This window comes from Plantibacter sp. Mn2098, assembly GCF_049319745.1.
Lineage (GTDB): Bacteria > Actinomycetota > Actinomycetes > Actinomycetales > Microbacteriaceae > Plantibacter.
This window is the reverse complement of the sequence record NZ_JBMOUH010000010.1, coordinates 169994-225824: the sequence shown is the minus strand read 5'-3', so window position 1 is coordinate 225824 and position 55831 is coordinate 169994. Positions and strand designations below refer to the sequence as shown.

Below are 55831 nucleotides of genomic sequence, written 5' to 3'. Positions count from 1 at the left end.
CTCGCCGCCATCCACGAACGGCACGCAGACCAGCTCGCCCTCCCGGCCGATCGCACCGCCGGCGACGAGATCCAGGTCATCACCGCCGACGCCGCCACCGCGATCGCCCTCGCCCTCGAACTCACCCGCGACGGCGCCTGGAGCGTCGGCCTCGGCCAGGGAGCGATCCGCACCCCGCTCCCGGCAGAGACCAGGGTCGCGACCGGACCGGCGTTCTATGCGGCACGCGACGCCGTCGAACGAGCCAAGAAGGCACCAACACGATTCGCCTTCACCGCCTCGTCCGAAACACCCGCGGAGCCCGTGGAACCCGGGAACCATCAGGACCACCGGGCGACAGCCCAGTCGGGCGAGGACATCGAGGCTTTCCTCGTCCTCATCCTCATGCTGCGCCAGCGACGGACCGCAGGAGGTTGGCAGGTCGCGGATCTGCTCGCCGAAGGCACCACCCAGACGGAGATCGCCGAACAGCTCGGGCTGAGTGAGAGCTCGGTCAGCCGGAGGGTCAGCGCTGCGGGAGTCCGGGCGGAACAGTCCGCGTCGGAGGCCGCTGTCAGACTGCTGGAACAGCTGGACGAGAGAACGGGAGCAGGACCTCGATGAACATCTTCCCCGCGGCTGCGAGCGCCGACTTCTGGATGAGCGCCATCGGCTTCACCGGAAGCGCCATGCTGTTCTCCGTGCTCAGCTGGGTGAGCCGGGCGCGGGTGTTCGTCGCGCTGACGGCCGGCATGACCCTCGCGAGCATCGTCCTCCTCCTCGGGTCGAACGCCCCGGCGGCCGGAGGGAGCATCACCGTGCTCGGATTCCTGGCGCTCGTCGTCGCCGTCGTCGGCGGCGGACCAGCGGCGTCGACCGTGCTCGCCCTCGCGAGTCGCGGCAGCGTCGACGGGCAGCACGGCGGCATCATCGTGCAGAGCAAGGAGGTGCTCCGCGGCGGCACCACGATCGGTGTACTGGAACGCATCGCCGTTGTGGCCGCACTGTTCGCGGGGTACCCGGAAGCCATCGCGGTCCTCGTCGCCATCAAGGGCGTCGGGCGGTTCACCGAACTCGATTCGGCCGAAGCGCGCGAGCGGTTCATCATCGGCAGCCTCGCCAGCCTGCTGTGGGCATGCGGCGCAGCCGCCATCGTGCTGCTCGCCCGCGCCTGAGTCCCAGCCGAACGTCCACGCGCTGATCCGTCTCCGTGGGATCGGCGTCAGGATCAGTCGTCCGACTTCGGGTGCCGCTTGTACGGTGAGACGCTCCGCTCGCCCGGCAACCAGAACCGCCACGGGAACGCGACGCCGCCGCCCGGGCCGCTCACGCCGGTACGCGGCCCGCTGGCGAACGGAAGAGGTTCAGACGGAAGCGTGATCGCGAACGGCTCGGCTTCGAGATCTGCACCGGTTTGGCCGAGTGAGACACCGAGTGCGACGACCAGCCGCGCCGGGCCGCGCGCGAGGTCACGGTCCACAGCCCGAGGACCACGCCGCAGACGGGCGAGATCGATGCCGTCCACGACCTCGCCGGCGCGCAACAGCACCGCAGACGCCTCACCCTTCGGCGAACACACGACGTTCATGCACGTGTGCATGCCGTAGGTGAAATAGCAGTAGAGATGGCCGGGCGGACCGAACATCGGCACCGTCCGAGGCGTCTCACCGCGGTGGGCGTGCGAGCCGGGGTCCTCCCCCGTGCCCAGGTAGGCCTCGACCTCGGTGATCCGGACCGCGACGACGCCTTCCTCCGTACGATGCTCGACGATCGCCCCGAGGAGGCGCGGTCCGACGTCGACGGCCGATCCGGCCGTCAACCTGCGCAACGCTCCCCTGGACGTCATCGTGTCACCGAACTGGACGGCAGAGCGTCCTGATCAGAGGCCGAGGGCGAGGTTCAGCTCACCGACGCGCGTCACCATCGTGCGCAGCTGGTCCGCGACGCGCTCGGGCGCCGTCCCGCCTGCGCCGAGGCGGCTGCCGATCGAGCCGTCGACCGTGAGCACACTGCGAACGGCCGGCGTGAGGTGCTCGGAGACCGAGGCCAACGCCGCATCGTCCGGCTCGTGCAGGTCGAGCCCGCGCTCCTCGCAGTACCGCACGAGCGAACCGCTGATCTCGTGCGCGTCGCGGAACGCAACGCCCTGCTTGACGAGCCACTCGGCAACATCGGTCGCGAGCGAGAAGCCCTGCGGTGCGAGCGAGCGCATCCGGTCGGTGTCGAACGAGAGCGTCGCGACCATGCCGGTGAACGCCGGCAACAGCACCTCGAGCGTCTCGACCGAGTCGAAGACCGGCTCCTTGTCCTCCTGCAGGTCGCGGTTGTACGCGAGCGGGAGGCCCTTGAGCGTCGCGAGGAGGCCGGACAGGTTGCCGATCAGACGCCCGGACTTCCCGCGGGCGAGTTCGGCGATGTCCGGGTTCTTCTTCTGAGGCATGATGCTCGAACCCGTCGAGTACCCGTCGTGCAGCGTCACGAAGCCGAACTCCCGCGTGTTCCACAGGACGATCTCCTCGGCGAACCGGGAGAGGTTGATGCCGATGAGCGAGGTGATGAATGCGAATTCGGCGACGACGTCGCGGCTCGCGGTCGCGTCGATCGAGTTCTCGGTCGGACGGTCGAGGCCGAGCTCCGAAGCGACGAGCACCGGGTCGAGGCCGAGCGAGCTGCCGGCGAGTGCACCGGAGCCGTAGGGAGAAGCGCTCGCGCGGGCCAGCCAGTCGCGCAGACGCTCCAGATCCCGCGTGAGCGGCCAGGCGTGCGCGAGCAGGTGGTGCGCGAGGAGCACCGGCTGCGCGTGCTGCAGGTGCGTGCGCCCGGGCATCACCGCGGTCGGGTGGGCTTCCGCCTGCGAGACGATCGCATCGATGAGGTCCACGACCTGCCGCGCGATGGCCCGGCCGTTGTCGATCAGGTACAGACGGACGAGCGTCGCGATCTGGTCGTTGCGGCTCCGACCGGCGCGCAGCTTGCCGCCCAGTTCCTTGCCGGCGCGCTCGACGAGCCCGCGTTCGAGCGCCGAGTGCACATCCTCGTCGTCCTCCGCTGCGACGAACGCGCCGCTTGCGACGTCGGCGTCGAGGACGTCGAGCGCGCGCAGCATCCCGGCGAGCTCCGCGTCGTCCAGGTACCCGGCAGAGGCGAGCGCCTTGGCGTGCGCACGGGAGCCGGCGATGTCGTATCCGGCAAGCACCCAGTCGAACTGCGTCGACTTGCTCAGCCGCGCGAGCTCCGGGGACGGCCCGGTCGTGAACCGGCCGCCCCAGAGGGCGCCGGATTCTCCGGCTCGGTTCTGCTGCGCCGCTGGATTCTGGTCAGACGCTGGATTGTGGTCGGCCACTGGATTCTCCTGATCTGGAAACGATGGTGGGTGCACGTCGTCCGCACACCGGGTTTGCTGCGGGTGGTCAGGCCGCGTTCTGCTCGAGCAGCCAGACGAGGAGCGCCTTCTGCGCGTGCAGCCGGTTCTCCGCCTCGTCCCAGATGATGCTCTGCGGGCCGTCGATGACCTCGGCCTCGACCTCGAACCCGCGGTCGGCAGGGAGGCAGTGCATAAACACCGCGTCGTCCTTCGCGAGGCTCATCAGGGCACGGTCGACCCGGTAGGAGCCGAAGGTCGCGACGCGTGCAGCCTTCTCGTCCTCCTTGCCCATCGAGACCCAGGTGTCGGTGATCATCACGTCGGAGCCGGCAGCTGCTTCCGCAGGGTCCGTTGTGATCGTGACGGAGCCGCCCGTCTCCGCAGCGATCGCGATCGCATCGGTGACGACGTGCTGCGCCGGCGAGAAGTCGGCCGGAGCAGCGATCCGCACGTGCATGCCGGCCGTCACGCCTGCGAGGAGGTAGGAGTGGCCCATGTTGCTCGCGCCATCACCGAAGAACGACAGCGTCAGGCCGGCGAGCTCGCCCTTGTGCTCACGGATCGTGAGCAGATCGGCGAGGAGCTGGCAGGGGTGGAAGTCGTCGGACAGCGCGTTCACCACGGGAACGGTCGTACCGGCCGAGATCTCTTCGAGCCCAGACTGCGCGTACGTGCGCCACACGATCGCGGCGACCTGGCGTTCGAGCACGCGCGCGGTGTCGGCCGCGGTCTCCTTGCCGCCGAGCTGGCTGCTCGCGGTCGAGATGATGAGCGGCGAACCGCCCAGGTCCGCGATGCCGACGGCGAACGAGACGCGCGTCCTGGTCGAGGACTTGTCGAAGATGACGGCGACGGTCTGCGGACCGGCGAGCGGCTTCCGGGAGAAGCGGTCTCGCTTGAGCTCTGCGGCGAGATCGAGGATCTGCGCCTGCTCGGCCGGGCTGAGGTCGTCGTCGCGGAGGAAGTGGCGGGTCATGTCGTTGCTGTCCGTTCGTCGGAGATGTCTGTCGTGGTGGTGTGCCGTCAGGCGTCGACTGCTGCGAGAGCCGCTCGGAAGAGTCCGGTGAACTCCTCGATCTCGGCGTCGCCGATGATGAGCGGCGGCGCGATGCGGAGGCTCGTCGCGTTCGGGGCGTTGATGATGAGCCCGTGCGCGAGCGCCGCTGCGGAGATCTCAGCCGCGATGGGCTTGCTCAGGGCCACGCCGATGAGCAGGCCCTGACCGCGGACGCCCTCGATGAGATCGGTGTCGAGCGAACGCAGGAAGTCGCTGATCTCTGCGCCGCGCTTCGTGGCGTTCTCCAGGAGCCCGGCACGCTCGATCTCTTCGAGCACCGCGTTCGCGGTCGCCGTCGCGAGCGGATTGCCGCCGAAGGTGCTGCCGTGCTGCCCGGGCCCGAACAACTCCGAAGCGTCACCGAAGGTGATGAGCGCACCGATCGGCATGCCGCCGCCGATGCCCTTCGCCACCGTGATCGCGTCCGGAACGATCCCCGCGTGCTGGAAGCCGAACCACTCGCCGGTGCGGCCGGCACCGGTCTGGATCTCATCGATGATGAGCAGCACACCGTGCTCCTCGGTCAGCTCGCGCGCACGCTGCAGGTAGCCCTCTGGAAGGTCGAGCACCCCGGCCTCGCCCTTGATCGGCTCGACGAAGAACGCAGCGACGGTGGCGTCGATCGTCCGCTCCAACGCTTCGATCGTGGTCTCGATGTGCTCCACACCACCGGGGAGGGGGTGGAACGCCTCCTGCAGCGCTGGCTTGCCTGTGAGGGCGAGCGCCCCCATCGTGCGGCCGTGGAAGGAGTTCTCCAGCGTGATGATGCGCGTGCGCGTTCCATCTCCGCGGTTCAGACGTGCGAGTTTCATCGCCGCCTCGTTCGCCTCTGCTCCGGAGTTCGCGAAGTACACCCGTCCGCCTTCGCCGGCACCGGCGAGTCGCTTGAGGCGCTCGGCCAGTTCCAGCTGTGGCGGGCTTGAGAAGTAGTTCGACACGTGCGCGATCGTGCCGGCCTGCCTCGTGATCGCGCCGACGAACGCCGGGTGGGCGTGGCCGAGCGAGTTGACCGCGATGCCGGCGAGGAAGTCGAGGTATCGGTTCCCGTCGGCGTCCCAGACGTGGCAGCCCTCGCCGCGCGTCAGCATCGCGAGCGGGGTGTTGAAGGTGCGCATCATGTCGCGTTCGACACGAGTCCGCCAGTCAGTCATGCGGGTGATCCTTCCGGGACGACCTCGGTGCCAGAGCCGTTCTGAGTGAACACCTCGAGCAGGATGGAGTGTGGGACGCGACCGTCGATGATCGCCGCCTTCGCGACACCGCCGTCGACCGCGTCGAGGCACGCGCTCATCTTCGGGATCATGCCCGATTCGAGCGAGGGCAGCAGCTCGCGCAGTTCCGTGGTGGTGATCTGCGACACGAGCGAGTCCTGGTTCGGCCAGTCGCTGTAGAGTCCGGCGACATCGGTCAGGATGACGAGCTTCGCGGCGCCGAGCGCAACGGCGAGCGCAGCGGCAGCCGCATCGGCATTGACGTTGAGCGACTGCCCCGGGTGGTCGAGGTCGGGCGCGATGGAGGAGACGACCGGGATGTTGCCGGCGTCGATGTATGCCTGAACGGAGCTCGGGTCGACGGAGACCACGTCGCCGACGAGCCCGATGTCCACCGGTTCACCGTCGACGAGTGCGGCGCGACGGACGGCGCCGAACAGGCCGGCGTCCTCACCGGAGATGCCTGCTGCGAGCGGGCCGTGCTCGTTGATCCGCCCGACCAGCTCAGGGTTGACCTGACCGGTGAGCACCATCCGCACGACGTTCATCGCCTCAGGAGTCGTCACCCGGTATCCGCCGCGGAACTCGCTGTGGATGTCGAGTCGTTCGAGCATCGCCGAGATCTGCGGACCGCCGCCGTGGACGACCACGGGGCGCAGTCCCGCGTAGCGCAGGTAGACCATGTCCTCGGCGAACGCCTCGGCGAGCTCCGGGCTCACCATCGCGTTGCCGCCGAACTTCACCACGATGATCTGGTCGTGGAACGCTTTCAACCACGGCAACGATTCGATGAGGGTCTCCGCCTTGGTGGCGGCCTCCTCAGGGGAATTCTCGCGATACTCCGTCATGATCAGCTCGAGTACGCGCTGTTCTCATGCACGTAGTCGTGCGTGAGGTCGTTCGTCCAGATGGTCGCCCGCTCGGCTCCGGCGTGCAGATCGATCAGGATGTGGACGGCTCGCGGCTGCAGATCGACGAGCTCGCGCGGCTGGTCCGGCTCCCCGGCGGTGCAGACCTGCACACCGTTAATCGCGACGTCGATGCCGTACGGTTCGAACTCCGCCGAGGTCGTCCCGACCGCCGCGAGCACCCGGCCCCAGTTGGGGTCGTTGCCGAAGATCGCGGCCTTGAAGAGGTTGCTGCGCGAGACGGCGCGGGCGACGTCGACGGCATCCTGCTCCGAGACGGCGTTGACGACCTCGATGGCGATGTCGTGCGATGCGCCCTCCGCGTCCGCCTGCAACTGCAGCGTGAGGTCCTGGCAGACCTCGGTGAGCGCCGCTGCGAACTCGTCGACGCTCGGTTCGACGCCACTCGCGCCGGAGCCGAGCAGGGCGACTGTGTCGTTGGTCGACATACATCCGTCCGAGTCCAGGCGGTCGAAGGTGACCCTGGTCGCCCGGCGGAGCGCCGCATCGAGCTCGGCGGAGGTGAGGACGGCGTCGGTCGTGATGACGACGAGCATCGTGGCGAGCCCAGGTGCGAGCATTCCGGCGCCCTTGGCCATGCCGCCGACGGTCCAGCCGGCCGCCGAACGATGCGTCGCCTGCTTCGGCTTCGTGTCGGTCGTCATGATGGCCCGCGCCGCCGCGAGTCCGGCCGCTTCGCTCGAACCGTCTTCCCCGACCGAGCGGGTAGCGTCCCAGACGCCTGCCTTGAGCTTGTCGAGGTCGAGCTGGTCGCCGATGAGCCCCGTCGAACAGACGAGCACGTCGCCGGCCGAGATGTCGAGGCGTTCTGCGACGGACTCCGCCGTCTCGTGCGTCGTCTGGAAGCCGATCGCGCCAGTGTAGCAGTTCGCGCCACCCGAGTTCAGGACGATCGCCGAGACGATCCCGTCGGCCATGACCTGCTCACTCCACAGGACGGGGTTGGCCTTGCACCGGTTGCTCGTGAAGACCGTCGCAGCATTCTGCAACGGACCGACGTTCTGCACCACCGCGAGGTCGAGACCGCCGGACTGTTTGAGCCCGCACTCGACGCCTGCCGCAACGAATCCTGCTGCTGCTGTCACACTCACGGTGCCACTCCATTCACACTCAGTCCGGTCGTCTCGGGCAGCCCGAGCGCGATGTTCGCAGATTGGATCGCCGCTCCGGCGGTCCCCTTGACGAGATTGTCGACGGCCGTCACAACGACGACCCGTCCCGCCGCCTCGTCGACGGCGATGCCCATGAGTGCGGTGTTCGCGCCGAGCACGTCCGCGGTCCGCGGGAAACTGCCGGCCGGCAGGAGCTGCACGAACGGTTCGTCACCGTATGCGTCCTCCCAGGCCGCGCGGATCTGCTCCGGCGTCGTGCCGGGGACGATGCGCGCAGTGGACGTCGCGAGGATGCCACGCGACATCGGCACGATGACCGGCGTGAACGACAGCGTCACCCGATCCGCGCCGGCCGCCCGCAGGCCCTGGGCGATCTCGGGGATGTGCCGATGCGAACCGCCGACGGCGTACGGGTTCGCCGAACCGAGGATCTCACTCGCGAGCAGGTTGACCTTGAGGCTCTTGCCTGCGCCGGACGGGCCGACCGCCAGGACCGTGACGATGTCGAGCGGTTCGATGACACCAGCTGCGATCCCGGGTGCGAGTGAGAGCGCGACCGTGCTCGCGTTGCATCCGGGGGCGGCGATCCGCTTCGACGTGGCGATCGCATCGCGTCCCCGTCCGGCACCCGTCTGCAGCTCCGGGACCCCGTAGGTCCAGGCGCCGTAGTAGTCGCCGCCGTAGAACGCGGCCCAATCGGCTTCATCAGTCAACCGGTGGTCCGCGCCGCAGTCGATCACGAGCGTTTCGGGCGGGAGCGCATCGGTGTACTCGCCGGACATGCCGTGCGGCAGCGCGAAGAAGACGACGTCGTGTCCCGCGAGCACGTCAGGCGTCGTCGGGCTGAGCGTCAGGTGACGGAGGGACCGCAGGTGCGGTTGGACGGCGATGAGGGGCTGACCGGCGTTGGCGTTCGCGGTCACCGTCCGCACCTCGAAGTCGGGGTGCTCGGCGAGCAGCCGCAGCAGCTCGCCTCCCGCGTAGCCGGATGCTCCGGCCACAGCTACAGAGAAAGACATGGCTCTACCTTATTGAGTGGACGACGATGGTGGATCCGGCGACTCCCGTTGTGATCCCGACGTGTCCTGCACGTGTCGGGGTTCGGGGTCGCCTATCGTCGCTCTGCGGTAGCGCGCGAAGCGCGGGCCTGGACGTCACGGCGGAGGGCGCGGAGCTGAAGCGCCCGCGAAGAACCCTGAACCTGGAAACGTGCCATGGCGTGATCGTACTACGCCGGAGGCTGCGCGGGCGAATCGCGAACGACCCCGGCACGATGGGCGATGATCGCCGCCTGCACCCGCGATGCGACCCCGAGCTTCGCGAGCACCCGCGAGACGTGCGTCCGCGCGGTCGCCTCCGACAGGACGAGCGACTTCGCGACGTCCGCGTTGCTGAGACCGTCACCGACGAGCGCGAGCACCTCGCGCTCCCGCGGCGTGAGGTCGTCGAGCCCGGGGAAGCGTGCGGTCTGCGCTGCAAGCGGCTCCCGCGCCGCTGGCTGGTGTGCGCTCGGCGCAGCGGTCAGACGGTCGATCACCCGCCTGGTGACCTCGGGCGCCAGGACGGCCTCGCCGTCGTGCACCCGTCTGATGGCATCGACGAGCGCGCCGGACGACACCGTCTTCAACAGGAACGCGCTTGCACCGGCGGCGAGCGCTTCATCGACGTACTGATCGATCGCGAACGTCGTGAGCACGATGACCCGCGGAGGGTCGTCACCGGAGACGATGGCCGATGTGGCCTCGACGCCCGTCATCCGCGGCATCTGCACGTCCATCAGCACAACGTCAGGACGAAGCACCTCCGCGAGTTCGACGGCCTCGACCCCGTTGCCTGCCTCGCCGACGATCTCGATGTCGTCGGCGTCGTCGAGGAGCACCCGGAGCCCGGCGCGGACGGCGGAGTGGTCGTCGGCGAGGAGCAGTCTGATGGTCATGCGGCGGCCTCCGCCCGGTCGTGGGTGAGTGGGATGTCGGCGTGGACGACCCAGCGCCCGTCGTCGAGACCGGCGCGGAGCGCACCCCCGGCGAGGCGAGCGCGCTCGGCGAGGCCGATGAGGCCGACACCGCCGGAGAACCCGGTCGGACGGTTCCGCCTGGTTTGGGCGACCGGATTGGCGACGGTGACCCGCAGCATCGTGCGGTCGATGTGGATGGCGACGTCGACCGTGGCGCCCGGTGCGTGCTTCGCGACGTTCGTGAGCGATTCGGACAGCACCCGGTACGCGACGAGCGACGACTCCGCCGAGAGTTCGGACAACGATCCCTGCTCCGGCACGTCGAGGCGGACGGTGAGGCCGTTCGCCCGCGCGACTGCGACCGTACGGTCGAGATCATGCAATGATCCCGGTGCACTCCGCTCCGTCCTGAGCACGTCGATCATCACCCGCATGTCGGCGAGCGCATCGATGCTGCTCTGCCTGATCGCCTCCATGCTCCTGCGCATCCGCTCACCGTCGACCGGGGCGCGTTCGAGTGAAGCGCTCGACTGCATCGCGATGGCCGAGAGATGACCGGCGATGACATCGTGCAGTTCCCGGCTGATGCCGAGCCGCTCCTGGAGCACGGCGTCGTAGCGCAGCGCGTCGGCGGCGCGCTCGATGGCGTCGGCCCTCGTCCGCTCGCGTTCTGCCTCGAGGCGCGGCGCCCGCACGGCCCTCCCCCACCAGACGAAGGTGCCGTAGAGCAGCGGCATCGTCGCAAGCGCGACACCGAACGCCCCGTTCCACCGCACGGAGAACAGGATGCTCATGGCGACGCCGATGACCGCGAACGCGACCCCGGCCACGTCGATCCACCTCGACGGTGAATACAGCGCAGCTGCGTAGAACAGGTCGCCCAGGAAGATGAGCGCTGCCAGGCTCGAGCTGCCCGTTGCGAACCCTTCCACGATGGCGAGGGCGAACCCTGCGATGAGCATCATCTCCGGTTGCCGCTCCCGGAACAGGTGGATGACGACGAAGGCCGCCAGAACGCTCAAGCCCACCCAGATCGGCACGGCCTGATGCGCACCGACCCACTGGATCCGCAGCTGCCCGACGACACCGATGAGCGAGATCAACGCGCAGACGACCGTCACCAGATGAGCACGATTCCGGGTGAGGAAACCGCGGACGCGCGTCAAGAAGGCCATGCCTCCATCCAAGCAGCGTGCGACGCCTGGCGCGAGCGACGAACGGACGACCCGGTCTACGCACTTCTGCGTAGAGGCCGTCCCTGGGTCCTGCGCCGAAATCGGCCGCACTGCTGATGTGCGGCGCACGCCGCCAGCGGAGGATCGGATCATGGACGCATTCACGGAACTGTTCGGCACGAGCCCACTCATCTGGGCGATCCTCGGGGCGGAGGCAGCGTTCTGGATCCTGCTCTTCGGCGGGCTTGCGGTACGGTACCTGCTGCGGCAGCGGCGGCTGAGCACGATCATGCTCATCGGTGTCCCCGTTGTGGACCTCGTCCTCATCGCGCTCACGGCGATCGATCTCGCCGGCGGCCAGGAACCGAACTTCAGCCATGTGCTCGCCGCACTGTATCTGGGCTTCACGATCGCGTTCGGCCACGCGCTGATCACCAAGACCGACCGATGGTTCGCACATCGTTTCGCGGGCGGCCCCGCGCCAGTGAAGAAGCCGAAGTCCGGGCCCGTGTACGTCAGGAACGCCTGGGCGGAGTGGCGACGCCTCGTGCTCGCCTGGGCGATCGCGATGGCCGGCATCGCCATCATGAAAGCGGTCTCGGGGTGGAGCTTCCCGACCTCGCTCGACGAGGCGAACAGCGATCCGATGTGGAGCATCGCGTCCCGTCTGACGCTCGTCGTCGGCGTCTGGCTCGTCGCAGGCCCGCTCTACGCGACGTTCTTCAAAGCGACACCTGTTGACACCACCCACGGGGTATCGGTCGATGCCGCTTCGAAAAAGTAGCCGATCGTGGGGCGCGCTATCTCATATCTGAGATAGAGTGCGGATATGGCAGATACAGCATCGGTCGATCGAGTCGACACCGCAGCACCCCTCCGTCAGGTCGGAGCGCTCATCAGAGGCGCCCGGCAGGGCCGCAAGTTCACGCAGGCGCAGCTCGCAGAGCGGGTCGGCACGAGTCAGAGCGCGATCAACCGGATCGAGCAGGGCAGCCAGAACATCAGCATCGACCTCCTCAGCCGCATCAGCGCCGCCCTGGACTCCGAGATCGTGTCGTTCGGCGAGCAGAAGAAGAACTCGCACCTCCGTGTGCAGGGTGGCAAGCAGCTGCACGGCACGATCGCCGTCCGGTCCAGCAAGAACGCCTCCGTCGCCCTGCTGTGCGCCGCGCTGATGAACCGCGGGCGCACAACACTCCACGGCATCGCCCGCATCGTCGAGGTCGACCGCATCATCGATGTGCTGCGCAGCATGGGCGTCGCCGTCACCTGGTCGGCGGACGGCAACGATGTCGAGATCATCGTCCCGGAGCAGCTCACCCTGGATGCGATCGACGAGGAGGCCGGCCGCCGCACGCGCAGCGTCCTGATGTTCCTCGGTCCGCTCCTCGGACGCTACGACTCCTTCGCCCTGCCCTACGCCGGCGGCTGCGACCTCGGCACCCGCACCGTCGAGCCGCACCTCATCGCGCTCCGTCCCTTCGGCCTCGCCATCGAGGCCACCTCCGGCTGGTACCAGGCGACGGTCTCCCCCGACGTCCCCACCGAGATCAGCGTTGTGCTCACCGAACGCGGTGACACCGTGACCGAGAACGCGATCATGGCCGCCGCCGTGCGCGACGGCGTGACCGTCATCCGCAACGCGAGCCCCAACTACATGGTCCAGGACCTCTGCTTCTACCTCGAGCTCCTCGGCATCACGATCGAGGGCATCGGATCGACGACCCTGCGCATCACGGGCCGATCCGAGATCAACGAGGACGTCGACTACTGGCCGAGCGAGGACCCGGTGGAGGCGATGAGCCTGCTCACGGCCGGCATCGTCACCGGGTCGGAGATCACCGTGACGCGCGTGCCGATCGAGTTCATGGAGATCGAGCTGGCAACGCTCGGCGAGATGGGACTGCGGTACACGCGGACGGCCGAGTACCCGGCGGCGAACGGCCGGACGAGGCTCGTGGACGTGACGGTGCACCCGTCCGCGTTGCACGCCCCCATCGACAAGATCCACCCGATGCCGTTCCCCGGCCTCAACATCGACAACCTGCCGTTCTTCGCCGTGATCGCGGCGTGCGCGGAGGGCGATACCCTCATCCACGACTGGGTCTACGAGGGGCGCGCCATCCACCTCACGGATCTGACGCGGCTCGGGGCGAACGTTCGCCTGCGGGACCCGCACCGCATCGACGTGTCCGGCCCGACGCACTGGTCCGGCGCCGAGGTCAGCTGCCCGCCTGCCCTGCGTCCGGCTGTCGTCATCCTGCTCGCGATGCTCGCGGCGAAGGGCACGAGCGTGCTCCGCAACGTCGACATCATCGCCCGCGGCTACGAGCAGTTGCAGGAGCGGCTGATCTCGCTCGGCGCCTCGATCGAGACGTTCCGGGACTGACCCGATCAGGTCGTTCGCAATTCAGGACACGGCCGGCGCGTCGCCCGCGACACGCCGTTGCCGGTCGGCGACACGCCGCGGTGCTCCTGAGTTGAACGCCCAACGCCTGCGGCACGACGAGAACGGCCCCGAGCATCTGCTCGGGGCCGTTCTTCGTGTGCTGCGACGACTCGCCGCGTGCAGCGCGGACGCGCGTGCGCGATCAGTCGCGGAGCACCGCTCCGAAGCGCTCCGCTGCGACTGCGGCGCCGGCGAGCTTCGCGTCGCTCGCCTCCGCGGCCGTCAGCGTGCGGTCCGATGCACGGAAGCGGAGTGCGAAGGTGAGGCTCTTCTCGCCGTCCGCGACGCCCTGACCCCGGTAGTCGTCGACGAGCTGGATGTGCTCGAGCAGCTCACCGGCGCCCTCGCGAACAGCCGCGAGGACGTCTGCAGCAGCGACGTCCGCCGGGACGACGATCGACAGATCCTGCGTGGCAGCCGGGAACGTGCCGATCGTGCCGGCCTCGATCGGACGGTCGCCCAGTTCGATGAGTCTGGCAAGGTCGAGCTCCGCAACGGCGACGACGCGCGGCAGGTGGGCTTCCTCGGCGATGGCCGGGTGCAGCTCGCCTGCGTAACCGACATGCTGGCCGTCGACCAGCAGCTCGGCGGTCCGGCCGGGGTGGAATGCCTGGTGGCTCCCCTGACGCACCTCGATCTCGACACCGACCGCACGCGCGATGGCGTGGGCCGCGTCGAGCGCGTCCGCGATGCCGACGGCGACCGCCACCTGACCCGGCTGCTTCGGTGTGCTGTTGCCGATCGCGAGCACCGCGACGTGGTGCGGCTGCGGCGGGATCCCGTCGTGCAGCTCGCTCAACTGCGCTGCGCTCGGAAGCGCCGCGCCGGCAGGAAGGTCTTCCTGGCCGTACGCGCCGTGGCGCGACGGGCGGAAGACCAGCCCGATCTCGGAAATGAGCAGGTCCGTGAGACCGCGGGAGAGGTTACGATGCGCGACCTCGATGAGTCCGGGCAGCAACGACGTCCGCAGGAACGGCGACCTGGCGTCGAGCGGGTTCGCGAGCTTGATCGCCGGAACCTCTCGAGCATCGGCTGCGCCGTAGCGGTTGTTCGCCTCCGCCGTGACGAACGGGTACGAGAGCACCTCGGTCGCTCCTGCGTAGGCGAGCGCGTCCGCGGCTCCGCGCCGCAGTCGCTGCGAACGCGTCAGTCCACGGCCGGGGGGCGCGACGGGCAGCACGGAAGGGATGCGGTCGTAGCCGAGGATGCGGGCGACCTCCTCTGCGAGGTCGGACTTGTCGGTGATGTCGGGACGCCAGGTCGGCGGCGTGACGAGCAGTCCCTCCGCGGACTCTTCGATGACTCCCCCGACCTCCGCGAGCGCAGAGCGGGACTCCTCCGCCCCGAACTCGACGCCGACGAGCCCCGTGACGTACCCGTTCGGCAGCAGGATCGGTTCGCGATCAGGAGCCGCCGTGTAGACGGAGCCGACACGGTCCGGCGTGCCGCCGGCGAGGTCGACGAGCAACTGGGCGACACGGCCGGCCGCCGCGACGGCGACCTGCGGGTCCACACCGCGCTCGAAGCGCTTGGACGCCTCACTCGGCAGCTTGTGCCGGCGAGCGGTGCGCGCGATGGAGACGGAATCGAAGTTCGCAGCCTCGATGAGGACGTTGCGGGTGTCCGCTCCGATCTCCGTCGTCTGCCCGCCCATCACACCGGCGAGGCCGATGGGACCAGATCCGTCCGTGATGAGGAGGTCCTCACCGTGGAGCGTGCGCTCCTGCTCGTCGAGTGTGACGATCGTCTCGCCGTGCACTGCGCGGCGCACCGTGATGCCACCGGTCAGCTTGTCGAGGTCGTAGCCGTGGATCGGCTGTCCGAGTTCGAGCATCACGTAGTTGGTGATGTCGACGATGAGCGAGATGGAGCGGATGCCGGCGAGTTTGAGACGCGCGACCATCCACGGCGGGGTGGGCCGCGTCGGGTCGACGTCGCGGACGACGCGCGTCACGAAGACCGACGAGCCGACGCGTCCACGGATGGGCGTCTGGTCGTCGATCGTGACGGAGAAGCCCTCCAGTGCGCCGGTGAACGCGTCCGGGACCGATGATGCGGGGTCGCGGAACGGCGCCCCCGTCGCGTGCGAGTACTCACGGGCGACGCCGCGGATCGAGAAGGCGTAGCCGCGGTCCGGTGTGACGTTCAGCTCGACGGCGGTGTCGTCGAGACCGAGCAGCGCGATGGCGTCGGTGCCGACGGGCGCGTCGACGCCGATGGTCGACAGCCGCAGGATGCCGTCGTGGTCGTCGCCGAGGCCGAGTTCGCGCGATGACGCGATCATGCCGTCGGAGACGTGCCCGTAGGTCTTGCGTGCGGCAATGGGGAACGGTCCGGGCAGGACGGCGCCCGGGAGCGTCACAACGACCTTGTCGCCGGGGAAGAAGTTGCCGGCGCCGCAGACGATGCCGCGGACGGCGTCCTCCGCATCGCCCTCGGCGACGCGCACCTGGCACCACCGGATGGTCTTGCCGTTGGACTGCGGTTCCTCGACGAATTCGAGGACCTCGCCCACCACGATCGGACCGGTCAGCTCGAAGCCGTGCAGGTCCTCCTCTTCCAGTCCGACGCGGACGAGCGCCGCGTGGACGTCCTCCGGAGTGGTTCCCGGAGCGAGGTCGACGTATTCGCCGAGCCAGCTGAGTGGAACACGCACGATCAGACCACCATTCCGAATTGCTGGGAGAAGCGGACGTCGCCCTCCACCATCTCCCTCATGTCCTGCACGCCGTCGCGCAGCATCAGGCCGCGCTCGACTCCCATGCCGAAGGCGAATCCGGAGTAGACCTCCGGGTCGATGCCGGCGGAACGCAGGACGTTCGGGTGGATCATGCCGCAGCCGCCCCATTCGATCCAGCGCGGGCCGTCCTTGAAGGTCGGGTGCCAGAAGTCGAGCTCAGCGCTCGGCTCCGTGAACGGGAAGTAGCTCGGGCGCAGGCGCACCTCGGCGTCGTCGCCGAAGACCGACTTCACGAAGTGGTCGAGGGTGCCGCGCAGGTGCGCCATGGTGAGGCCCTTGTCGACCGCGAGTCCCTCGAACTGCATGAACACGGGGGTGTGCGTCGCGTCGAGCTCGTCGGTGCGGTACACCCGTCCGGGTGCGAGGACGTACACGGGCAGCTCGCGCTCGAGCAGCGAACGAACCTGCACGGGCGAGGTGTGGGTGCGCAGCACGAGGTGCGACTCAGGCGGTTCGACGAAGAAGGTGTCCTGCATGGCGCGGGCCGGGTGGTCCGCGTCGAAGTTGAGCGCGTCGAAGTTGAACCACTCGCTCTCCACCTCAGGGCCCTCCGCGATCTCCCAGCCCATGCCGACGAAGATGTCGGACACGCGGTCCTGGAGGAGCGTCAGCGGGTGGCGCGCACCGGGTTGGTGCCGCGACGGCACGGCTGTGACGTCGATGGTCTCGGCTGCGAGGCGTGCCTCGGTCTCCGCTGCGACGAGTTCGAGCTCGCGCGCGGCGATCGCCTGGGAAACCCGGCCACGAGCCTGGCCGACGAGCTTGCCGAGTGCGGCTTTCTGGTCGTTGGGCGCGCTGCGGAGGGAGCCGTTGAGCGTTGCGAGGGTGGACGATTCTCCGGCGTGGGCCGCACGGGCGGCTTTCAGCTCGGTCGAGTCGGTGGCGGCGGCGACCGCGGCGAGCGCCGCATCGACCGCGGCGTTCACCGCTTCTGGAGTGATTTGGGATGCGTCAGACACGAAAACCAAGTCTACCCAGCTGGGCGAGCGGCCGTGCCGGGCCGCGGAGGGCTGTGCACAACTCGGCACCACCCTCCACAGCCCGCGGCACCCCGACTCACTGCTGGGCGATCACCTGCGTGTCCGTGATCTCCCGCGTGGTGTCGAGACGCGCGCCCCGCACCCTCGACGAACGCCTCGTCCGGACCTCCACCCATTTCGCGATGCCGGAGAGGATGAGGCACAGCACGATGTAGATCGAACCCATCACGATGATCGACGGGATGATCGGATTGCCGTAGGTCGCCTGCGAACCGTACTGCTTGGCCAGGTACAGCAGCTCCTGATAGGTGATGAGGAAACCGAGCGCCGTGTCCTTCAACGTCACGACGAGCTGAGCGATGATGACCGGCATCATCGCGCGGATCGCTTGCGGGAACAGGATCATGCGCATCACACCGGTCTTCCGGAGCCCGATCGCATACCCGGCCTCTTTCTGCCCGCGTGGCAAGGATTCGATGCCGGCGCGGAAGATCTCGGAGAAGACCGCCGCGTTGTACAGCGTGAGGCCGACGACCACCGCCATGAACGGCGTCACCTTGACCCCGAGCGGAGGAAGCCCGTAGTACATCAGCATCATCAGGATGAGGACGGGAACGGCTCGGAAGAACTCGATGATGATCGTGAAGGGGACGCTGACGACCCTGTGGTCGGACAGCCGACCGATCGCGAGGATGAGCCCGAGCGCCAGGCTGAGGACCGCGGCGACCGCGAACGCGGATAGCGTCGCACCCGTGGCCTGCAGAATCTGCTCCCACACGCGAGGGAAGGTGAACAGCTTCCACTTCGCTGCGCTGAACTGCCCGGTTTCGATGAATCGGTAGATGATGAAGGCGAAGATCGCGGCGACGACGACAACGGTCGCGACGCCGAACCACCGGTACCGGACGACCGCCTTCGGCCCCGGTGTGTCGAACAGGACGGAGCTCATCGCGCCACCTTCCATTTCTTCTCGAACGCCCGTTGGGCAAGCGAGAGCAGCGAGACGAGCGCGACGAAGATCAGCGCGACCCAGAGGAGACCGATCAGCAGCGGCTCGCCTCGTTCTGAGAGCGACGCTCGGATCGCGCCTGCTTCGATCACCCCGAAGCCGGCGGCGACGGTCGTGTTTTTGAGCAACGCGATCAGCACGCTGAAGAGCGGCGGCAACACCGCTCTGAACGCCTGCGGCAGCACCACGAGCGTCATCGTCTGCCCGAACGGGAGCCCGATCGCCCTCGCAGCTTCAGCCTGACCGAGCGGAACTGTGTTCACGCCGGAACGCAACACCTCCGCGACGTAGGTCGCAGTATAGAAACTGAGGCCGGTAATGGCCACGGCCGTGTAACTGATCGCGGGCAGGTCGAGCTTCGGATACCCGAACGCGAAGAAGAAGAGGATGAGCGTCAACGGGGTGTTGCGCACCGTATTGACGTACACCGTGCCGAAGACGCGCATCGCCGGCACGGGAGAGACGCGCATCGCACCGACGATGGTGCCGAGGACGAGCGCGAAGAAGCCGGAGACGACAAACAAGAGCAGTGTGACCTTGAAGCCGTCGAAGAAGAGGTCGAGGTTGTCGAGGAGGACGTTCATTGGCGGTGGCGCCTTTCCGGAAAGATCGCCCGATGTGATTTCCCGGGCGGGATCGACGGGACAACTCCCCCGGGCGGCCGCGGGTCACCGCGTCCGCCCGGGGTGCTGCCTAGTAGTCGTCGACCTTCGGCTGGCCCACCTTCGTGCCGGATGCACCGAGCGTGGCATCGTAGATCTTCGTCCAGGTCGCACCACCGTCGGTGAACATCTGGTTGACGAAGTGCCGCAGCGCGTCGTCGCCCTTCGGCAGGCCCACCCCGTAGAGCTCGGTCGTGAACGGCTTCCCGACCACCTTGAGGCCGGAGTCCGGAAGCGACGCGTAGCCGAGCAGGATCGCCTGATCGGTGGTGACGGCATCGACCTTGTTGTCGTGCAACGCATCGACGCACTGCGAATACGTGTCGAACGGTACCGTCTTCGTGTCGGGGAAGTTGTCGTTGATGTTCTGCAGCGGCGTAGAACCGGTCACGGAACACACCGTCTTCCCCGCGAGGTCCGCCTCGCTCGCGATGTCCGTGTTGTCCTTCGCGACGAGCAAGCCCTGCCCGGTCTCGAAGTATGGTCCGGCGAAGTCGATCTGCGTCTTGCGCTTGTCGGTGATCGAGTACGTGCCGACGTACAGGTCGATGTCGCCGTTGACGAGCGCTGATTCACGGTTCGCGCTGGGAATCGCCGTGAAGTCGATCTTGTCGGCTGGGACGCCGAGCGATGCCGCGATCCAGGTGGCGATCTGAATGTCGAATCCTGTCCGCTCCCCCGTCGCCGCGTCGAGGTAACCGAGTCCCGGTTGGTCCTCCTTGACGCCGATGCGGACTTTGCCTGCCGACGAGATCTTGTCGAACGTCGGACTGCCTTCGATCGTGACGTCCTTGGCGACCTCGAACGCGGGCGTGCTGCCGCCCGCTGCGTCCGTCGAGCCAGGTTCGGCATCGCCGCTTGCACAGCCGGCGAGGGCGATGGCCGCTGCTGCGACTCCTGCCGTGATGAACATGAGCCTCTTGCGCATGTTTTCCTTCCTTCCTTGGTGCCCGTCGTTGGGCCTATCGGTTGGTGAGGTCTGCCCTGGAGCGATGGCTCCGGACAGTGGTCGTGCGTTTCGGGTGTTCGGGTATCGGGTGTCGAGTCGGTGTCGGGTCAGTGTCGGACCGGCGGTGCGCCCCTAATGAGTCAGCAGCTTGGACAGGAAGTCCTTCGCACGCTCGGTCTGCGGGTTGGTGAAGAACGACTCCGGGTCGCTGTCTTCGAGGATCTCGCCGTCCGCCATAAAGACCACGCGGTCGGCCGCCTTGCGGGCGAATCCCATCTCGTGGGTGACGACGATCATCGTCATCCCCTCGCCGGCAAGCTGCACCATCACGTCGAGGACCTCGTTGATCATCTCGGGGTCGAGGGCAGAAGTCGGTTCGTCGAAGAGCATGACCTTGGGCTTCATCGCGAGGGCGCGGGCGATCGCGACGCGCTGCTGCTGCCCGCCGGAGAGCTGCGCCGGCAGTTTGTCGGCCTGCTCACCGACGCCGACGCGTTCGAGGAGGAGCTTCGCAGCCGCATCGGCGTCGGAACGCTTCTGCTTGCGCACCTTGATGGGGCCGAGCGTGACGTTCTCGCGGATGGTCTTGTGCGCGAAGAGGTTGAAGGACTGGAAGACCATCCCGACATCCGCCCGGAGCTCAGCGAGCTGCTTGCCCTCTTCCGGGAGTCGCTTGCCATCGATCCGGATCTGCCCTGACGTGATCGTCTCGAGCCGGTTGATCGTGCGGCAGAGAGTCGACTTCCCCGAACCGGACGGGCCGATGACCACAACGACCTCGCCCTTGTTCACGGTGAGGTTGATGTGCTTCAACGCCTGGAAATCGCCGTAGTGCTTGTCGACGTCCTGCAGCACGACGAGCGGTTCGCCCTGGTCGGCGACGATCGGGTTGCTGGTTGTCTCGTACGGGTTGCGTTGGGCTGATGAATCGGACGGGCGGGAGTTCGGCACTGAATGCTCCATACGACCCACGCTAGGTGACGGGCGCGACCGAACCCAGGGTCAGCACGTGACGGTTACACGTTTGTGACCGAATACGCAACGCATGTTGCTCAGGAGTGCTGGGCGAATGCGCTCTCGAAGACGCACACGGAAGCCGCGGTCGCGAGGTTCATGCTCTCGGCGTGGCCGTAGATAGGAACCGTAAGCGCACGATCGACGACGAGGAGCTGCTCATCGGTCAGACCGCGCGCCTCATTCCCGAACAACCACGCGGTCGGCCGGGCAAGAACACCCTCCGAGCGGGCGGCGAGCAGGTCCTCGCCCTTGACGTCGGCAGCAATGACCTGGAGACCAGCTCCACGAGCGCGCTCCACGACGGAGGACAGCTCGGCATCCACCGCGACGGGCAGGTGGAACAACGAACCGGTCGTCGACCGGACCACCTTGGGGTTGTAGAGGTCGACCGTGCGGCCGCTCAACACAACGGCGTCGGCGCCGGCAGCGTCCGCGGCGCGGATGATCGTTCCCAGATTGCCCGGGTCCCGGACCTCCTCCAAGATCACCACGAGCTTGGGCTGACCGGCGAAGATGTCCTTCACCGAGGTCGGGAACTGGTGCGCGACCGCCACGAAACCCTGCGGCGTGACCGTGTCGGCCATCGACTCGAGCACCTGCTCGGTGACGAACTCGACCTCGATGCCCGCATCGGCGGCGGCCTGCGCGATGTCGCCGTAGCGCTCGAGCGCCGTCGGCGTCGCGAACAACTCGACCACGAGGTCCGGTCGGTACGTGAGTGCCTCTGAGACCGCTTGAGGTCCTTCGAGGAGGAATAGGCCGGTGTCCAGCCTCGCCGGGCGCTTGGCGAGCTTGGCGACGGCGCGGACGCGTGGGGAACGCGGATTGTCGAGCACGATCCCATCCTAGGCCGACACAGGCCGACCGGACGAACGCTCACGGCCGATTCCGCGACGGGTTCCGCACGCACGAACGGCCCGGCTCCACAGGGGAACCGGGCCGTTCGAACAGGCGTCGTCGGTGCTGCACTCAGCACCGGACGAGGTGCACGCAGACTAGGCTGCTGCGACCTTCGGAGCCGAGGTGTCGGCCGGCAGTGCTGCCTTGGCCGACTTCACGAGCGCTGCGAAGGTGGGGGCGTCGTTCACCGCGAGGTCGGCGAGGATACGACGGTCGACCTCGATGCCGGCAAGGCCGAGGCCCTGGATGAAGCGGTTGTACGTGAGGCCGTTGGCGCGCGATGCAGCGTTGATGCGCTGGATCCACAGGCGACGGAAGTCACCCTTGCGTGCGCGGCGGTCGCGGTACGAGTAGACGAGGGAGTGAGTGACCTGCTCCTTGGCCTTGCGGTACAGACGCGAACGCTGTCCGCGGTAGCCCGAGGCGCGCTCGAGGATGACGCGACGCTTCTTGTGAGCGTTGACCGCCCTTTTGACTCTTGCCATGTTCTGTGTGTTCCTTCGGTGTAGCGGTCTTAGCGACCGAGCAGCTTCTTCATGACCTTCGCGTCAGCCGGAGCCAACACCTGGTCCTGGTTCAGACGACGGGTGCGACGGCTGGACTTGCTCTCCAGGTTGTGTCGCATACCGGCCTGCTGCTTCATCAGCTTGCCGCTGCCGGTGACCTTGAATCGCTTCTTGGCCCCGGAGTGGGTCTTCTGCTTCGGCATTGGATTCCTCGTTTCTTATCGGTTCTCGTCGGCAGATGACTCTGCCTCAGCGACCTCGGGTACTTCCGACTCCTGAGCCGGTCGCGCCTTCGATGCCGCACGGTGTGCGTTGGCCTCGGCCTTGGCTTCCGCTTTGTTCTTCAGCGGGCCGATGACCATGACCATGTTGCGTCCGTCGACGGTCGGGGTGGATTCGATGGTTCCGAATTCCGACACGTCTTCGGCAAACTTCTGGAGCAGTCGCACGCCCTGCTCTGGACGGGACTGTTCGCGACCACGGAACTGGATCATGGCTTTCACCTTGTCACCAGTCTTCAGGAAGCCCTCAGCGCGCTTGCGCTTGGTCTCGTAGTCGTGCTGATCGATCTTGAGACGGAAACGAACCTCTTTGAGGATCGTGTTCGCCTGGTTGCGCCTGGCCTCTTTCGCCTTCTGCGCAGCCTCGTACTTGAACTTGCCGTAGTCCATGATCTTCGCGACGGGCGGCTTGGAGTTGGGTGCGACTTCGACGAGGTCGAGGTCCGCTTCCTGCGCGAGGCGAAGGGCGACCTCGATTTTGACGACGCCGACCTGTTCTCCGCCTGGGCCGACAAGACGGACCTCCGGGACGCGGATACGGTCATTGGTACGGGGATCGCTGATGCGGAACTCCTCTACTGGGTGGGTTGCCACACGTCCGAATGGATATCCGTTCGTGACGAAAGTGGATCAACACACACCCGTACCCCCGAATGAAATTCGGTGAGTACACACACCCTGTCTACCAGTTGTGAAACACGTCTGGCGGGGTGTGACAACCCGGTAACCTTGTCTAGCGGTCAAGCGCGGGTGGGAGAATCTCCTCTTTCGTACCGAGACCAAAGTCCCGGAGCACCGCACAAGACTACCAGAGGATTGACGTGAACGACAGCACTTCCCCCTACGACCACGAAGAAGACGCATCTTCCCAGGCGACTCGCGACATCGCGGAGGTGCCGGCGGTCGAGGTCATCACCACGGCGGCCGTCCACCTCATGAGCGCCGCGGCGGTCAAGTGCGGGCTCGCCGACGATCCGGAGTCGCAGATCGACCTCGATGAGGCGCGAAAGCTCATCAACGCCCTCGCCGGCCTCATCACGGCCGGAGCGCCGGAGATCTCCGACATGCACGCGCGTTCGCTGCGCGACGGGCTGCGGTCGCTCCAGCTCGCATTCCGCGAGGCGTCCATCATCCAGGACCCGATCGGCAAGGGCCCTGGCGAGAAGTGGACGGGCCCCGTCACCTGATCCACCGCATCGCTGGCTGACCGTCGACTGACCGTCGCCTGACCGCTGTCGTTGCAGCGGACGCTCAGGCGGCGGAGAGCTTCACCGCGAGCGAGTCGACGCGGGTCGCGATGACCTCGTCGGCCGCCCAGCGCTGCGCGAGACGGGCGAGGACCGCGTCGAGTTCGCCCTGGGTGAGTCCGGCGAGCAGCCGCAGACGGACGACCAGTTCCGATGCCGCGAGGCGCGCATCGGGATCGCCCGCTGCGAGGGTCACACCCACGACCGCGAGTTCCGTGCCGATCGACCGCTCGAACGCCTCGAGCACCGCCGGGTCCTCGTAGCTCGGCGTCCACGGCAACGACTGGGCGATCGCCCACAGCGCCGGGCGCCGCACCGCGAACTCCGTCGGCCCCGTCGCATCGAGCACAACGACGTCCGTGTGCTCGCTCGCTGCTGCGAGCGCGACTCGGATGCCGTCGGCCGGGATCGGCCTGGCCGTCGAATTCCACGCCGACATCGCCGCCACCGAGCTGAAGACCGGCATCACGGTTCGGCCGTCGGGGCCGTCGACCGTCACAATCGACAGTTCCTGCGTCTTGTCGACGAGCTGACCGTGCTCGTTCTCCCCGGCCTCGCCGAGATGCGCGACGAGCGGGATGAGCAGACGCGACTCCCGCAGGGCGTCGACGACCTCGGACTCACCAACTTCACGGGCCCGGAAACGCCGGATGGCCTCGATCAGCCGCTCCGGCGCACTGCCGTCGTCGTTCGACGGCGGAGCACTGTGGAAGCTCCGACCCGCCCACGGCTGGCCGGCGGAGTCCGCGTGGTTCCCGCTCACGCCCGACTCGTCGGAGTGGGTGTGAGAGCGGGAGTGACCGTGCTGATCCTCCGAATCAGGACGATGCGACATCCAACGCCTCTGCGAGCGTGAATGCGCCCGCGTAGAGCGCCTTGCCGATGATGGCGCCTTCGAGTCCCTGCGGTACGAGTTCGCGCAGCGCGACGAGGTCGTCGAGGCTCGAGATTCCGCCGGAAGCGACCACCGGACGGTGCGTGCGCTCCATGACCTGCTTGAGCAGTTCGACGTTCGGACCCTGGAGGGTGCCGTCCTTCGTGACGTCGGTCACGACGTAGCGGGAGCAACCGGCCTGCTCCAGACGGTCGAGGACCGTCCACAGGTCGCCGGCGTCCTGCGTCCAGCCGCGTGCCGCGAGTGTGGTGCCGCGCACGTCGAGACCGACGGCGATCGCTTCGCCGTACTGGCCGATCACGTTGGCGGCCCACTCCGGGTTCTCCAGCGCCGCCGTCCCGAGGTTGATGCGCTTCGCACCAGACTCGAGCGCTTGCTCGAGCGAGGCGTCGTCGCGGATGCCGCCGGAGAGTTCGATGTTGACGCCACGCGTCTGCTTGATGACCTTCTTCAGGAGCGCACGGTTGTTGCCACGGCCGAACGCTGCGTCGAGGTCCACGAGGTGGATCCACTCCGCGCCCTGGTCCGCCCAGTCCATCGCGGCGTCGACGGGGTCGCCGTAGTTGGTCTCGGATCCGGCCTCACCCTGGGTCAGGCGGACAGCCTTTCCTCCGGCGATGTCGACGGCGGGCAGCAGGACGAGTCCTGGGGTCGTGTTGAACTCGCTCATGGCTCACTGTCTCTCTCGGAAGCTGCCGGATACTCGCACCGGCACAAGCACAAGATCCTAGTCCTCTAGAGGGTTCCGAGCCAGTTGGAGAGGAGACGGATGCCGGCCTCGCCGGACTTCTCCGGGTGGAACTGCGTGGCGGACAGCGGCCCGTTCTCCACCGCGGCGAGGAAGGGGGTGCCGTGCGTCGCCCAGGTCAGCCGCGGCTTCGGGAACGGCGGCATCACATCGAGCGTCCACTCCTGCGCACCGTAGGAGTGCACGAAGTAGAAGCGTTCGTCGCCGATGCCGTCGAAGAGGATCGACTCCGGATCGGTCTCGACCGTGTTCCAGCCCATGTGCGGGAGCACCGGCGCATCGAGCTGGGTGACCGTTCCCGGCCACTCGCCGAGTCCCTCGGAGTCGACGCCGCGCTCGACGCCGCGCTCGAAGAGCACCTGCATGCCGACGCAGATCCCGAGGACCGGGCGTCCGCCGGCCAAGCGGCGGTCGATGAGTTCGTCGCCGCGCGAGGCCCGCAGTGCGTCGATGACCGCACTGAACGCGCCGACGCCTGGCACAACGAGGCCGTCCGCCTCCTGCGCAGCGCGACGGTCGCCGGTCAGCTCGACGTCCGCTCCGGCCAGCTCAAGCGCCTTGACGGCCGAGTGGACGTTCCCGGAACCGTAGTCGAGGACGACGACCCGTGGACGCGCCGAGGTCACAGTGCACCCTTTGTGGAGGGGATGCCGGTCACCAGCGGATCGAGGGCCTTCGCCTGACGGAATGCGCGCGCGAACGCCTTGAGTTCGGCCTCGGCGATGTGGTGGGGGTCACGTCCGGACAACACGCGGACGTGGACGGTGAGCGCCGCGTTGTAGGCGATCGCCTCGAAGACGTGCCGCACCATCGATCCGGTGAAGTGGCCGCCGATGAGGTGGAATTCGAAACCGGCCGGCTCCCCTTCGTGCACGAGGTACGGTCGGCCGGAGATGTCGACGACGGCCTGCACGAGCGCCTCGTCGAGCGGCACGAGGGCGTCGCCGTACCGGGAGATCCCCGACTTGTCGCCGAGCGCCTGGCGGATGGCCTGGCCGAGCACGATGCCGACGTCCTCGACCGTGTGGTGGACGTCGATCTCCACGTCGCCGCGCGCACGAACCGTCAGATCGGTGAGCGAGTGCTTCGCGAACGCCGTGAGCAGGTGGTCGAAGAACGGGACGGAGGTGTCGATGGAGCTCGCTCCGGTGCCGTCGAGATTCAGTTCCAGCTCGATGCTGGACTCGCTCGTCTCGCGCTGCAGACGGGCGGTGCGCTGCGGGTTCGTCATGCGGTCAGTCTATCGGCGGCGCACACCGCGGCGCCGTCCTGATCGGTTGGTGCGTCACAGAGGAAGGGGAAGGATGCGGATGCGCCTATCGTTGAAGGCGAGGTGACCATGACCACGACCATCCCCAACACCGCATCCCCCCTCGCTCTCTCCGAGATCGAGGCGATCAGGACGCTGTTCCCCATCCTCTCGACCACCGTGAACGGACACGGACTCGTCTACCTGGATTCCGGCGCGACCTCGCAACGACCGGAATCGGTCATTCAGGCCGAGTCCGACTACGCCAGGCGCGCCAATTCCGCCGTGCACCGCGGCGCCCACACGCTCGCGGCGGAAGCCACCGACCTGTTCGAGCAGGCGAGGGAACGTGTGGCGGCGTTCATCGGCGCCGACGAACGCGAAATCGTCTGGACCTCAGGCGCCACCGGCGCCCTTAACCTCCTGGCGTACTCGATCGGCAACGCGAGCGCCGGGCTCGGCGGCGCCGAGGCCGACAGGTTCCGCCTGCAGGCCGGCGACGAGATCGTCGTCACGGAAGCCGAACACCACGCCAACCTCATCCCGTGGCAGCAGCTCGCCGCTCGCACGGGAGCGACGCTCAGATTCATCCCGGTGGACGACGACGGCATCCTCGATCTGGATGCGGCGTCCGCCGTCATCGGCGACCGCACCAGAATCGTCGCGTTCGCGCACGTCTCCAACGTGACCGGAGCGATCGCACCCGTCGATGCGCTCCGCACCCTCGCGCATCGCGTCGGCGCCCTCGTGGTGCTCGATGCCTGCCAGTCCGTCCCCCACCTCCCCATCGATGTCGCAGCACTCGACGTCGACTTCCTGGTCTTCTCGGGCCACAAGATGCTCGGGCCGAACGGCATCGGTGTGCTCTACGGCCGCCGTGAGCTCCTCGACGCCCTGCCGCCGTTCTTGACCGGCGGCTCGATGATCGAAACGGTCACGATGGAGGACGCGACGTTCCTGCCATCTCCGCAACGCTTCGAGGCCGGCACCCAGCCCGTCTCGCAGGCGATCGCTCTTGCAGCAGCCGTCGACGTGCTCACGGGCGTCGGCATGGATCGCATCCACGCCACCGAAGCCGCCTACGGCGCCAGACTCGCCTCCGGACTCGTCGCCATCCCCGGCGTACGGCTCGTCGGGCCCCGCCCCGGAACCGAACGCGTCGGACTCGCGAGCTTCGACCTCGCGGGCGTCCACGCGCACGACGTCGGCCAATTCCTCGACGACCAGGGCATCGCCGTGCGCGTCGGTCACCACTGCGCCCAGCCGCTCCACCGCAGGCTGGGACTCACGGCGACGACCAGGGCGAGCGCCTACCTGTACACGACGGACGCCGAGATCGACGCGTTCCTCGACGCGACGAGCAGGGTCGCAGCGTTCTTCGGAGCCGAACGATGAGCGGCGGCCTGGAGAGCCTGTACCAGCAGATCATCCTCGACCACGCGAAGGAACGGCACGGCTACGGCCTGCACGACGGCGCGGCGGCGGAGTCCCACCAGATCAACCCGACCTGCGGAGACGAGGTGACGCTGCAACTGCACTTCAGCGAGGACGGCGAGCACCTGAGCTCGATCGCATGGGAGGGCCACGGCTGCTCCATCTCGCAGGCGTCGACATCGTGCCTGTCGGACCTCGGGCCGGGGCTCACCGTCGCGGAGCTCTCGGCACTCGCGGACGAGTTCCGCGAGGTCATCCGGTCCCGCGGCAAGCTCGAATTCGACGAGGAGCGCTTCGGTGACGCAGCGGCGCTCAGCGGCGTCTCCAAGTACATCGCCCGGGTGAAGTGCGCGATGCTCCCCTGGGTCGCCGCCGAGGAAGCAGTTCTCCGCCTGACCGCGTAGCCCGTTCACAACTCAGGAGCGCCCCGGCGCGTCGACCCGCACTCATCGCGAGCGCTGGGTGACACACCGGGGCGCTCCTGAATTTCGAACAGGGGTGCAGCGCTGAGTCCGCGCCGCGCACGTGACTCAGCGCGGCGTGATCTCGGCCAGCGCCTCGAGGAATGCCGTCGTCTCCGACTCGGTTCCGGCCGTCACGCGCAGGTGGTTCGGGATGCCCACATCGCGGATCAGGATGCCACGAGCGAACAGCGCCTCGAAGATGCCGTTCGGGTCGTCCACACCACCGAACAGCACGAAGTTCGAGCCACTGCGGTGCGGTGCGTAACCGAGTGAGGCGAGTTCGGTCACCAGGCGGTCGCGCTGTCCACGGATGTCGTCGACCATCGCGAGCATCTCATCAGCGTGGCGGAGCGCCGCGGTCGCAGCCGCCTGGGTGAGGGCGCTCAGGTGGTACGGCAGCCGGACGAGACGCAACGCATCGACGACAGCCGGATCCGCGGCGAGGTAGCCGAGGCGAACACCGGCGAAGGCGAACGCCTTGCTCATGGTGCGCGAGACGATGAGACGCGGACGTCCCTCCAGCAACGTGAGCGCGCTCGCCTCGCCATCGGGTGCGAACTCCGCATACGCCTCGTCCACCACGACGATGCCCGTCGACGCCTCGTAAACGGCTTCGATCGTCGCGAGTGGGAGCGGTGTGCCCGTCGGGTTGTTCGGTGAGCACAGGAACACGAGGTCCGGGTTCGCGTCGCGAACCTGCCGAGCCGCAGTTTCCGGGGACAGCTCGAAGTCGTCGTCACGCGTTCCGGGGATCCAGGAAGTTCCGACGCCAGCTGCCAACAGCGGGTACATCGAGTACGTCGGCACAAAACCGAGGAGCGAACGCCCAGGTCCGCCGAACGCCTGCAGGATGTGCTGCAGGACCTCGTTCGATCCGTTGCCGGCCCAGATCTGATCGGCTGTGACGCCGTGCCCGAGGTACCGTGCGAGGGACTCGCGGAGTTCCGTGAACTCGCGGTCAGGATAGCGGTTCACCGTGAGCACGGCCGCGGCGAGTGACGCCACGATGTCGTGGGCGACGTCCTCGGGGATGGGGTGGGTGTTCTCGTTGACGTTCAGCGCAACGGGCACATGTGCCTGCGGAGCGCCGTAGGGAATTTTCCCTCTGAGGTCGTCGCGGATGGGGAGGTCGTCGAGAGCGGTCACCCGACAATCGTACCGACCGCCGGGGATGCAGGCTGCGCCTAGTCCGTGTACTTGATCGGGATGGCCAGACGCTGGCCCGGCTCTACGCCGGACGACGTCAGCTGGTTGAGGTTGATGATGTCCGCGACGACGTCACGCGGGTCCGCCGTGGGGGCGATGGACTTGGCGAGCTGCCAGAGCGACTCCCCCGCGTCGACCGTCACGTAGGTGAAGGACGCGCCCTGGCCAGCCGCTCCGATGTCCGGACCGGACGCGATGGCGTTGCCGGCCGAGATGGACAGGACGGCGATGGCTGCCACGACGGGCAGCGCAGCGAGGGTGGTGAAGACGACGCGACCGCGGCGCGTGAGGCGCAGTCGCGTGCGTGGTGCCGTGGTGGTGCGTGGAGCCGTGTTCGAACCGGTCGGGATACCGATGAGTGCTGCAGTCATGACTACCTCCAAGTGCTCGCCTGCAGGAACCATGGGGTTCCTGACGAGAATTCGTATCCGGTGTTCGGCCAGGAACACCGGATACGAAGCTGTGTTCCGAATATATATTCGATTGTTCGAATCTTCAACCCTGTTTTCGTACCTTGTTGCACACGAATGTGCGACACGCTCGAACGAATGTTTGTCTGAGGCACGCCGGGCGGATACAGTTTCGAGTGTTGGAGTGAGTACACCAGCACCCACTGACACTGGTCCGGGCAGGAGCGACAATGGCAGCGAACGGTAGGAGCGACGGGGCTCACGAGCGAACGGGCACGCGGCGGCGGAAGAGCCTCAGCGAGAAGCAGCTCGCCATCCTCGACGTGATCCAGCGCGCCGTCGCCTCACAGGGCTACCCGCCGAGCATGCGCGAGATCGGCGATGCCGTCGGCCTCGCATCCCTCTCGAGCGTCACACACCAGCTCAACCAGCTGGAGCTGTCCGGCTACCTGCGCCGCGACCCCAACCGTCCGCGCGCCCTCGAGATCCTCATCGACCTGCCGAGCGCGACGGAGGGCACCCCCTCCGAGAACGCCCCGTCCGTCGGCGACGCCGCCATGGTGCCGCTCGTCGGCCGGATCGCCGCCGGCATCCCGATCACGGCGGAGCAGCAGGTCGAGGAGATCTTCCCGCTCCCCCGTCAGCTCGTCGGCAAGGGCGACCTCTTTATGTTGAAGGTCGTCGGGGAGTCGATGATCGACGCCGCCATCTGCGACGGCGACTGGGTGGTCGTGCGTGAGCAGAAGACGGCGGAGAACGGCGACATCGTCGCGGCCATGCTCGACGAGGAGGCCACGGTGAAGGTGTTCCGCCAGCGCGACGGCCACACCTGGCTCCTCCCCCGCAACTCGGCGTTCGAACCCATCCTCGGCGACCACGCCGACGTCCTCGGCAAGGTCGTAGCGGTGCTGCGTAGCGTCTGATCGGACCGGCGCACGCCGCGGCCGACGCCGCCTACACGGCAGAACGACAGAAGGACCGGATCGAGAATCGATCCGGTCCTTTCCTGTCGATAGATCGGGGTCAGTCGGCGGCGGAGTGCGATGCTCCGGCGACGGCGAGCGGCTCCGCAGCGGCGTGTACGGCACGGGCCGCCGACGCCTCCATCGCGAAGGGTTCGAGGATCGCGGCGATCTCGTCGTTCACAAACGCGTGCACGATGGTGCCGTGCTCGTCATAGCTCGTCTCGACGACCTTGCCACGCTCGTGGAGCACCGTCACGAGGTCTCCGCGGTTGTATGGGACCAGCACGTGCAGCTCTCGGCTGGGCGACGGCAGGACCTCCTCGATCCGCTCCATCAGCTCATCGATACCGACACCCGTGCGTGCCGAGACGAACACGGCGTCCGGTTCGAGACCACGCAGGACGAGCAACTGGCCGTCATCCACCAGGTCGGATTTGTTGAACACGACGATCTCGCGGATGTGCCTCGCACCGACCTCGCCGATGACATCGCGAACCGTCGCGATCTGGCCGGCCGGATCCGGGTGCGACGCGTCCACCACGTGCACGATGACGTCGCTGTCCGCGACCTCCTCGAGCGTGGAACGGAACGCTTCGACGAGCTGGTGCGGGAGATTCCGAACGAACCCGACTGTGTCCGCGAGCGTGTACTCACGGCCGTCAGAGGTGACGTTGCGGCGCACGGTCGCGTCGAGGGTCGCGAAGAGCGAGTTCTCGACCAGCACACCGGCCTTCGTGATGCGGTTCAGCAGACTGGACTTGCCGGCGTTGGTGTACCCGGCGATCGCGACCGACGGAACGGTGTTCCTGCGACGGTTCGCACGCTTGGCCTCACGTGCCGGCTTCATCGCGACGATCTGCTTGCGCAGCTTCGCCATGCGCGTGTGGATGCGACGACGGTCGAGTTCGATCTTCGTCTCACCAGGACCACGCGAGCCCATACCGGCGCCGGCGCCACCGACCTGGCCGCCGGCCTGACGGCTCATCGACTCACCCCAGCCGCGGAGGCGAGGGAGCAGGTACTCGAGCTGGGCGAGTTCGACCTGTGCCTTACCCTCCCGGCTCTTCGCGTGCTGGCTGAAGATGTCGAGGATGACTGCCGTGCGGTCGATGACCTTGACGCCGACGACATCCTCCAGGGCGCGTCGCTGGCTGGGCGCGAGTTCCGTGTCCGCGATGACGGTGTCGGCGCCGAGCGCCTTCACGACGTCGCGGAGCTCGATGGCCTTGCCCCGACCGAGATAGGTGGACGGGTCCGGATGCGGACGGCGCTGCAACAGTCCGTCGAGGACCACGGCGCCGGCGGTCTCAGCGAGGGCTGCGAGTTCGCGGAGCGAGTTCTCGGCGTCGACGAGCGAGCCCTGCTGGTACACGCCGATGATGACGACGTTCTCCAGCCGCAACTGGCGGTACTCGACCTCGGTGACGTCCTCGAGTTCCGTAGACAATCCAGCGACGCGCCGCAGCGCCTGCCGATCCTCTCGATCGAACTGCTCGCCGTCGTCCGCCGTGCCACCCGCGGTGTGCTCCGACTGCAATGCTGCAGCAGAACTCCCGAACAACGAGTAGCCCGACGACTTCACAGCGGCGCTCGACAGGACCCGCTCGACGACATCGTCGGTGGTCGGCTGGATCGAATCGTCGTCTGGCTTCGTCATCGCGTTAACCCTACTTCCTTACTCTCCGGTACGTTTCATCTATGGCACAAGAGCACTATTTCACTCCTGAACCCGGCAGCGAGTTGAAGCTCCGCCCCATCAGCGTCACCCTCGCTGGGGTTCGACGGGAACTGCATTCCGCAAACGGCATCTTCAGCCCCGATCACGTCGACACCGGCACGCAAGTCTTGCTGGCCAATGTTCCGACCCCGCCGCCGGCGGGCGATCTGCTCGACATCGGCTGCGGGTGGGGGCCCATCGCGCTCTCCCTGGCGCTCGCCTCTCCCGACGCGACCGTGTGGGCTGTCGACGTCAACGAGCGTGCTCTCGAGATCACCCGGTTGAACGCCGAACGCCTCGGCCTCACCAATGTCAACGCGGTGCTCCCCCAGGATGTTCCCGCCGACGTACGCTTCGCGACCATCTGGTCGAACCCGCCCATCCGCATCGGCAAGGTCGCCCTGCACGAGCTGCTCCTGCAGTGGGTGCCGCGGCTCGCCGCCGACGCCGATGCCTGGCTCGTTGTGCAACGGAACCTCGGCTCGGACTCGCTCCACCGCTGGCTGCAGGAAGAACTCCCGGCAGACTTCACCGTCACCCGCGACGCCATCGGCAAGGGCTTCCGCGTCCTCAAGGCGAGCAGGGGCGCTGCAGAGTAGATCGCAGGCGCACCGGTTGCGGCGGAGAGGCGTTCGTCAGGCGAGCGTGATCGAACCCGAGTAGACAAGGGTGGCCGGACCGGACAGCGAGACATGTTCGCCGTCCTCCGCGGGGAACATGCGCACACCGAGCGTGCCGCCCGCGACCACGACGCGCCAGTCGTTCGGCGCCGCAGGGCCCGCCCAGTAGCGGAAGGCGAGCGCCGCAGCGGCCGTGCCGGTGCCGCAGCTGAGGGTCTCTCCGCTGCCGCGCTCGTGGACGCGCATCCGGATTCTCGCGATGCCGTCGGAGACCAGCGGATCGCCGGGCACAACGAGTTCGACGTTGGCCCCGTGCTCTGGTGCAGGGTCGAGCACCGGGACGTAGGTGAGGTCTGCGCGATCGAGTTCAGCGTCATCGGGAAGCGCCACGACGACGTGCGGGTTGCCGACGTCGATGCCGATGCCCGGACGGGCGACGGTCAGTTCCTTCACCCGGACGAGGGTCTCCCGCTCGTCGAGCTTCCAGCGGCCGAGATCGACCGTGTACCCGACCGCCGCCGTCTGCACGTCGCGCACCCCGGCACGGGTGCCGATCGCGATGGTCTCGCCGCGGGCGAGTGTGACGAGTCCGCGCTCGATCAGGTAGTGGACGTACACGCGGATGCCGTTGCCGCACATCTCCGCGATGGAGCCGTCCGCGTTGTGGTAATCCATGAACCACTCCGCGTCGGCGTCCTCGGCCAACGCGGCTGCCCCTGCGTCGAGGTTCTTGGACCGGACGGCGCGGATGACACCGTCGGCGCCGATGCCGAAGTGGCGGTCGCACAGAGCCGCGATCTGGTCGGCAGAGAGCGGCTGCTCGCCGTCCGGGTCGGTGTACAGCACGAAATCGTTTCCGGTGCCGTGGCCCTTGGTGAAGTGCAGAGTGAACGCCATCGCACCAGTCTATGGTGGTCAGCCGGGCAGCCCTGCGGCGCCGGCTGCGATGTCCACACGATCCGAATCCGCGGAGTCGATCCAGGTGACATCCGGATACCGTTTGAACCAGCTCACCTGGCGCCTCGCGTACCGTCTCGTCAACCGCTGGGTCTCGGCGATCGCCTCCGCCTCGCTCAACTCCCCGAGGATCTGAGCCGATGCCTGCGCGTACCCGATGGCGCGTTTCGCGGTTACCCCGTCGTCGAGGCCCTGCTTGAGCAGCTGCTCGGTCTCGGCCACGATGCCGTCGGCCCACATCCGTCCGACCCGCGCGTCGAGACGTTCCACCAGATCCGGCCGCGGTGCGCTCAAGCCGATGATGCTCACCGGCAGCCACGGAACAGGCGTCTCTGGCAGCATCGCCCCGTGGCCGGCTTCAGCGAGTTCGTAAACCTCCATCGCGCGGACGACGCGACGTCCGTTCGCGCGATCGACCCGCTCGGCCGTTGCGGGGTCTGCGACCCGGAGCCGCGCGAACATCGCAGCGACACCGTCGCGTTCGAGCTCGTGCTCGAGACGGTCTCTGATGGTCTGGTCCCGCGCGGGGAATCGGAAGTCGTAGACGACGCTCGACACGTAGAGGCCGGAGCCGCCGACGAGGATCGGCGTCGCCCCCCGCTCGATGATCTCCTCGACCGTTCGACGCGCACGCGGCTGATACCAGGCGACCGTGGCCTCTTCCGTCACGTCGAGCACGTCGAACAGGTGGTGGGGAACTCCCCGGCGGTCGGCGAGGGGCAGCTTGGCCGTCCCGATGTCCATCCCCCGGTAGAGCTGCATGGCGTCGACGTTGACGATCTCCGCACGTCCACCACCGGAGGCGATGCGCTCGGCGAGGTCGAGCGAGAGCTCGGACTTCCCCGTGCCGGTCGCACCGACCACGGCGATGAGTGTCACCGACGTTCGCCGTCCGTCGGGTCGTAGATCGGCATCGTTCCAACACCGGGCACCGTGAGCGACGGGGCGCCGATCCGCAGCCCGGGCAGGCCGAGGGAGACCCGGCCTGGCTCGTTCGACGCTCCGCCGGGCGACGGCACACCACAGGATTCAGCCTCGGCCCGGTCCCAGGCGTCGCCGGCCCGGGTGCGACGGATGTCGAGCACTGTTCCCGCCGGGGCGTCGGCGATCAGGTGGAACGATGCGGCTTCCGTGATGACGACCGTCACGACGTCGCCGGGACGAGGCGTCTCGGATCCGGCCGGCACGTCGAAGTGCACCAGGCGCGAGTCCTCCGCCCGGCCGCTCAGCCGGTGCGTCTGTGCGTTCTTCTTGCCCTCGCCGACCGTGACGAGCAGTTGCACCGTCCGGCCTACCTGCTTCTGGTTCTCTTCGTAGCTGATCCGGTCCTGCAACGCCATCAGCCGGTTGTAGCGTTCCTGCACGATCGCTTTTGGCACTTGCTCGTCCATCGTCGCCGCCGGCGTGCCTGGACGGATGGAGTACTGGAACGTGAAGGCGGTAGCGAACCGTGCGGCTTCCACAACGCGCAGCGTCTCCTGGAAGTCCTCCTCGGTCTCGCCTGGGAAACCGACGATGATGTCGGTGGAGATGGCCGCGTACGGGATCTTCTCCCGCACCTTGTCGAGGATGCCGAGGAATCGCTCAGACCGGTAGGAGCGCCGCATCGCCTTCAGGATGCGGTCGGATCCGGACTGCAGCGGCATGTGCAGCTGCGGCATCACGTTGGGCGTCTCCGCCATCGCATCGATGACGTCGTCGGTGAACGCCGCAGGGTGCGGGCTCGTGAAGCGGATGCGTTCGAGGCCGTCGATCTCACCCGCGGCACGCAGGAGCTTGCCGAAGGCCTGGCGGTCGCCGAACTCGACGCCGTAGGAGTTCACGTTCTGTCCGAGGAGCGTCACCTCGATGGCGCCGTCCTCGACGAGCGCGCGGACTTCGGCGAGGATCTCCCCCGGCCGGCGGTCCTTCTCTTTTCCGCGGAGTGCCGGCACGATGCAGAACGTGCAGGTGTTGTTGCAGCCGACGGAGATCGACACCCAACCGCTGTAGCTCGAGTCCCGCTTGGTGGGGAGCGTCGACGGGAAGGTGTCGAGGGATTCGAGGATCTCGATCTGGGCCTCGGCGTTGTGGCGCGCACGTTCCAGCAGGCTCGGCAGCGATCCCATGTTGTGGGTGCCGAAGACGACGTCGACCCAGGGGGCCTTCTGGAGGATGACCTCCTTGTCCTTCTGGGCGAGGCAGCCGCCGACGGCGATCTGCATGCCGTCGTGGTGCTTCTTCACGTTGGCGAGGTGCCCGAGGTTGCCGTAGAGCTTGTTGTCAGCGTTCTCACGCACCGCACAGGTGTTGATGACAACGATGTCGGCTTCCGCGCCGTCGGCCGGGACGTACCCTGCCGCTTCGAGCGAGCCGCTCAGACGCTCGGAGTCGTGCACGTTCATCTGGCAGCCGTAGGTGCGGACCTCGTACGTCCTGACGCGTCCGGCATCGTCGATGGCTGCGTTCGATGGGACGATGACCGTTGGCGTGGACGTGATGCTGCTCATCCCGCAAGTTTACGGGAGCCACCGCTCATCGCTGATTGGAGGAGCGTCAGCGGAAGGAGACGCCGGAGCGCTTCGACCCTGAGAGCGCCTGGCGGCAGGCTTCACGAACCGTGGATGAACCGTATCCGCGACGAACGAGGTACGCCGTGAGTCGACGCTCCGCCGTGGCCGTGTCGTAGCTGCTCAGCTGCCCTGCGCGCTTGTGGGCGACGACGAGGGCCCTGGCGAGCTCATCGTCATCGTCGATGACGTCGAGGGCGTTCTGGATTATGGACTGGTCGATGTGCTTCGCGGACAGCTCGCGAGAGATGATCGAGCGCGACTGTCCCTTCCGGTTGTGCAGGGACTCGACGAGTTGCTCGGCGAGGGCCGCGTCGTCGACGTATCCCTTCCGGCGGAGTTCCGAGAGCAGATACTCGATCTCGTCGTCGTCCGCCTCACTGGCGCGCAGGGCCTGTGCAACCTCCCACTCGGAGAGCGGCTTGCGGGCGAGCTTCTTGATGATGAGCCGGTCGAATTCAGCCAGCCGTGCCTCCGGATCCAGCGGCTCTGGCTCGTCGTCGGATTCCGGAGCGTCGTCCACTCGGGCGTCGCGGAACCGAGCATGTGCGTCCGACTCGATCGAGGTCCGATTCGACGACGTACGGTTCGACGATGAACGAGTCGTGCCGGCGCGTGGGGCGACAACGGCCGACTCCGACGCCGGTGGTTCGGCCGCGAAGTAGTCCGCGGCGAAGTTGAAGGACGGCGCTGAGGGTTCGTCGGCGAGATCTGGACGGGGTTCACTCGCCCAGCCCTCGGCATCGACCGACGGCAGCGCCGGAACCGCGCGCAGCTTCACCGGGCCCGTCGGGATGCGACCGATCGGCCGCCGTTCTGCATCGACCGGCGCGGTGCTTGGCGCGACACCGGGGAAGAAGCTCACCGTGGCGTCAGGCGTCGCATCGTCATCTGCTGATGGGAACTTGACGACCATGATGTTCTTCTCCTCCGCGGTGCTTCCTTCGTGCTGCCGATGCTGCAAACCGTGTCTGCGGCCGCTCACGATGCTTACGCGCTGCGCTTGGCCGGAGCCTTGGCCTCGGCTGCATCGGCCGGGACGACCGGAGTCGCTGCAGCCAGCGCTGCTGCTTCTGCAGCCGCAGCGGCACTTGCGGCGGCTCCTGCAGCGCCGATGCCGAGCTTGCCGAGGATCCGGTCCTCGATCGCGAGGGCGATGTCGGGGTTCTTCAGCAGGAAGTTGCGGGCGTTCTCCTTGCCCTGACCGAGCTGGTCTCCTTCGTAGGTGTACCAGGCGCCGGACTTCTTCACGATCGCGTGCTCGACACCGAAGTCGATCAGGCTGCCTTCGCGAGAGATGCCGACACCGTAGAGGATGTCGAACTCCGCCTGCTTGAACGGCGGAGCCATCTTGTTCTTGACGACCTTGACACGCGTGCGGTTACCGACGGCATCCGTGCCGTCCTTGAGCGTCTCGATACGACGGATGTCGAGGCGGACCGAAGCGTAGAACTTGAGCGCCTTACCACCGGCGGTGGTCTCCGGGCTGCCGAAGAACACACCGATCTTCTCGCGCAGCTGGTTGATGAAGATCATGGTGGTGTTCGTCTGGCTGAGACCACCCGTGAGCTTGCGGAGCGCCTGCGACATCAGGCGGGCCTGCAAGCCGACGTGCGAGTCGCCCATCTCACCCTCGATTTCAGCACGGGGCACAAGCGCGGCAACGGAGTCGATGACGATGAGGTCGATGGAGCCGGAGCGCACGAGCATGTCCGCGATCTCGAGCGCCTGCTCACCCGTGTCCGGCTGGGACACGAGCAGGGCATCGATGTCGACGCCGAGCTTCTTGGCGTACTCGGGGTCGAGCGCGTGCTCAGCATCGATGAAGGCTGCGATGCCGCCGGCCTTCTGCGCGTTGGCGATGGCGTGCAGGGTGAGCGTGGTCTTACCGGAGGACTCAGGACCGTAGATCTCCACGATGCGGCCGCGCGGGAGTCCGCCGATGCCGAGTGCGACGTCGAGTGCGATGGAACCGGTCGGGACAACCTCGACGGGTGCGCGCTCGTCGCTGCCGAGGCGCATCACCGAGCCTTTGCCGAACTGACGATCGATCTGGGCGAGCGCGGTCTCGAGGGACTTCTCGCGTTCTGCTGGACTTGGCATGTCGTTCTGCTCTCTGCTCGGTGTTGGTGTGCCTATAGGCTGTCGCCGCCTGCCGTGCTGATGCACCGGGCGATGACAAGGCGTCGGTCTTCCGTGTTGGTTTCGACGGTACGCCGCACCACCGACATCAGACGGCGGGACGGACAATCTGTGGAGAAACCACCAACGAACGACCTCTGTGGAGGAGCGTAACACCGATAGAACGGATGTTCGACACCCGGCGCGCGGCGTGTCGAAGGCGCGTTCGGGCCAGGCGGAGGTCAGCGCCCCGGCTGCACCCGGCCGACGCCGTGCCAACGGGACTCCGGGACATCCGTGGCGCGGCAGAGTGCCACCCACACGTCCCGCGCCGGCACGCCGGCCTTCAGCGCCTGCTCGGCCGTACGTCCGCCGACGTCGCCGAGCACCAGGTCGCTCGTCAGCACGGCCCCGTAGGCCGCGCCATACTCGTCGTCGACCGCCGTGCGGAACTCACTGAGCTTCATACAACCACCGTAGCGCGGCATCGGCGAAGGCCATCCCGCACATGCAGAACGCCCCGCCGCACGATGTGCGACAGGGCGTTCTGGAAGTCTGCAACGTCAGTGGATGACGAGTTCTGCATCCACTTCGCTGACCAGCTCGTCCGGAACGGTGTCCGGAATGGTGGGCGAAAGCCCTTCGATCACCGCGAGGCGATCTCCGACTTCGCGCATGATGACCGAGATGGGCGTGTCGAGGGCGTCTGCCACTGAGGCCAGAATTTCGCTCGACGCCTCCTTCTGCCCACGTTCGACCTCGCTCAAGTATCCGAGTGCAACACTCGCCTTGCTCGCGACCTGGCGGAGCGTGCGGCCCTTCTGCAACCGGAAGTCCCTGAGCACGTCGCCAATCTCTTGACGGACTAGAACCACGTGACCCTCCCTCTGTGCCAGATCATTTCTCACGTCTCGTTCGTGGATGGATAACACTACATCCAACCATTGCAGAAACTCTAACGAGAATCACTGGACTTTTCTTGTGAATCACTGTTCTGTAACGCGCCGGAAACCGATTCTATTCCTGAGCGTTCGCCGTGACGTGTCTCAGCCGAGTTCGTCCACGAGCGCGGCGATGGCCGCGGCGACGGTGTCGCGACGGATGCGATCCCGGTCGCCGTCGAGCTGGAGCGAGAGCACCCGTCCCCCGGCCTTCGACACGATGCCGACGTAGACGGTCCCGACTTCGCGGCCGTCCTGCTGGTCCGGGCCGGCGACACCCGTCGTCGCGATGCCGACGTCGGCCGCAAGTCCGTCGACCGCAACCGCTCGGCGGACGCCGTCAGCCATCTGCAGGGCGACGTCGGGGTGGACGGCGCCGTGCAGGGCCAGGAGCCCCGCGTCGACGTCGAGGAGCGAGTGCTTGAGCGGTGTGGCGTAGGCGACGATCCCGCCGCGGACCGCGGCGGATGCGCCGGGGACGCTGATGAGTTCTGCCGCGAGGAGTCCGCCCGTGAGCGACTCGGCCACGCCGATCGTCAGTCCCTCCGAGATCAGCACCGCGATCGCGTCCGCCGCCGTCGCCGGCTCTTGGCTCGCTGCTGCCGGAGTGCTCTCTGCGCTCACGCGGTCCTCACTTCGTCGCTGCGCCGCGGTCGGCCTTGGCTCCGCGGACCGCAGTGATCACGTAGTCGATGCCGCTCGCGACCGTGAGGATGAGGGCAGCCGCCATTGCGATGCCGTTCACCCAGAACACCCAGTCGCCGAACACGCGGTCGAACGGCAGCAGCGCGAGCGAGATCGCGACGGCCTGCACGACCGTCTTGAGCTTGCCCATCCAGGCTGCGGCGACGACGTGGTCTGAGACGACGATGAAGCGGTGGACCGTGATGCCGACCTCACGCACGAGGATGACGATCGTGACCCACCATGGGAGCTCGCCCAGGATGGAGAGTGCGACGAGCGCCCCTCCGGTGAGGACCTTGTCCGCGATGGGATCGAGGAGCTTGCCGAGGTCGGTGACGATGCCGCGGCTCCGCGCGATGTGTCCGTCGATGCCGTCGGTCGCGATGGCGACGATGAACACCACGGCCGACCACCAGCGCAGCGCGCCGTCTGCTCCACCGTCAGCGAGGACCATCCAGATGAAGATCGGCGCCATGATGATGCGCACGACCGTGATGGCGTTCGGAACGTTCCAGTTCGACGACCGGGCGTGTGCCGAGGCATCCCCCGACGCCGAGGCTCCTGATGTCGTCATGACTACTCCCTGCCGGTGAGACCCCAGGCGTCTTCGTCCGAACCGCCCTCGACCTCAGGATAGTCGGCGAACTGCGCCGCCACGGGGTCGTCGCCGTAGCGGTCGTCCGGTGTGGAGGCCTCAGGCGAGTGCTGGACGCCTTCCGCGAGCATCCCGCCTCCCGCAGCGGCGATGGACGAAGCAGCGGGCGCAGCGGCCTGGTGCTGCTGCGACGCCTGGTCGTCCTCTCCGCGGAGTCGTGCGAGCACCCCGGGGAGCTGCTCGGCCGTGACGAGCACGTCGCGCGCCTTCGACCCCTCGGACGGGCCGACGATCTCACGCGATTCCAGCAGGTCCATCAGACGCCCGGCCTTCGCGAATCCGACCCGCAGCTTGCGCTGCAGCATCGACGTGGAACCGAACTGGGTGGAGACGATGAGCTCCGCTGCCGCGAGCAGCAGTTCGAGGTCGTCACCGATGTCGGCGTCGATCTCCTTGCGCTCGGCGACGGCCTGCACGTCCTTGCGGTACTCGGGACGGGCCTGGTTCGTGACGTGCTCGACGACCTTCTGGATCTCGCTCTCGCCGACCCAGGCGCCCTGGACCCGGACGGACTTCGAGGCGCCCATCGGGAGGAAGAGTGCGTCGCCCTGTCCGATGAGCTTGTCGGCGCCCGGCTGGTCGAGGATGACGCGAGAGTCGGTGACGCTCGTCACCGCGAAGGCGAGACGCGACGGCACGTTGGCCTTGATGAGTCCGGTGACAACGTCGACCGACGGACGCTGCGTCGCGAGGACGAGGTGGATGCCGGAGGCGCGTGCGAGCTGCGTGATGCGGACGATCGAGTCTTCGACGTCGCGCGGGGCGACCATCATGAGGTCGGCGAGCTCATCGACCACCACGAGCAGGTACGGGTACGGCTTGAGCACACGTTCGCTGCCTGACGGCAGCACGATCTCGTCGTTCACAACGGCCTTGTTGAAGTCGTCGATGTGACGGAAGCCGAAGCTCGCGAGGTCGTCGTACCGCATGTCCATCTCCTTCACGACCCACTGCAGCGCTTCCGCCGCCTTCTTGGGGTTCGTGATGATGGGGGTGATGAGGTGGGGCACACCGGCGTAGGGCGCCAGTTCGACGCGCTTCGGGTCGATGAGGACCATCCGCACGTCTGCGGGCTTCGCGCGCATGAGGAGCGAGGTGATCATGGAGTTCACGAAGCTCGACTTGCCGGAGCCGGTGGAGCCGGCGACGAGGAGGTGGGGCATCTTGGCGAGGTTCGCGACGACGTATCCGCCGCCGACGTCCTTGCCGACGCCGATCGTCATGGGGTGTGTGCTGTTCGTGGCCGCGGACGAGCGCAGGACGTCGCCGAGGGTCACGATCTCGCGGTCCGTGTTGGGGATCTCGATGCCGATGGCGCTCTTGCCGGGGATGGGCGAGAGGATGCGGACCTCGTTGGACGCGACGGCGTAGGAGAGGTTCTTACTGAGCGCTGTGACGCGCTCGACCTTCACACCTGGGCCGAGCTCGATCTCGTACTGCGTGACTGTCGGGCCGCGGGAGAACCCGGTGACCTTCGCATCGACGCCGAACTGGTCGAGCACACTCGTGATGGCCGCGACGGCCTCGTCGTTGGCCGCGCTGTGCGTCTTGGCCGGGGCGCCGGCTGCGAGCGAACTCGCCGACGGAAGCCGGTACGGCGACTGCGGCTGCACCTGGCTGAGCGGGCGGGCGCTGAAGTCGATCTGGTCTGGCGCCGCCTGCAGGAGGGGATCGAGCGGGTCGAGCTCCGGAATGACTTCGGTGGCGCCGGGTGTGCTGTCGTCGTGGAGCCCGGTCTGCGGACGGATCTCTCCAGTGTTGAAGCGCTTGACCGCGTTCTCGGCCGCCTCGAGGTCGCCCATGAGCTCGGTGCTGAAGTCCTGCTTGTCGAATGCGACGGTCGCCGATTCGATCGGGCTGTCGAAGCCGCCGGTCGGTCCCGCGAAGCCGAGGACATCGGTCGCCCCGTCCGCGATGACCGGACCCTCGAAGTCCGGATCGACCTCTCGCTGACTGGAATTGCGTCGCCACCACGGCAGCGCGGCCGGCTCTCCGTCCGTGTCGTCCTCGTCGTCGAAGAGGTCGTCCATCGACTTGGTCTTGGTGTCGCGGGCCGACTCACGGGCTGCCGCGCGGTCTTCTTCGCTCGTGACCTCCGCGCCGAACATCCAGGCGTAGAACTCGCGCATCCGCGCACCGATCTTGTTCGGCGGGGTCTTGGTGACGATGAAGAGGCTCAGCAGGACGATGAGCGAGATGACGACCGTGGCGCCTATGGGCGTGATGAGGAACGCGAGCGGCTCCCCCAGCACCCAGCCGAGCAGGCCGCCGGCCTTCGCGAGCGCTGGCAGGCCGTCGCTCGGGTCGGGGCGTCCGCCGTGCACATGACACAGTGCGGAGACGCTGATGAGCAGCAGCCCGAGCCCGATGCTGATGCGCCCGTTGTCATCGACAGAAGCCGGATGCCGGAACAACCAGATGGCGAACACGAGCATGATGACGGGCAGCACGAAGGCCACACGGCCGAAGAGGCCGCCGAAGGACCAGGCGTCGAAGTTCTGCGCGATGGGGTTGGTTGCACCGAACCACTCGACGACCGCGCCGACGATGGCCAGCAGGAACAGCAGGAAGGGGAAGCCGTCGCGGCGATCCTCCTTGGCGATGCGCTCTGGACCGAGCGCGCGGACGACGCCGCCGACGCCGTGGGCGAGCCCCAGCCAGATGGCCGTGAACACGCCGGTCTCCCGCTCATCCGCTTGGAACGCCACGGTCTTCTGCTGCGCTGTCGAACCCGCTTTGGTGCCTGTCTTCGTGCCAGGCTTCGTTCCGGCTTTGGCAGTCGACGCGCGCGACGATGTGCCGCTCCGCGGTGACGTGCTGCGAGAACGGCTGGTCGTCGATTTGGTGCTTCCGGCCATGGGTTCACGGTACCCGCCGCCACCGACGTAGCCCCGGAAGCTCGCGGGGTGTTCGCCATCCCGATTCAGCACCCTGCCGTCCGCCACCGGCCGCGGCATAACCGCGCTCCGGTCAGCGGAGGTTGCGGACCATGGTGTCGCGGACGCCCGCGGCCTGCAGCGTCGTGAAGCCCTCGGTGCGATACAGCGACACCGCGTGGTTCCCGCGCTCGACGCTCAGCGCGATCCGCTGGTGTCCGGCCGCCCTCGCCTGGACGACCACTGCGCGCAACAGTGCACGCCCGACCCCTTGGGCCCGCCACAAGGGGCTCACGCCGAGGACGAGTTCCGGAACGCCGGCCGCGACGAACCCGAAGCCGGGATCGTCCGCTGAGAAGAGACGGAACCAGCATGCGCCGATGGGCGATCCGTCCCGATCGATCGCCACGGACCCGGCGTCCCCCGGGCGTCGCCAGCCTCGTATGTACTGACGATGCCTCGGGTCGGCGAGGACCTCGACCCTGGGCCGCAGCGCGGACGCGTTCCAGTTCGCCGCCTCCACCACCATGTCGGTGAGGATGCGGACGTCGGGGGCCGCGGCATCGCGGATCGAGTAGACCGCCATGACCGGATGCTACGGCAGCCGTGTTTCGGCCACGTTTCCGGCCCGTCCTGGTCTCGCAGGACGGGCCGAATCGTTATCCGCGGCCCCGGTCGTGGCTGGTCGTCCGCGTCTAGTAGCGGATGGCGTCGATGACCTTCACCCGCACGGCGACGAGCGCAGGCAACAGCCCGGCGATCGCTCCGACGGCCGTCGCACACACCAACCCCAGGATGGCCGCGTCGATGGGGAACGGCGGGAAGTCGGTCACGATGCCCTGCCCGATCCACTGCTCGACGAGCGGATTCTTGACCACGGCGACCGCGAGCATCACCCCGACGATCCCGGCGAGGAACGTCGCGACGACACTCTCCATCATGACCGAGAAGAACACGCGTGGAGCCGTGGCGCCGAAGCTCCGTCTGATGCCGATCTCGCGCACCCGCTGCCGCACGGTCACGAGCGACAGGTTGACGAGGCCGAGCGCGCCGAGCAGCAGGATGAGTCCTGCGATGGCGCCGACCACGATCTTGAGCGACGCGAGCGGATCCTCACCGAACGCGCCGAAGTCGCCCCGGTACACCGAGACGTTCGCGTCGGAGCCCAACGTCGCCTTGAGGTCCGATTGGATGCGCTGGGTGAACGCCTCGGCATCCGCCGCCGGTATCCAGAACTCGAACGACGGCGCACCGCCGCCGCCCATCCCCATCTGCATCTCGGGCGACTGACCGCCGGTGGAGGTCTTCGCAAGCGATGCTGCGGCCTCCGGCAACAGATACATCGACGGCGTCGTGTCCCACTGCGAGGTCGTCGCGACGCCGATGACGACGGCCGTCAGCGGTTTGTCGCCCCACAGCTGGATGGTCGGGTGGGATTCGATCGGCGGCGACCCCAGACGCTCCCAGACGACACGGTTCACCACAACAGCAGGGGCGAGCCGTTCCGCATCGTCCGCGGTGAACCAGGTGCCCTCCGCCACGCGAACACGGTGCATCGTGCCGTAGGCGGGGTCGACGACCGTGCCCAAGACGGGGACCGTGCCGTCCACGAACTGCGCGGAGACCTGCGTCTGTTCGCTGCGCGAGATGTACTCGATGCTGTACCGCTCGGCCAGTTCCCGAACAGCGGAGTCGATCTTCGCCGGGTCGAGCGCCGTCTGTCCGGCTTGTGAGACCTGCACGGAGAGTGTGGCCGCCCGCCCGCCAGAGCGGTCGTTCGCCTCCGTGAACGCCTGACCAGAGACGGCGGTGAGTCCGACGATGCTCGTGAGCGCGCACACTGCCACCGCGACGCCGATGAGCGAGAGGATGACGCGCCCTCGGTGGATCCGGAGCTCCTGCGACGCCTCCACGATGGCGCCGACGATGTTGCTGAGGAATCTAGACATCGCGAACCTCGCCCGTGATCGTCGTGTCGCCCGTCGATGCCGCATCCGCACGCGCGGCGTCTCCGGCGGGGGAAGCCCCGCCGACCGGGACGAGGTCCGCATACTGATCGTCGTCGAGCGAGGTCAGCACACCGTGGTCCAAGCGGTAGTGGGTGTTGGACAGTGCCGCGATCGCCGCATCGTGGGTGATGGTGACGAGGGCCGCGCCGGACTGGGTGGCGACGTCATCGAGGAGCGCCATCACGCTGGCCCCCGTCTCGACGTCGAGCGCTCCGGTCGGCTCGTCGGCGAGGATGAGGTGCGGTGTGCGCACGAGCGCACGGGCGATCGCGACCCGCTGCTGCTCGCCGCCCGAGAGCTTGGACGGCATGGCATCGGCTCGATCGCCGAGACCGACGCGTTCGAGCATCTCCCTGGCGATCGAGGTGCGTCGCCAGAACGACCGTCCGGACGCATACAGCAGCGGTGTGGTCACGTTCTCCAGCGCAGTCCGACCGGGCAGCAGATTGAACTGCTGGAACACGAAGCCGATGCGAGAGCCGCGCAGGCGGTCGCGTGCCCCAGAGCCGAGCCGTTCCGCCGGTGAGCCGTCGAACGAGAGCCGCCCTGACGTCGGACGGTCGAGGAGCCCGAGGATGTTCAACAGGGTCGACTTGCCGGAGCCGGAGCGACCGACGATGGACACCCGGTCTCCACGCTCGACCTCCAGGTTGACGCCGTCGAGGATCGTGAGCGGTGGCGCGTCCGGGATCTTCACCACTCGTGTGACCTCGGACAGGCTGAGCAGGCTCATCCCTGGCCCGGGCAGTAGAAGCTGCCGTCCGGGGATGCCTCGCACCCTTCTGGCACGTTGGGAGCCGCGCCGGGCACGAACTGGAGGATCTGGTCTCCCTCGGCCACGCCATCGACGATCTGGACCTGCTGGCCGTCGTTCAGTCCGAGGGTGACCGCGCGTTCCTCGTTCGTGCCGTCCTCCTTGACGAACCAGACCTTGCCGGTGCCGGCCGAACCCTTGACCGCGGTGGTCGGGACGACGAGCACGTTCTCCGCGGTGCCGCCGGCGAGTTCGATGGACGCGCTGAGGCCGGCGAAGACGCGCACGTCTCCCGGGACGGCGCACTTCACCGTGGATCCGCTGCCGGAACCGCCACCGGCGCCGGGGTTCGAACCGGGGTCTTGCGCGATGGAGTCGTCACCGGTGGATGTCTGCGCCGAAACGATCGACACGCCCGTGCAGGTGAACGGCGCCGGACCGCCGTTGATCGTGACGGTCGCCTCGGACGGCACGGTCAGGAGGCGGTACTGCTTGTCCGCGCTGAGCGCCCCGCTGACCGAGAACGTGGAGGGCGCCACCTGCGCAACGACGTCGCCGATCTGCACCGCCTGGTTGTGGATGTACTTCACGTTGGAGACGATGCCGGCAACTGGGGCGAGCACCCGGACGAACACCGTTCCGCCCGTCTCCGTCGTGGTCTTGACGTCGAGGATGGGGTCGCCCTGGTCGACGGCCGTGCCCTTCGGTGCGAAGACGTCGTCGACCGTGCCTGCCGCCGTGGACTTCGCGGCCTGAGCGGGATCCGCCGCGACCGAGGCGTCGACCTTGACGGTGTTCACGACCGTCCCGAGCCCGACCGGGATCTGCGGCTCGACGAGACTGCCCGTCGGCACCGCCGGAGTCGTCTCCGTTGTGGCGTCCGGGAAGAACGCCACTTTCACGAGGGCGACCGCGATGGCCGCGAACAACAACAGTCTCAGGACTGGGAACACCCAGGTGCGGACGACGCCCACGCGGAACCTCCGGAATCCACCGCCGTCGGACGACGGCTGGTCATAGGAGCCTCCAAGGTAGCAAGGAAGAACCACCAAAAACGTCATCCCAGAGAATGAAACACGAAGAGCACAATTCCGGAACTTCTGTGGCCGATGTGACGCATGTGACTGAAATCGGTCTCATGCGCCACCGGTTGTCACAACAGTTCCGGAATTGTGCTCCGGGCGTGGTGCGGTGCTGCGCTGTCGCCTTGCCCGACGTGTGCCGGACCCGACGGATGCTACGCCTCGATGACGAGCGGCACGATCATCGGGCGGCGACGGTGCGAGGTGTTCACCCATCGGCCGACCGTCCGACGGACGACCTGAGAGAGCGCGTGCGTGTCCCGCACGCCGTTCTCGGCTGCCTCCGCGAGCGCCTTCGCGACCTTCGGCTTGATGTCGTTGAAGACGCTGTCGTCTTCTGCGAAGCCCTTCGCGTGGATCTCGGGCCCGGAGATGATGTGGCCCGTCTGCGAGTCGACGACGACGACAATCGAGATGAAGCCTTCCTCGGCCAGGATGCGGCGGTCCTTGAGGTCCGCGTCCGTGATCTCGCCGACGGTCGAACCGTCAACGTAGACGAGGCCGACGTCGAGCTGCCCGACGACCTTGGCGACGCCGTCGCGAAGGTCGATCACGATGCCGTCCTCACCGATGATCGTGCGCTCGGCCGGGACACCCGTCTGGATGGCGAGCTTCGCGTTGGCCGTGAGGTGACGGTATTCGCCGTGCACGGGCAGCACGTTCTTCGGCTTCAGGATGTTGTAGCAGTACAGGAGTTCTCCGGCGGCTGCGTGCCCGGAGACGTGCACCTTCGCGTTGCCCTTGTGGACGACGTTGGCGCCCAGCTTGGTCAAGCCGTCGATGACGCGGTAGACCGCGTTCTCGTTGCCCGGGATGAGGCTCGACGCCAGGATGACCGTGTCGCCAGGACCAGGCTCGATCGCGTGGTCGAGGTTCGCCATCCGGCTGAGGACGGCCATCGGCTCACCCTGTGAACCCGTCGACATGTAGACGATGCGGTCCTCCGGGAGGTCTTTCGCCTTCTTGTAGTCGATCAGGAGGCCCTCCGGGACGCGGAGGTAGCCGAGATCGGCCGCGATGCCCATGTTGCGCACCATCGAGCGGCCGAGGAATGCGACGCGGCGACCGTGCGCGTGAGCGGCATCGAGCACCTGCTGCACACGGTGCACGTGGCTCGAGAAGCTCGCGACGATGACGCGACGGGTGGAACCGGCGATGACCTGGTCGAGCACCGGGCCGATCGCGCTCTCCTGCGGCGTGAAGCCCGGGACGTCGGCGTTGGTGGAGTCGACGAGGAACAGGTCGACGCCCTCCTCGCCCAGGCGAGCGAACGCACGGAGGTCGGTCAGACGGCCGTCGAGCGGCAGCTGGTCCATCTTGAAGTCGCCCGTGGCGAGGACCGTTCCGGCCTCCGTCTTGATGGCGACGGCGAGAGCGTCCGGGATGGAGTGGTTGACGGCCACGAACTCGAGGTCGAACGGGCCGAGCTGCTCGTGCTGACCCTCCTTGACGGTGAGCGTGTACGGCGCGATGCGGTGTTCCTTGAGCTTCGCCTCGATGAGCGCGAGCGTCAGACCGGAGCCGATCAGCGGGATGTCCTGCCGCAGCTTCAGCAGGTACGGGACGGCGCCGATGTGGTCTTCGTGGCCGTGCGTGAGCACAACGCCGACGACGTCCTCGAGCCGGTTCCGGATGGGACCGAAGTCGGGCAGGATCAGGTCGACGCCCGGCTGGTGCTCCTCGGGGAACAACACCCCGCAGTCGACGATCAGGATCTTGCCGTTGATTTCGAAGCAGGTCATGTTCCTGCCGATCTCACCCAGCCCGCCGATCGGGATGACGCGGAGCGTCCCCGGTTCGAGGACTGGTGGATCGATGACGGTATTGGGCATGGATGCCCCCCTCTTATTGTGTGCGCAGTCGTGCGCGTGTTTAGCGCGTGGTGCCGGCGACCTTCGGCAATGCGCCGCCGGCGGCAGCGTTGCGGTCGGGGCGGAAGTTGCTGAAATCGACGCCGGGGATGTTCTTGACGAGGTCGATCTCGTCTTCGATCTGTGCGGCTTCCCACTCTTCCGGTCCGACGAGCGGGAGACGGACGCGGGGGCTGCCGATGCGGCCGAGGCCGTGGAGGATGTACTTCGCTGCGACCGTGCCTGGCACGTGCGTCATCACGGCGCGCACGAGCGGTTCGAGCTGCTGGTGGGCTGCGGTGGCAGCGTGCAGGTCGCCGCTGTTGACGGCATCGATCATGTGGCGGTACGGGGTGGGGGCGATGTTCGCCGTCACGCCGATGAGGCCGGTGCCGCCGATGGCGAGCGTCGGCAGCGCGTTGGCGTCGTCGCCGGCGAAGTACATGAGGTCGGTCTGGTTGAGGACGCGGCTGACCTGGCTGAGGTCGCCCTTGGCGTCCTTGACGGCGAGGATGTTGGGGTGCTTCGCGGCGCGCAGGAGCGTCTCGTAGGTGATCGGGATGCCCGTGCGGCCCGGGATGTCATAGAGGATGACCGGGAGATCCGTCGAGTCCGCGATCATCCGGAAGTGGGTGAGCACACCGGCCTGCGTCGGCTTGTTGTAGTACGGCGTGACGATCATGTTGCCGTCGGCGCCCGCCTGCTCGCTCTTCTTCGCGAGCTCGATGGCGTGAGCGGTCTCGTTGGAGCCGCCACCCGTGATGATCTTGGCGCGGCTGCCTGCGACGGCCTTGCCGATCTCGACGAGCTTGATCTTCTCCGGGTCGGTGAGCGTTGAGGTCTCACCGGTGGTGCCCGTGACGACGATGCCGTCCGCGCCTGCCGAGACGACGTCGTCGATGTGCTTCTCGACGCCCTTCCAATCGACTTCACCGTCAGCGGTGAACGGCGTCACCAGGGCGACGAGGACTTGACCGAAGGGGTTCTCTGCACGCGACACTCCCCTAGGTTAGCGGGTTTCGCACGGCGGAGGCGACGCCGGGATGAGACGTCATGTTGCGTCATAGAGGCTGCGTTCTGCGCATCCGAACCTATGCTGAGCGCACCATGTCAGCCCTTGCAGCAGCAGTCGTCGTCCTCGCGCTCGTCGCGGTCGCGACCGTGCTCGGGCTGTGGTGGCGCTCCAGGAACGGACGGGCGGCACGCCGGGTCGCCGAGCGGCGGGTCACGTCCGAGGAGCTCGGCACGATCGAGGCATTCGGAGATGCCGCGACGATCGTGCAGTTCAGCACGGAGTTCTGCGCGAAGTGCCCTGGCACGCGCCGTCTGCTCGGCGAGGTGGCCGGCGAACGACGCGGCGTCGCCGTGATCGATGTCGACCTCACCCACCGGGCAGCGCTCGCGGACGCGTTCTCGGTCCTCCAGACGCCCACCATCCTCCTCCTCGACGCCAACGGGATCATCCGGTCCCGCATCGGCGGGGCTCCCACCCGAGACGTCGTCGCCCGCGAGCTGCAGGGCGTCTTCGCAGCCGCCTGAACGAGGCACAGTCCCCGCACCTGCCTCCCCACACAGCACCTCGACGAAGCGATCCACCAGCACACACCGACAGGACCCGACCATGTCAGCATCGAACGAACAGCCCCGCCAGACCGGCATCGACCCGCGCAGTCCCCGCTTCGGCGCCTCGATCACCGCGGTCCTCCTCCTCGTGGCCGTCTTCCTCGGACTCACCGGGCTGAGCGCCGCCCGCAGCGATGGCGGGTGGAGCATCGAGACGTCGTCGATCGGTGCCCGCCTGACCGACCCGGCATTCATCCTGCTCGCCGTCATCGCGGCGCTCTTCGCGTGGGGCGCGTTCGCGGGCATCAAGCGCCACCCGTACGGCGCGCTCTTCCGCCGCTTCATCCGGCCGCGCCTGGCGCCGCCGACGGAGCTCGAGGCGCCCGAGCCGCCGACCTTCGCGCAGGGCGTCGGGCTCTTCGTCCTGCTCGTCGGTCTCGTGCTGCACGCGCTCGGGGTGCCGCTCGCCCTCGTGATCGCCGCGGCAGCCGCGTTCATCGCCGCATTCCTCAACAGCGTGTTCGCCTACTGCCTTGGCTGCCAGCTGTATCTGCTGCTGGTGCGTGCACGCATCATCGGCGGCTCCCGCACAACGGCGGTCGGCGGCGGCACCGCCTGAGCTCCGCGCGGTTAGGCTGAACGGAGCGGTCCGTTCTCGCACCGCCGGCACCGGCATCGCCGGTCGATGAAGGTGATGGAGGGCAGCGATGTCGGAAACGCACGTGGTGATCGGTGGAGCGTCCGGACTCATCGGCTCGGCGCTGGCGCGGAGCCTCGAAGCGGCAGGAACCCGGGTCACCCGGCTCGTGCGACGCACTCCGGCTGGCCAAGGTGAGGTCGAGTGGGACCCGCTGCACGACCGGCTCGATCCGGCGGCGGTCAGCGGCGCAGACGCGGTGGTGAACCTGTCCGGAGCATCGCTCGGCCGCCTCCCCTGGACCGCCGCATACCGCTCCGAGATCCTCTGGTCGAGGCTCAGCTCCACCCGGACGCTCGTCGGTGCGATGCACCGCGCCGACGAGGCGCCGAAGGCCTTCCTCAGCGGCTCGGCGGTCGGTTTCTACGGCGACCGGCCCGGCCAGACCCTCACCGAGGAGTCCAGCATCGGCTCAGGGTTCCTCGTCGATGTCGTGTCCGCCTGGGAGGACGAGGCGAACGCTGCGCCGGACGAGACCCGAACGGTCACGATGCGCAACGGCATCGTCGTCGCCCTGAACGGGGTGCTCAAGCCGCTCGTCCCGCTCACGAAGGCCGGTGTCGCAGGGCCACTCGGGTCGGGGCGGCAGCACTGGCCGTGGATCTCCCTCACCGACGAGGTCGCCGCCATCGAGCACCTCATCGGCTCGCAACTGCGCGGACCGGTGAATCTCTGCGGGCCGGCCCCGGCCACCGCCGACGACATCATGTTCGAGCTCGCGAAGCGGTTGAACCGTCCCTACCTCCTGCGTGTGCCGAAGTTCGCCCTGCGGGCGGCTCTCGGCACGGCGGCCGACGGCCTCCTGTTGAGCGATCAGCTCGTCGTCCCGGAGAAGCTCCTCGCCGACGGCTTCACGTTCACGACGTCGACGGCGGAGGACGCCGTCGTGGAGGCACTCGCCGCAGCCTGACGCGCCGCGAATGGACTATGCGGACACGGCCGGAAGCACACTTCCCGCCCGATGGAGTCTGCCCGGACGTCCGGGATCGAGACTCCGGGTCAGTCCCGCTTCGCGAGCTTGATCGCCTCGCGGATCGCTCCTCTGGCTCGCCTGCGGTCCCCGGCGCCGTCGTAGACGAGACCGAGGCGGTACCACGCGCGCCAGTCCTCCGGAGCGGCTTCAGCGGCATCGCGGTACTTCGGGAACAACTCGTCTGCCGCATCACGTGACGGCCTGCCGCTCGGCGTCAGCTCGACCTCCTCCTCAGGCAGGCCGCCCTCCGCATCCAGCCGCGAGCCGAGGCGCTCGGCCTGGACGCCGAACTGGATCTCCCGCCAGAGCGCCCAGGCGCCGATGATCGGCAGGACGATGAGTGCGACACCCATCACGACCGCGACGGGAACGCCGGTGCCCATCAGGATGAACGCGCGCTGCCCGACGAGGACGAGGTAGAGGACCAGGAGGACGGCGATGATGCCAACGCCGATGCGTGCCCTCACAGCGTGGTCGCGGCTGCCGCCTGGCCGGACACGTCCTCAGGCTTCGCGGCCGGGCGCGGGGCGCCAGGGGTCGTGATGCCGAGATCGATCAGACGGTCGAGGCCGACGATGACGCCTTCGGCGGTGCGAGCCGCATCGAGGGCCAGACGGATGCCGTGGTCGTAGGAGGCCGGGGAGATCGTGTCGTGGGTGATCGTGACGACCTCGTCCGTGCCGCCGAACACGACCTGCTGTCGTGCGACGACGCCCTGCAGACGCAGGCTGTGTATGGGGATGCTCGCCACCTGCTGCCCGCGTGCCCGCTGATCGATGTGCGGCGCGGAGACCGGACCGCGATCGCCCCTGGCCCTCGTGATGAGCTCAGCCGTGCGCACGGCGGTGCCAGAGGGCGAGTCGACCTTCGTGTCGCGGTGCGCCTCGATGATCTCGATCGAGTCGAAGAACCTGGCTGCGACGGTCGACAGGCTCGTGGCGAGCACGGAGCCGAGCGAGAAGTTGGGGATGATGACGACGCCCTGCCCCGGCAGCTCCGCGAGGCGGCGTTCGAGCGATGCGATGCGGTCGGCCGACCAGCCGCTCGTCCCGACGAGGACGTTGATGCCGTGCGACACGGCGTGGTCGACGATGTGCTGGCTGACGCCCGGCACCGTCACGTCGACGACGAGGTCGGCGCCGTCGAGCTCGCTCAGATCGCTCTTCGAGCCGAGGGATGCGACGAGTTCGTACCCGTCGAGGGACTCGATGATGCCGGTGAAGAGCCGTCCCATCTTGCCGCTCGCTCCGGCGAGGGCCACACGTGTCGTCATGTCTCCAGCCTACTTGCCGCGTCGTAGGCTGAATCCATGTTGCAGTTCGTTCAAGTGCCCGTCGACGTCGAACCCGCGGTCACCCTCCTGTCGGAATACTTCACCTCGCGAGAGCTCGGATTTGTGAGCGACCACGGGGCGTACAAGATCACACACCCGGATCCGGCGGCGTTCACACCGCCGGCCGGTGTATTCGTGGTGCTGGAGGAGGATGGCGCGCCGCTCGGCTGCGGTGGCATCCGCCGGATCCAGGATGCGCCGGACGGTGCCGTGCAGTTCGAGATCAAGCACCTGTTCCTGCGTCCGGAGACGCGGGGGCGGGGCCTCGGACGATCGTTGCTGGCCGAGTTGGAGCGTCTCGCGGTCGGTTTCGGCGCCACGAGGTTCGTCCTCGACACCAACGCCTCGCTCACCGCGGCCGGTGGCCTGTACCGGTCGAGCGGGTATCTCGACGTCCCCGCTTACAACGACAACCCCAACGCGACGAACTGGTATGCGAAGGACGTCGCCTCGGCCTGAGCTAGACGGTGTGGGGCTCCGGCAGACCGGTGCGCAGCTCCACCGGGAGGTGCGCGAGGTCGTTGTGGGTGATGAGGCTCCACGGCCGGCCGGCGCGCTGATGCAGGACCGTCAGTCCGCAGTTGGCCTGATTGATGCTCAGCCAGCGCCAGTCCGGCGCCTGCAGCGCCTCGCGCACGAGCCAGCCGATCACGAAGTTGTGGGTGATGAGCATCTCGTGGTGGTCGCCGCGTTTCGGCGAGAGGAACTCGGCGGCCGCATCGGCCATCTGCGCTTCGCCCGCCTCGATCTCGGCGTCCGTGATGGACCCGAAGAACGGGTCGAACGCCGACGGCGTCTCCTCCGCGCGTCCGCTCGGGACGCAGTCGAACAGCAACGAGGACGGCTCGGACTGCACCGACGGCATCCGCTCACCGATGATCTCGGCCGTCTCTGCTGCACGTTGCAGCGGCGAATGCCAGGCCGCCGTCATCGGCACTCCGCCGAGACGCTCCGCGAGCAGTTGCGCCTGACGGCGTCCTCTTGCGGAGAGTGGACCGTCCGGCAGGCCGTGCTCGGCGTGCTGCTGCTCGCCGTGACGGACGAGGTACAGGTAGTGGGACATGTCAACGCACTCCGGAGAGGATCGGAGCGAAGGCTGATTCGTCGACGGCTCCGACCGCCGACACCGTGAGTGGTTGCGCCGCGAGGTCCCTGGCGAGCGCCTGGACGTCATCGCGGCCGACGAGCCGCAGACGGCGGATCGTCTCGTCGAAGTCCCCGAACTCGCCAAGCGTGATCTCCGCCCGTCCGAGGCGGCTCATCCGCGTCTCCGATTCCTCGAGCGCGAGGGCCGATGCTCCGCTCAACTGCCCGAACGCGCGCTCCAGCTCCGCTTCGGTCACCCCACCGTCGGCGAGTCGGTGCAGCTCCGCCACCATCAACTCCGAGACGGCAGGAGCCTTCGTCGGCGCGCACGCGGCGGACAACCCGAACACACCGGCGTCGGAGTAGCTGCCGGCGAACGAGTAGACGGAGTACGCGAGGCCGCGCTTCTCCCTGACCTCCTGGAAGAGGCGGCTCGACATCCCGCCGCCGAGAATCGAGTTGAGGACGC

Annotated in this window: 59 protein-coding genes (2 of these 59 cut by a window edge); 13 read left to right on the top strand and 46 right to left on the bottom strand. The window is 67.7% G+C overall.

From position 1 onward, the window contains the following. Together ACL9RL_RS16620 and ACL9RL_RS16615 are read left to right on the top strand one after the other, a co-directional pair. A protein-coding gene (locus ACL9RL_RS16620) for a helix-turn-helix domain-containing protein (protein WP_422781393.1) crosses the window boundary here: on the top strand, positions 1-603 show its 3' portion. 63 nt of this gene lie to the left of the window's left edge; only the last 603 of its 666 coding nucleotides appear in the window; its start codon lies off the left edge, out of view; the stop codon is at positions 601-603. After that, on the top strand, positions 600-1154 hold the full coding sequence (locus ACL9RL_RS16615; RefSeq protein WP_422781392.1) for a hypothetical protein: 555 nt from the start codon (positions 600-602) through the stop codon (positions 1152-1154). Before ACL9RL_RS16620 ends, ACL9RL_RS16615 begins: the two co-directional genes overlap by 4 nt. A 53-nt stretch (positions 1155-1207) precedes the next feature. Here ACL9RL_RS16615 and ACL9RL_RS16610 read toward each other — a convergent pair whose 3' ends face one another. The 9 genes from ACL9RL_RS16610 to ACL9RL_RS16570 all read right to left on the bottom strand — a co-directional run bounded on the left by ACL9RL_RS16610 (position 1208) and on the right by ACL9RL_RS16570 (position 10784). Continuing rightward, on the bottom strand, positions 1208-1825 hold the full coding sequence (locus ACL9RL_RS16610) for a DNA-3-methyladenine glycosylase (protein WP_422781391.1): 618 nt from the start codon (positions 1823-1825) through the stop codon (positions 1208-1210). A gap of 33 nt (positions 1826-1858) precedes the next feature. Further along, positions 1859-3322 (bottom strand): argininosuccinate lyase, encoded by a 1464-nt coding sequence (gene argH / locus ACL9RL_RS16605; protein WP_422781390.1) that lies wholly within the window; start codon positions 3320-3322, stop codon positions 1859-1861. 67 nt (positions 3323-3389) lie between these two features. Continuing rightward, positions 3390-4319 (bottom strand): ornithine carbamoyltransferase, encoded by a 930-nt coding sequence (argF, locus tag ACL9RL_RS16600; RefSeq protein WP_422781389.1) that lies wholly within the window; start codon positions 4317-4319, stop codon positions 3390-3392. 47 nt (positions 4320-4366) lie between these two features. Beyond that, positions 4367-5551, bottom strand: coding sequence for an acetylornithine transaminase (locus tag ACL9RL_RS16595; RefSeq protein ID WP_422781388.1), 1185 nt, complete (start codon positions 5549-5551; stop codon positions 4367-4369). Next, positions 5548-6459, bottom strand: coding sequence for an acetylglutamate kinase (gene argB, locus ACL9RL_RS16590; RefSeq protein ID WP_422781387.1), 912 nt, complete (start codon positions 6457-6459; stop codon positions 5548-5550). The genes ACL9RL_RS16595 and argB overlap by 4 nt, the downstream gene beginning before the upstream one ends. Before the next feature lie 2 nt (positions 6460-6461). Further along, on the bottom strand, positions 6462-7631 hold the full coding sequence (gene argJ / locus ACL9RL_RS16585; RefSeq protein WP_422781386.1) for a bifunctional glutamate N-acetyltransferase/amino-acid acetyltransferase ArgJ: 1170 nt from the start codon (positions 7629-7631) through the stop codon (positions 6462-6464). Then, a complete protein-coding gene (gene argC, locus ACL9RL_RS16580) occupies positions 7628-8671 on the bottom strand; it encodes an N-acetyl-gamma-glutamyl-phosphate reductase (protein WP_422781385.1) in 1044 nt (347 codons plus the stop codon). Before argC ends, argJ begins: the two co-directional genes overlap by 4 nt. A gap of 209 nt (positions 8672-8880) precedes the next feature. Then, the gene (locus ACL9RL_RS16575; protein WP_422781384.1) at positions 8881-9588 is read right to left on the bottom strand and encodes a response regulator; all 708 of its coding nucleotides are present in this window, start codon (positions 9586-9588) and stop codon (positions 8881-8883) included. Then, complete coding sequence (locus ACL9RL_RS16570) at positions 9585-10784, bottom strand: sensor histidine kinase (RefSeq protein WP_422781383.1); 1200 nt, start codon at positions 10782-10784, stop codon at positions 9585-9587. Before ACL9RL_RS16570 ends, ACL9RL_RS16575 begins: the two co-directional genes overlap by 4 nt. 151 nt (positions 10785-10935) lie before the next feature. Here ACL9RL_RS16570 and ACL9RL_RS16565 point away from each other — a divergent pair, with 151 nt between their 5' ends. Further along, entirely contained in the window at positions 10936-11568 is a 633-nt protein-coding gene (locus tag ACL9RL_RS16565; protein ID WP_422781382.1) for a hypothetical protein, read from the top strand. Between the two features lie 45 nt (positions 11569-11613). Then, positions 11614-13173: a helix-turn-helix domain-containing protein gene (locus ACL9RL_RS16560; RefSeq protein ID WP_422781381.1), complete on the top strand. Its 1560-nt coding sequence runs from the start codon at positions 11614-11616 to the stop codon at positions 13171-13173. Between the two features lie 202 nt (positions 13174-13375). Here ACL9RL_RS16560 and pheT read toward each other — a convergent pair whose 3' ends face one another. The 10 genes from pheT to infC all read right to left on the bottom strand — a co-directional run bounded on the left by pheT (position 13376) and on the right by infC (position 22871). After that, the gene (gene pheT / locus ACL9RL_RS16555; protein WP_422781380.1) at positions 13376-15889 is read right to left on the bottom strand and encodes a phenylalanine--tRNA ligase subunit beta; all 2514 of its coding nucleotides are present in this window, start codon (positions 15887-15889) and stop codon (positions 13376-13378) included. Between the two features lie 2 nt (positions 15890-15891). After that, positions 15892-16932, bottom strand: a complete 1041-nt coding sequence (gene pheS / locus ACL9RL_RS16550; RefSeq protein ID WP_422781379.1) for a phenylalanine--tRNA ligase subunit alpha — start codon at positions 16930-16932, stop codon at positions 15892-15894. Between the two features lie 97 nt (positions 16933-17029). Then, positions 17030-17902, bottom strand: a complete 873-nt coding sequence (locus ACL9RL_RS16545) for an amino acid ABC transporter permease (protein WP_422781378.1) — start codon at positions 17900-17902, stop codon at positions 17030-17032. Continuing rightward, positions 17899-18546 carry an amino acid ABC transporter permease gene (locus tag ACL9RL_RS16540; protein ID WP_422781377.1) on the bottom strand — a complete coding sequence of 216 codons (648 nt, stop codon included), beginning with the start codon at positions 18544-18546 and terminating at the stop codon, positions 17899-17901. Before ACL9RL_RS16540 ends, ACL9RL_RS16545 begins: the two co-directional genes overlap by 4 nt. 109 nt (positions 18547-18655) lie before the next feature. Further along, positions 18656-19552 (bottom strand): glutamate ABC transporter substrate-binding protein, encoded by an 897-nt coding sequence (locus ACL9RL_RS16535; RefSeq protein ID WP_422781376.1) that lies wholly within the window; start codon positions 19550-19552, stop codon positions 18656-18658. Positions 19553-19705: 153 nt separating this feature from the next. After that, the gene (locus ACL9RL_RS16530) at positions 19706-20536 is read right to left on the bottom strand and encodes an amino acid ABC transporter ATP-binding protein (protein ID WP_422781375.1); all 831 of its coding nucleotides are present in this window, start codon (positions 20534-20536) and stop codon (positions 19706-19708) included. Between the two features lie 89 nt (positions 20537-20625). Next, positions 20626-21426: a TrmH family RNA methyltransferase gene (locus ACL9RL_RS16525; protein WP_422781374.1), complete on the bottom strand. Its 801-nt coding sequence runs from the start codon at positions 21424-21426 to the stop codon at positions 20626-20628. A 159-nt stretch (positions 21427-21585) separates the two neighbouring features. Next, the gene (gene rplT, locus ACL9RL_RS16520; RefSeq protein WP_422781373.1) at positions 21586-21975 is read right to left on the bottom strand and encodes a 50S ribosomal protein L20; all 390 of its coding nucleotides are present in this window, start codon (positions 21973-21975) and stop codon (positions 21586-21588) included. Positions 21976-22004: 29 nt separating this feature from the next. Continuing rightward, complete coding sequence (rpmI, locus tag ACL9RL_RS16515; RefSeq protein WP_056012069.1) at positions 22005-22199, bottom strand: 50S ribosomal protein L35; 195 nt, start codon at positions 22197-22199, stop codon at positions 22005-22007. Positions 22200-22214: 15 nt separating this feature from the next. Next, a complete protein-coding gene (gene infC / locus ACL9RL_RS16510; protein ID WP_422781372.1) occupies positions 22215-22871 on the bottom strand; it encodes a translation initiation factor IF-3 in 657 nt (218 codons plus the stop codon). Between the two features lie 227 nt (positions 22872-23098). Here infC and ACL9RL_RS16505 point away from each other — a divergent pair, with 227 nt between their 5' ends. Continuing rightward, positions 23099-23464 (top strand): DUF1844 domain-containing protein, encoded by a 366-nt coding sequence (locus ACL9RL_RS16505; protein ID WP_422781371.1) that lies wholly within the window; start codon positions 23099-23101, stop codon positions 23462-23464. Between the two features lie 64 nt (positions 23465-23528). On the opposite strand, the gene ACL9RL_RS16500 is transcribed toward ACL9RL_RS16505, so the two are convergent. The 4 genes from ACL9RL_RS16500 to hisB form a co-directional block, all read right to left on the bottom strand. Next, the gene (locus tag ACL9RL_RS16500) at positions 23529-24287 is read right to left on the bottom strand and encodes an SseB family protein (protein WP_422781370.1); all 759 of its coding nucleotides are present in this window, start codon (positions 24285-24287) and stop codon (positions 23529-23531) included. 55 nt (positions 24288-24342) lie between these two features. Next, entirely contained in the window at positions 24343-25089 is a 747-nt protein-coding gene (gene priA, locus ACL9RL_RS16495; protein ID WP_422781369.1) for a bifunctional 1-(5-phosphoribosyl)-5-((5-phosphoribosylamino)methylideneamino)imidazole-4-carboxamide isomerase/phosphoribosylanthranilate isomerase PriA, read from the bottom strand. Between the two features lie 65 nt (positions 25090-25154). Further along, positions 25155-25793 carry an imidazole glycerol phosphate synthase subunit HisH gene (gene hisH, locus ACL9RL_RS16490; RefSeq protein ID WP_422781368.1) on the bottom strand — a complete coding sequence of 213 codons (639 nt, stop codon included), beginning with the start codon at positions 25791-25793 and terminating at the stop codon, positions 25155-25157. Further along, the gene (hisB, locus tag ACL9RL_RS16485; RefSeq protein WP_422781367.1) at positions 25790-26398 is read right to left on the bottom strand and encodes an imidazoleglycerol-phosphate dehydratase HisB; all 609 of its coding nucleotides are present in this window, start codon (positions 26396-26398) and stop codon (positions 25790-25792) included. The genes hisH and hisB overlap by 4 nt, the downstream gene beginning before the upstream one ends. A gap of 108 nt (positions 26399-26506) precedes the next feature. On the opposite strand from hisB, the gene ACL9RL_RS16480 reads away from it, so the two are divergent. Together ACL9RL_RS16480 and sufU are read left to right on the top strand one after the other, a co-directional pair. Beyond that, positions 26507-27811, top strand: coding sequence for a cysteine desulfurase (locus ACL9RL_RS16480; protein ID WP_422781366.1), 1305 nt, complete (start codon positions 26507-26509; stop codon positions 27809-27811). Further along, complete coding sequence (sufU, locus tag ACL9RL_RS16475) at positions 27808-28254, top strand: Fe-S cluster assembly sulfur transfer protein SufU (RefSeq protein WP_422781365.1); 447 nt, start codon at positions 27808-27810, stop codon at positions 28252-28254. Before ACL9RL_RS16480 ends, sufU begins: the two co-directional genes overlap by 4 nt. A 126-nt stretch (positions 28255-28380) precedes the next feature. Here the strand turns inward: sufU and ACL9RL_RS16470 are convergent, their stop codons facing one another. Together ACL9RL_RS16470 and ACL9RL_RS16465 are read right to left on the bottom strand one after the other, a co-directional pair. Then, the gene (locus ACL9RL_RS16470; RefSeq protein ID WP_422781364.1) at positions 28381-29460 is read right to left on the bottom strand and encodes a histidinol-phosphate transaminase; all 1080 of its coding nucleotides are present in this window, start codon (positions 29458-29460) and stop codon (positions 28381-28383) included. Between the two features lie 38 nt (positions 29461-29498). Next, the gene (locus tag ACL9RL_RS16465) at positions 29499-29891 is read right to left on the bottom strand and encodes a LysM peptidoglycan-binding domain-containing protein (protein WP_422781363.1); all 393 of its coding nucleotides are present in this window, start codon (positions 29889-29891) and stop codon (positions 29499-29501) included. Between the two features lie 269 nt (positions 29892-30160). Here ACL9RL_RS16465 and lexA point away from each other — a divergent pair, with 269 nt between their 5' ends. Then, positions 30161-30853 (top strand): transcriptional repressor LexA, encoded by a 693-nt coding sequence (gene lexA, locus ACL9RL_RS16460; protein WP_422781362.1) that lies wholly within the window; start codon positions 30161-30163, stop codon positions 30851-30853. Positions 30854-30953: 100 nt separating this feature from the next. Here lexA and hflX read toward each other — a convergent pair whose 3' ends face one another. Further along, a complete protein-coding gene (gene hflX, locus ACL9RL_RS16455; RefSeq protein ID WP_422781361.1) occupies positions 30954-32552 on the bottom strand; it encodes a GTPase HflX in 1599 nt (532 codons plus the stop codon). Between the two features lie 41 nt (positions 32553-32593). On the opposite strand from hflX, the gene ACL9RL_RS16450 reads away from it, so the two are divergent. Then, positions 32594-33211 carry a class I SAM-dependent methyltransferase gene (locus tag ACL9RL_RS16450; protein ID WP_422781360.1) on the top strand — a complete coding sequence of 206 codons (618 nt, stop codon included), beginning with the start codon at positions 32594-32596 and terminating at the stop codon, positions 33209-33211. Positions 33212-33247: 36 nt separating this feature from the next. Here the strand turns inward: ACL9RL_RS16450 and dapF are convergent, their stop codons facing one another. The 16 genes from dapF to dapA form a co-directional block, all read right to left on the bottom strand. After that, a complete protein-coding gene (gene dapF, locus ACL9RL_RS16445) occupies positions 33248-34129 on the bottom strand; it encodes a diaminopimelate epimerase (RefSeq protein ID WP_422781359.1) in 882 nt (293 codons plus the stop codon). A gap of 18 nt (positions 34130-34147) precedes the next feature. Next, complete coding sequence (gene miaA, locus ACL9RL_RS16440) at positions 34148-35068, bottom strand: tRNA (adenosine(37)-N6)-dimethylallyltransferase MiaA (RefSeq protein ID WP_422781358.1); 921 nt, start codon at positions 35066-35068, stop codon at positions 34148-34150. Continuing rightward, entirely contained in the window at positions 35065-36678 is a 1614-nt protein-coding gene (miaB, locus tag ACL9RL_RS16435; protein WP_422781357.1) for a tRNA (N6-isopentenyl adenosine(37)-C2)-methylthiotransferase MiaB, read from the bottom strand. Before miaB ends, miaA begins: the two co-directional genes overlap by 4 nt. 46 nt (positions 36679-36724) lie before the next feature. Continuing rightward, positions 36725-37654, bottom strand: a complete 930-nt coding sequence (locus ACL9RL_RS16430) for a RecX family transcriptional regulator (protein ID WP_422781356.1) — start codon at positions 37652-37654, stop codon at positions 36725-36727. 74 nt (positions 37655-37728) lie between these two features. Continuing rightward, entirely contained in the window at positions 37729-38841 is a 1113-nt protein-coding gene (gene recA, locus ACL9RL_RS16425) for a recombinase RecA (RefSeq protein WP_422781355.1), read from the bottom strand. Positions 38842-39101: 260 nt separating this feature from the next. Beyond that, positions 39102-39326 carry a DUF3046 domain-containing protein gene (locus tag ACL9RL_RS16420; protein ID WP_422781354.1) on the bottom strand — a complete coding sequence of 75 codons (225 nt, stop codon included), beginning with the start codon at positions 39324-39326 and terminating at the stop codon, positions 39102-39104. A 96-nt stretch (positions 39327-39422) separates the two neighbouring features. Beyond that, positions 39423-39734 carry a helix-turn-helix domain-containing protein gene (locus ACL9RL_RS16415; RefSeq protein WP_422781353.1) on the bottom strand — a complete coding sequence of 104 codons (312 nt, stop codon included), beginning with the start codon at positions 39732-39734 and terminating at the stop codon, positions 39423-39425. 171 nt (positions 39735-39905) lie between these two features. After that, positions 39906-40424, bottom strand: a complete 519-nt coding sequence (locus tag ACL9RL_RS16410) for a CinA family protein (RefSeq protein WP_422781352.1) — start codon at positions 40422-40424, stop codon at positions 39906-39908. A gap of 7 nt (positions 40425-40431) precedes the next feature. Further along, positions 40432-41058 (bottom strand): CDP-diacylglycerol--glycerol-3-phosphate 3-phosphatidyltransferase, encoded by a 627-nt coding sequence (gene pgsA, locus ACL9RL_RS16405; RefSeq protein ID WP_422781351.1) that lies wholly within the window; start codon positions 41056-41058, stop codon positions 40432-40434. Between the two features lie 2 nt (positions 41059-41060). After that, positions 41061-43997 carry a DNA translocase FtsK 4TM domain-containing protein gene (locus ACL9RL_RS16400; RefSeq protein WP_422781350.1) on the bottom strand — a complete coding sequence of 979 codons (2937 nt, stop codon included), beginning with the start codon at positions 43995-43997 and terminating at the stop codon, positions 41061-41063. A gap of 112 nt (positions 43998-44109) precedes the next feature. Beyond that, a complete protein-coding gene (locus ACL9RL_RS16395; RefSeq protein ID WP_422781349.1) occupies positions 44110-44601 on the bottom strand; it encodes a GNAT family N-acetyltransferase in 492 nt (163 codons plus the stop codon). 109 nt (positions 44602-44710) lie between these two features. Then, the gene (locus tag ACL9RL_RS16390) at positions 44711-45964 is read right to left on the bottom strand and encodes an ABC transporter permease (protein WP_422781348.1); all 1254 of its coding nucleotides are present in this window, start codon (positions 45962-45964) and stop codon (positions 44711-44713) included. After that, positions 45957-46757 carry an ABC transporter ATP-binding protein gene (locus ACL9RL_RS16385; protein WP_422781347.1) on the bottom strand — a complete coding sequence of 267 codons (801 nt, stop codon included), beginning with the start codon at positions 46755-46757 and terminating at the stop codon, positions 45957-45959. The genes ACL9RL_RS16390 and ACL9RL_RS16385 overlap by 8 nt, the downstream gene beginning before the upstream one ends. After that, positions 46754-47752, bottom strand: coding sequence for a hypothetical protein (locus ACL9RL_RS16380; RefSeq protein WP_422781346.1), 999 nt, complete (start codon positions 47750-47752; stop codon positions 46754-46756). The genes ACL9RL_RS16385 and ACL9RL_RS16380 overlap by 4 nt, the downstream gene beginning before the upstream one ends. Positions 47753-48015: 263 nt before the next feature. Continuing rightward, positions 48016-49692, bottom strand: a complete 1677-nt coding sequence (locus ACL9RL_RS16375) for a ribonuclease J (RefSeq protein WP_422781345.1) — start codon at positions 49690-49692, stop codon at positions 48016-48018. 40 nt (positions 49693-49732) lie between these two features. After that, on the bottom strand, positions 49733-50710 hold the full coding sequence (dapA, locus tag ACL9RL_RS16370; protein WP_422781344.1) for a 4-hydroxy-tetrahydrodipicolinate synthase: 978 nt from the start codon (positions 50708-50710) through the stop codon (positions 49733-49735). A 107-nt stretch (positions 50711-50817) separates the two neighbouring features. On the opposite strand from dapA, the gene ACL9RL_RS16365 reads away from it, so the two are divergent. The 3 genes from ACL9RL_RS16365 (at position 50818) to ACL9RL_RS16355 (ending at position 52880) form a co-directional block, all read left to right on the top strand. Then, positions 50818-51249 (top strand): TlpA family protein disulfide reductase, encoded by a 432-nt coding sequence (locus tag ACL9RL_RS16365; RefSeq protein ID WP_422781343.1) that lies wholly within the window; start codon positions 50818-50820, stop codon positions 51247-51249. An 82-nt stretch (positions 51250-51331) separates the two neighbouring features. Next, positions 51332-51892, top strand: a complete 561-nt coding sequence (locus ACL9RL_RS16360; RefSeq protein ID WP_422781342.1) for a DUF4395 domain-containing protein — start codon at positions 51332-51334, stop codon at positions 51890-51892. A gap of 88 nt (positions 51893-51980) precedes the next feature. Further along, entirely contained in the window at positions 51981-52880 is a 900-nt protein-coding gene (locus ACL9RL_RS16355) for a TIGR01777 family oxidoreductase (protein ID WP_422781341.1), read from the top strand. A gap of 89 nt (positions 52881-52969) precedes the next feature. Here ACL9RL_RS16355 and ACL9RL_RS16350 read toward each other — a convergent pair whose 3' ends face one another. Then, on the bottom strand, positions 52970-53410 hold the full coding sequence (locus tag ACL9RL_RS16350; protein WP_422781340.1) for a hypothetical protein: 441 nt from the start codon (positions 53408-53410) through the stop codon (positions 52970-52972). Then, positions 53407-54216 (bottom strand): 4-hydroxy-tetrahydrodipicolinate reductase, encoded by an 810-nt coding sequence (gene dapB / locus ACL9RL_RS16345; RefSeq protein WP_422781339.1) that lies wholly within the window; start codon positions 54214-54216, stop codon positions 53407-53409. The genes ACL9RL_RS16350 and dapB overlap by 4 nt, the downstream gene beginning before the upstream one ends. A 36-nt stretch (positions 54217-54252) precedes the next feature. On the opposite strand from dapB, the gene ACL9RL_RS16340 reads away from it, so the two are divergent. Next, complete coding sequence (locus tag ACL9RL_RS16340; RefSeq protein ID WP_422781338.1) at positions 54253-54735, top strand: GNAT family N-acetyltransferase; 483 nt, start codon at positions 54253-54255, stop codon at positions 54733-54735. Between the two features lies 1 nt (position 54736). On the opposite strand, the gene ACL9RL_RS16335 is transcribed toward ACL9RL_RS16340, so the two are convergent. Continuing rightward, positions 54737-55339: a histidine phosphatase family protein gene (locus ACL9RL_RS16335; RefSeq protein WP_422781337.1), complete on the bottom strand. Its 603-nt coding sequence runs from the start codon at positions 55337-55339 to the stop codon at positions 54737-54739. Position 55340: 1 nt separating this feature from the next. After that, positions 55341-55831: the 3' portion of a M16 family metallopeptidase gene (locus ACL9RL_RS16330; protein WP_422781336.1), read on the bottom strand. The gene runs 877 nt beyond the window's last position; 491 of the gene's 1368 nt are visible here — the last part of the coding sequence; its start codon lies beyond the right edge, outside the window; the stop codon is at positions 55341-55343.

What these genes read in the sequence shown, in the direction of transcription:
- ACL9RL_RS16615 (WP_422781392.1), top strand. Translation starts at nt 600, where the DNA reads ATGAACATCTTCCCCGCGGCTGCGAGCGCCGACTTCTGGATGAGCGCC.
- ACL9RL_RS16610 (WP_422781391.1), bottom strand. Translation starts at nt 1,825, where the DNA reads ATGACGTCCAGGGGAGCGTTGCGCAGGTTGACGGCCGGATCGGCCGTC.
- argF (WP_422781389.1), bottom strand. Translation starts at nt 4,319, where the DNA reads ATGACCCGCCACTTCCTCCGCGACGACGACCTCAGCCCGGCCGAGCAG.
- ACL9RL_RS16595 (WP_422781388.1), bottom strand. Translation starts at nt 5,551, where the DNA reads ATGACTGACTGGCGGACTCGTGTCGAACGCGACATGATGCGCACCTTC.
- argB (WP_422781387.1), bottom strand. Translation starts at nt 6,459, where the DNA reads ATGACGGAGTATCGCGAGAATTCCCCTGAGGAGGCCGCCACCAAGGCG.
- argC (WP_422781385.1), bottom strand. Translation starts at nt 8,671, where the DNA reads ATGTCTTTCTCTGTAGCTGTGGCCGGAGCATCCGGCTACGCGGGAGGC.
- ACL9RL_RS16575 (WP_422781384.1), bottom strand. Translation starts at nt 9,588, where the DNA reads ATGACCATCAGACTGCTCCTCGCCGACGACCACTCCGCCGTCCGCGCC.
- ACL9RL_RS16570 (WP_422781383.1), bottom strand. Translation starts at nt 10,784, where the DNA reads ATGGCCTTCTTGACGCGCGTCCGCGGTTTCCTCACCCGGAATCGTGCT.
- ACL9RL_RS16565 (WP_422781382.1), top strand. Translation starts at nt 10,936, where the DNA reads ATGGACGCATTCACGGAACTGTTCGGCACGAGCCCACTCATCTGGGCG.
- ACL9RL_RS16560 (WP_422781381.1), top strand. Translation starts at nt 11,614, where the DNA reads ATGGCAGATACAGCATCGGTCGATCGAGTCGACACCGCAGCACCCCTC.
- ACL9RL_RS16545 (WP_422781378.1), bottom strand. Translation starts at nt 17,902, where the DNA reads ATGAGCTCCGTCCTGTTCGACACACCGGGGCCGAAGGCGGTCGTCCGG.
- ACL9RL_RS16540 (WP_422781377.1), bottom strand. Translation starts at nt 18,546, where the DNA reads ATGAACGTCCTCCTCGACAACCTCGACCTCTTCTTCGACGGCTTCAAG.
- ACL9RL_RS16535 (WP_422781376.1), bottom strand. Translation starts at nt 19,552, where the DNA reads ATGCGCAAGAGGCTCATGTTCATCACGGCAGGAGTCGCAGCAGCGGCC.
- ACL9RL_RS16530 (WP_422781375.1), bottom strand. Translation starts at nt 20,536, where the DNA reads ATGGAGCATTCAGTGCCGAACTCCCGCCCGTCCGATTCATCAGCCCAA.
- rplT (WP_422781373.1), bottom strand. Translation starts at nt 21,975, where the DNA reads ATGGCAAGAGTCAAAAGGGCGGTCAACGCTCACAAGAAGCGTCGCGTC.
- rpmI (WP_056012069.1), bottom strand. Translation starts at nt 22,199, where the DNA reads ATGCCGAAGCAGAAGACCCACTCCGGGGCCAAGAAGCGATTCAAGGTC.
- priA (WP_422781369.1), bottom strand. Translation starts at nt 25,089, where the DNA reads ATGAGCGAGTTCAACACGACCCCAGGACTCGTCCTGCTGCCCGCCGTC.
- hisB (WP_422781367.1), bottom strand. Translation starts at nt 26,398, where the DNA reads ATGACGAACCCGCAGCGCACCGCCCGTCTGCAGCGCGAGACGAGCGAG.
- ACL9RL_RS16480 (WP_422781366.1), top strand. Translation starts at nt 26,507, where the DNA reads ATGACCACGACCATCCCCAACACCGCATCCCCCCTCGCTCTCTCCGAG.
- sufU (WP_422781365.1), top strand. Translation starts at nt 27,808, where the DNA reads ATGAGCGGCGGCCTGGAGAGCCTGTACCAGCAGATCATCCTCGACCAC.
- ACL9RL_RS16465 (WP_422781363.1), bottom strand. Translation starts at nt 29,891, where the DNA reads ATGACTGCAGCACTCATCGGTATCCCGACCGGTTCGAACACGGCTCCA.
- lexA (WP_422781362.1), top strand. Translation starts at nt 30,161, where the DNA reads ATGGCAGCGAACGGTAGGAGCGACGGGGCTCACGAGCGAACGGGCACG.
- hflX (WP_422781361.1), bottom strand. Translation starts at nt 32,552, where the DNA reads ATGACGAAGCCAGACGACGATTCGATCCAGCCGACCACCGACGATGTC.
- ACL9RL_RS16450 (WP_422781360.1), top strand. Translation starts at nt 32,594, where the DNA reads ATGGCACAAGAGCACTATTTCACTCCTGAACCCGGCAGCGAGTTGAAG.
- dapF (WP_422781359.1), bottom strand. Translation starts at nt 34,129, where the DNA reads ATGGCGTTCACTCTGCACTTCACCAAGGGCCACGGCACCGGAAACGAT.
- miaB (WP_422781357.1), bottom strand. Translation starts at nt 36,678, where the DNA reads ATGAGCAGCATCACGTCCACGCCAACGGTCATCGTCCCATCGAACGCA.
- ACL9RL_RS16430 (WP_422781356.1), bottom strand. Translation starts at nt 37,654, where the DNA reads ATGGTCGTCAAGTTCCCATCAGCAGATGACGATGCGACGCCTGACGCC.
- recA (WP_422781355.1), bottom strand. Translation starts at nt 38,841, where the DNA reads ATGCCAAGTCCAGCAGAACGCGAGAAGTCCCTCGAGACCGCGCTCGCC.
- ACL9RL_RS16420 (WP_422781354.1), bottom strand. Translation starts at nt 39,326, where the DNA reads ATGAAGCTCAGTGAGTTCCGCACGGCGGTCGACGACGAGTATGGCGCG.
- pgsA (WP_422781351.1), bottom strand. Translation starts at nt 41,058, where the DNA reads ATGACGACATCAGGAGCCTCGGCGTCGGGGGATGCCTCGGCACACGCC.
- ACL9RL_RS16400 (WP_422781350.1), bottom strand. Translation starts at nt 43,997, where the DNA reads ATGGCCGGAAGCACCAAATCGACGACCAGCCGTTCTCGCAGCACGTCA.
- ACL9RL_RS16395 (WP_422781349.1), bottom strand. Translation starts at nt 44,601, where the DNA reads ATGGCGGTCTACTCGATCCGCGATGCCGCGGCCCCCGACGTCCGCATC.
- ACL9RL_RS16390 (WP_422781348.1), bottom strand. Translation starts at nt 45,964, where the DNA reads ATGTCTAGATTCCTCAGCAACATCGTCGGCGCCATCGTGGAGGCGTCG.
- ACL9RL_RS16385 (WP_422781347.1), bottom strand. Translation starts at nt 46,757, where the DNA reads ATGAGCCTGCTCAGCCTGTCCGAGGTCACACGAGTGGTGAAGATCCCG.
- ACL9RL_RS16375 (WP_422781345.1), bottom strand. Translation starts at nt 49,692, where the DNA reads ATGCCCAATACCGTCATCGATCCACCAGTCCTCGAACCGGGGACGCTC.
- ACL9RL_RS16365 (WP_422781343.1), top strand. Translation starts at nt 50,818, where the DNA reads ATGTCAGCCCTTGCAGCAGCAGTCGTCGTCCTCGCGCTCGTCGCGGTC.
- ACL9RL_RS16360 (WP_422781342.1), top strand. Translation starts at nt 51,332, where the DNA reads ATGTCAGCATCGAACGAACAGCCCCGCCAGACCGGCATCGACCCGCGC.
- ACL9RL_RS16355 (WP_422781341.1), top strand. Translation starts at nt 51,981, where the DNA reads ATGTCGGAAACGCACGTGGTGATCGGTGGAGCGTCCGGACTCATCGGC.
- dapB (WP_422781339.1), bottom strand. Translation starts at nt 54,216, where the DNA reads ATGACGACACGTGTGGCCCTCGCCGGAGCGAGCGGCAAGATGGGACGG.
- ACL9RL_RS16340 (WP_422781338.1), top strand. Translation starts at nt 54,253, where the DNA reads ATGTTGCAGTTCGTTCAAGTGCCCGTCGACGTCGAACCCGCGGTCACC.
- ACL9RL_RS16335 (WP_422781337.1), bottom strand. Translation starts at nt 55,339, where the DNA reads ATGTCCCACTACCTGTACCTCGTCCGTCACGGCGAGCAGCAGCACGCC.